At 47.9% G+C, this 57,671-nt stretch carries 47 protein-coding genes and 1 pseudogene (2 of these 48 running past the window's edge); 15 read left to right on the forward strand and 33 right to left on the reverse strand.

The annotated features are described in order from the left end of the window. On the forward strand, positions 1-816 hold the 3' portion of the coding sequence (locus ACJJI7_RS19300) for an SDR family oxidoreductase (protein ID WP_444901468.1). Its footprint begins 66 nt before the window's first position; only the last 816 of its 882 coding nucleotides appear in the window; its start codon lies off the left edge, out of view; the stop codon is at positions 814-816. On the opposite strand, the gene ACJJI7_RS19305 is transcribed toward ACJJI7_RS19300, so the two are convergent. Beyond that, positions 811-1,716 carry a LysR family transcriptional regulator gene (locus ACJJI7_RS19305; protein ID WP_444901467.1) on the reverse strand — a complete coding sequence of 302 codons (906 nt, stop codon included), beginning with the start codon at positions 1,714-1,716 and terminating at the stop codon, positions 811-813. The two genes, ACJJI7_RS19300 and ACJJI7_RS19305, sit on opposite strands and share 6 nt — an antisense overlap. Positions 1,717-1,817: 101 nt before the next feature. Between ACJJI7_RS19305 and ACJJI7_RS19310 the strand changes: the two genes are divergently transcribed. Then, complete coding sequence (locus ACJJI7_RS19310; protein ID WP_444901466.1) at positions 1,818-2,252, forward strand: PACE efflux transporter; 435 nt, start codon at positions 1,818-1,820, stop codon at positions 2,250-2,252. A gap of 95 nt (positions 2,253-2,347) precedes the next feature. Here ACJJI7_RS19310 and ACJJI7_RS19315 read toward each other — a convergent pair whose 3' ends face one another. Then, on the reverse strand, positions 2,348-2,686 hold the full coding sequence (locus ACJJI7_RS19315) for a hypothetical protein (RefSeq protein ID WP_252085638.1): 339 nt from the start codon (positions 2,684-2,686) through the stop codon (positions 2,348-2,350). 114 nt (positions 2,687-2,800) lie between these two features. Then, positions 2,801-3,592 (reverse strand): annotated as a pseudogene (locus ACJJI7_RS19320) (IS1595 family transposase). 591 nt (positions 3,593-4,183) lie between these two features. On the opposite strand from ACJJI7_RS19320, the gene ACJJI7_RS19325 reads away from it, so the two are divergent. The 6 genes from ACJJI7_RS19325 to ACJJI7_RS19350 all read left to right on the forward strand — a co-directional run bounded on the left by ACJJI7_RS19325 (position 4,184) and on the right by ACJJI7_RS19350 (position 17,535). Continuing rightward, positions 4,184-4,540, forward strand: a complete 357-nt coding sequence (locus ACJJI7_RS19325; RefSeq protein WP_444901465.1) for a hypothetical protein — start codon at positions 4,184-4,186, stop codon at positions 4,538-4,540. 350 nt (positions 4,541-4,890) lie between these two features. Then, entirely contained in the window at positions 4,891-5,376 is a 486-nt protein-coding gene (locus ACJJI7_RS19330; protein ID WP_475717146.1) for a transposase, read from the forward strand. 1,097 nt (positions 5,377-6,473) lie between these two features. Beyond that, complete coding sequence (locus ACJJI7_RS19335) at positions 6,474-9,362, forward strand: hypothetical protein (protein ID WP_444901464.1); 2,889 nt, start codon at positions 6,474-6,476, stop codon at positions 9,360-9,362. A gap of 2 nt (positions 9,363-9,364) precedes the next feature. Further along, positions 9,365-9,613: a hypothetical protein gene (locus tag ACJJI7_RS19340; protein ID WP_444901463.1), complete on the forward strand. Its 249-nt coding sequence runs from the start codon at positions 9,365-9,367 to the stop codon at positions 9,611-9,613. Positions 9,614-9,806: 193 nt separating this feature from the next. Beyond that, a complete protein-coding gene (locus ACJJI7_RS19345; protein WP_444901462.1) occupies positions 9,807-10,289 on the forward strand; it encodes a hypothetical protein in 483 nt (160 codons plus the stop codon). A gap of 121 nt (positions 10,290-10,410) precedes the next feature. Next, entirely contained in the window at positions 10,411-17,535 is a 7,125-nt protein-coding gene (locus tag ACJJI7_RS19350; RefSeq protein WP_444901461.1) for a hypothetical protein, read from the forward strand. Positions 17,536-17,607: 72 nt separating this feature from the next. Here ACJJI7_RS19350 and ACJJI7_RS19355 read toward each other — a convergent pair whose 3' ends face one another. Together ACJJI7_RS19355 and ACJJI7_RS19360 are read right to left on the reverse strand one after the other, a co-directional pair. Continuing rightward, positions 17,608-18,282 (reverse strand): hypothetical protein, encoded by a 675-nt coding sequence (locus ACJJI7_RS19355; RefSeq protein ID WP_444901460.1) that lies wholly within the window; start codon positions 18,280-18,282, stop codon positions 17,608-17,610. Positions 18,283-18,542: 260 nt separating this feature from the next. Then, positions 18,543-20,330 carry a C1 family peptidase gene (locus ACJJI7_RS19360; protein WP_444901459.1) on the reverse strand — a complete coding sequence of 596 codons (1,788 nt, stop codon included), beginning with the start codon at positions 20,328-20,330 and terminating at the stop codon, positions 18,543-18,545. 840 nt (positions 20,331-21,170) lie between these two features. Between ACJJI7_RS19360 and ACJJI7_RS19365 the strand changes: the two genes are divergently transcribed. From ACJJI7_RS19365 to ACJJI7_RS19375, 3 genes are all read left to right on the forward strand, one after another. Further along, positions 21,171-22,538 carry a hypothetical protein gene (locus tag ACJJI7_RS19365; RefSeq protein ID WP_444901458.1) on the forward strand — a complete coding sequence of 456 codons (1,368 nt, stop codon included), beginning with the start codon at positions 21,171-21,173 and terminating at the stop codon, positions 22,536-22,538. Beyond that, positions 22,538-22,987 (forward strand): hypothetical protein, encoded by a 450-nt coding sequence (locus ACJJI7_RS19370; RefSeq protein ID WP_444901457.1) that lies wholly within the window; start codon positions 22,538-22,540, stop codon positions 22,985-22,987. Before ACJJI7_RS19365 ends, ACJJI7_RS19370 begins: the two co-directional genes overlap by 1 nt. Before the next feature lie 195 nt (positions 22,988-23,182). Beyond that, a complete protein-coding gene (locus ACJJI7_RS19375) occupies positions 23,183-23,362 on the forward strand; it encodes a carbon storage regulator (RefSeq protein ID WP_444901456.1) in 180 nt (59 codons plus the stop codon). Between the two features lie 311 nt (positions 23,363-23,673). Here ACJJI7_RS19375 and ACJJI7_RS19380 read toward each other — a convergent pair whose 3' ends face one another. From ACJJI7_RS19380 to ACJJI7_RS19400, 5 genes are all read right to left on the reverse strand, one after another. After that, entirely contained in the window at positions 23,674-24,198 is a 525-nt protein-coding gene (locus ACJJI7_RS19380) for a hypothetical protein (protein ID WP_444901455.1), read from the reverse strand. 74 nt (positions 24,199-24,272) lie between these two features. Continuing rightward, the gene (locus ACJJI7_RS19385; protein WP_282953275.1) at positions 24,273-24,695 is read right to left on the reverse strand and encodes a hypothetical protein; all 423 of its coding nucleotides are present in this window, start codon (positions 24,693-24,695) and stop codon (positions 24,273-24,275) included. 589 nt (positions 24,696-25,284) lie between these two features. Continuing rightward, positions 25,285-25,737: a hypothetical protein gene (locus ACJJI7_RS19390; RefSeq protein WP_444901454.1), complete on the reverse strand. Its 453-nt coding sequence runs from the start codon at positions 25,735-25,737 to the stop codon at positions 25,285-25,287. Next, entirely contained in the window at positions 25,724-26,398 is a 675-nt protein-coding gene (locus tag ACJJI7_RS19395) for a response regulator (RefSeq protein ID WP_282953273.1), read from the reverse strand. The genes ACJJI7_RS19390 and ACJJI7_RS19395 overlap by 14 nt, the downstream gene beginning before the upstream one ends. Next, on the reverse strand, positions 26,398-27,666 hold the full coding sequence (locus ACJJI7_RS19400; RefSeq protein ID WP_444901453.1) for a sensor histidine kinase: 1,269 nt from the start codon (positions 27,664-27,666) through the stop codon (positions 26,398-26,400). The genes ACJJI7_RS19395 and ACJJI7_RS19400 overlap by 1 nt, the downstream gene beginning before the upstream one ends. Before the next feature lie 189 nt (positions 27,667-27,855). Between ACJJI7_RS19400 and ACJJI7_RS19405 the strand changes: the two genes are divergently transcribed. Continuing rightward, complete coding sequence (locus ACJJI7_RS19405; protein WP_444901452.1) at positions 27,856-28,683, forward strand: DUF2306 domain-containing protein; 828 nt, start codon at positions 27,856-27,858, stop codon at positions 28,681-28,683. A gap of 357 nt (positions 28,684-29,040) precedes the next feature. On the opposite strand, the gene ACJJI7_RS19410 is transcribed toward ACJJI7_RS19405, so the two are convergent. The 3 genes from ACJJI7_RS19410 to ACJJI7_RS19420 all read right to left on the reverse strand — a co-directional run bounded on the left by ACJJI7_RS19410 (position 29,041) and on the right by ACJJI7_RS19420 (position 30,777). Further along, a complete protein-coding gene (locus ACJJI7_RS19410) occupies positions 29,041-29,805 on the reverse strand; it encodes a hypothetical protein (RefSeq protein WP_444901451.1) in 765 nt (254 codons plus the stop codon). A gap of 91 nt (positions 29,806-29,896) precedes the next feature. Further along, a complete protein-coding gene (locus ACJJI7_RS19415) occupies positions 29,897-30,403 on the reverse strand; it encodes a GNAT family N-acetyltransferase (RefSeq protein ID WP_444901450.1) in 507 nt (168 codons plus the stop codon). Positions 30,404-30,522: 119 nt separating this feature from the next. Further along, positions 30,523-30,777 carry a hypothetical protein gene (locus ACJJI7_RS19420; protein ID WP_444901449.1) on the reverse strand — a complete coding sequence of 85 codons (255 nt, stop codon included), beginning with the start codon at positions 30,775-30,777 and terminating at the stop codon, positions 30,523-30,525. Positions 30,778-31,476: 699 nt separating this feature from the next. On the opposite strand from ACJJI7_RS19420, the gene ACJJI7_RS19425 reads away from it, so the two are divergent. After that, positions 31,477-31,971, forward strand: a complete 495-nt coding sequence (locus ACJJI7_RS19425; RefSeq protein ID WP_020413077.1) for a DoxX family protein — start codon at positions 31,477-31,479, stop codon at positions 31,969-31,971. Between the two features lie 436 nt (positions 31,972-32,407). Here ACJJI7_RS19425 and ACJJI7_RS19430 read toward each other — a convergent pair whose 3' ends face one another. From ACJJI7_RS19430 to ACJJI7_RS19495, 14 genes are all read right to left on the reverse strand, one after another. Then, positions 32,408-32,800, reverse strand: coding sequence for a VOC family protein (locus ACJJI7_RS19430; protein ID WP_444902635.1), 393 nt, complete (start codon positions 32,798-32,800; stop codon positions 32,408-32,410). Between the two features lie 986 nt (positions 32,801-33,786). Continuing rightward, positions 33,787-34,233, reverse strand: coding sequence for a GNAT family N-acetyltransferase (locus ACJJI7_RS19435; protein WP_444901448.1), 447 nt, complete (start codon positions 34,231-34,233; stop codon positions 33,787-33,789). Positions 34,234-34,279: 46 nt separating this feature from the next. After that, on the reverse strand, positions 34,280-34,915 hold the full coding sequence (locus tag ACJJI7_RS19440; RefSeq protein ID WP_282953265.1) for a LysE family translocator: 636 nt from the start codon (positions 34,913-34,915) through the stop codon (positions 34,280-34,282). Between the two features lie 76 nt (positions 34,916-34,991). Then, complete coding sequence (locus ACJJI7_RS19445) at positions 34,992-35,456, reverse strand: thioesterase family protein (protein ID WP_020413081.1); 465 nt, start codon at positions 35,454-35,456, stop codon at positions 34,992-34,994. Beyond that, positions 35,453-36,850, reverse strand: a complete 1,398-nt coding sequence (gene sthA / locus ACJJI7_RS19450) for a Si-specific NAD(P)(+) transhydrogenase (protein ID WP_020413082.1) — start codon at positions 36,848-36,850, stop codon at positions 35,453-35,455. The genes ACJJI7_RS19445 and sthA overlap by 4 nt, the downstream gene beginning before the upstream one ends. A gap of 144 nt (positions 36,851-36,994) precedes the next feature. Beyond that, positions 36,995-37,237 (reverse strand): (Na+)-NQR maturation NqrM, encoded by a 243-nt coding sequence (gene nqrM, locus ACJJI7_RS19455; protein WP_020413083.1) that lies wholly within the window; start codon positions 37,235-37,237, stop codon positions 36,995-36,997. Continuing rightward, a complete protein-coding gene (locus tag ACJJI7_RS19460; protein ID WP_444901447.1) occupies positions 37,237-38,295 on the reverse strand; it encodes an FAD:protein FMN transferase in 1,059 nt (352 codons plus the stop codon). Before ACJJI7_RS19460 ends, nqrM begins: the two co-directional genes overlap by 1 nt. Before the next feature lie 14 nt (positions 38,296-38,309). Beyond that, positions 38,310-39,533: an NADH:ubiquinone reductase (Na(+)-transporting) subunit F gene (gene nqrF / locus ACJJI7_RS19465; RefSeq protein ID WP_020413085.1), complete on the reverse strand. Its 1,224-nt coding sequence runs from the start codon at positions 39,531-39,533 to the stop codon at positions 38,310-38,312. A 17-nt stretch (positions 39,534-39,550) separates the two neighbouring features. Then, the gene (gene nqrE, locus ACJJI7_RS19470; protein WP_370452159.1) at positions 39,551-40,111 is read right to left on the reverse strand and encodes an NADH:ubiquinone reductase (Na(+)-transporting) subunit E; all 561 of its coding nucleotides are present in this window, start codon (positions 40,109-40,111) and stop codon (positions 39,551-39,553) included. 51 nt (positions 40,112-40,162) lie between these two features. Further along, the gene (locus ACJJI7_RS19475) at positions 40,163-40,819 is read right to left on the reverse strand and encodes an NADH:ubiquinone reductase (Na(+)-transporting) subunit D (RefSeq protein ID WP_020413087.1); all 657 of its coding nucleotides are present in this window, start codon (positions 40,817-40,819) and stop codon (positions 40,163-40,165) included. A 2-nt stretch (positions 40,820-40,821) separates the two neighbouring features. Then, positions 40,822-41,604 (reverse strand): Na(+)-translocating NADH-quinone reductase subunit C, encoded by a 783-nt coding sequence (locus ACJJI7_RS19480; RefSeq protein ID WP_020413088.1) that lies wholly within the window; start codon positions 41,602-41,604, stop codon positions 40,822-40,824. Further along, a complete protein-coding gene (locus ACJJI7_RS19485) occupies positions 41,597-42,808 on the reverse strand; it encodes an NADH:ubiquinone reductase (Na(+)-transporting) subunit B (protein WP_020413089.1) in 1,212 nt (403 codons plus the stop codon). The genes ACJJI7_RS19480 and ACJJI7_RS19485 overlap by 8 nt, the downstream gene beginning before the upstream one ends. Positions 42,809-42,810: 2 nt before the next feature. Further along, positions 42,811-44,151, reverse strand: a complete 1,341-nt coding sequence (locus tag ACJJI7_RS19490; protein ID WP_444901446.1) for a Na(+)-translocating NADH-quinone reductase subunit A — start codon at positions 44,149-44,151, stop codon at positions 42,811-42,813. Positions 44,152-44,545: 394 nt separating this feature from the next. After that, a complete protein-coding gene (locus ACJJI7_RS19495) occupies positions 44,546-46,009 on the reverse strand; it encodes a glyceraldehyde-3-phosphate dehydrogenase (RefSeq protein ID WP_040628710.1) in 1,464 nt (487 codons plus the stop codon). Between the two features lie 302 nt (positions 46,010-46,311). On the opposite strand from ACJJI7_RS19495, the gene mfd reads away from it, so the two are divergent. Next, on the forward strand, positions 46,312-49,791 hold the full coding sequence (gene mfd / locus ACJJI7_RS19500) for a transcription-repair coupling factor (protein ID WP_444901445.1): 3,480 nt from the start codon (positions 46,312-46,314) through the stop codon (positions 49,789-49,791). A gap of 130 nt (positions 49,792-49,921) precedes the next feature. Then, positions 49,922-50,893 (forward strand): CsiV family protein, encoded by a 972-nt coding sequence (locus ACJJI7_RS19505; protein WP_169337107.1) that lies wholly within the window; start codon positions 49,922-49,924, stop codon positions 50,891-50,893. Positions 50,894-51,518: 625 nt separating this feature from the next. Here the strand turns inward: ACJJI7_RS19505 and ACJJI7_RS19510 are convergent. The 6 genes from ACJJI7_RS19510 to ACJJI7_RS19535 form a co-directional block, all read right to left on the reverse strand. Beyond that, positions 51,519-51,734 carry a cold-shock protein gene (locus ACJJI7_RS19510; protein WP_020413094.1) on the reverse strand — a complete coding sequence of 72 codons (216 nt, stop codon included), beginning with the start codon at positions 51,732-51,734 and terminating at the stop codon, positions 51,519-51,521. A gap of 299 nt (positions 51,735-52,033) precedes the next feature. After that, positions 52,034-53,116 (reverse strand): mechanosensitive ion channel family protein, encoded by a 1,083-nt coding sequence (locus ACJJI7_RS19515; RefSeq protein WP_020413095.1) that lies wholly within the window; start codon positions 53,114-53,116, stop codon positions 52,034-52,036. Positions 53,117-53,228: 112 nt separating this feature from the next. Next, positions 53,229-54,245, reverse strand: coding sequence for a beta-N-acetylhexosaminidase (nagZ, locus tag ACJJI7_RS19520; protein ID WP_444901444.1), 1,017 nt, complete (start codon positions 54,243-54,245; stop codon positions 53,229-53,231). A gap of 41 nt (positions 54,246-54,286) precedes the next feature. Then, positions 54,287-54,919 (reverse strand): TetR/AcrR family transcriptional regulator, encoded by a 633-nt coding sequence (locus ACJJI7_RS19525; RefSeq protein WP_020413097.1) that lies wholly within the window; start codon positions 54,917-54,919, stop codon positions 54,287-54,289. Between the two features lie 277 nt (positions 54,920-55,196). Beyond that, positions 55,197-56,759 carry a class I adenylate-forming enzyme family protein gene (locus tag ACJJI7_RS19530; protein ID WP_475717100.1) on the reverse strand — a complete coding sequence of 521 codons (1,563 nt, stop codon included), beginning with the start codon at positions 56,757-56,759 and terminating at the stop codon, positions 55,197-55,199. 324 nt (positions 56,760-57,083) lie between these two features. Next, positions 57,084-57,671, reverse strand: the 3' portion of a protein-coding gene (locus ACJJI7_RS19535; RefSeq protein ID WP_020413099.1) for an LOG family protein. The gene runs 51 nt beyond the window's last position; the window shows 588 of its 639 coding nt (coding positions 52-639); its start codon lies beyond the right edge, outside the window — the gene reads right to left on this strand; the stop codon is at positions 57,084-57,086.

Here is a 57,671-nt window from a genome sequence, read left to right on the forward strand (position 1 = left end):
GACGCTAAAGGTGTCCAGGTAACTGCGCTCGTAAGGGACGCGGTTAGCGCTCGCACTATCCTCCCAGAGAGTATCCAGCTTGTCGAAGCAGATGTCTCGGATAAAGAGAGCCTGGTGTCTGCACTAGTTGGTACCAAAACACTTTATATCACCCTGAATACCACGTCACTCGACCCGACTTTACCCTTTCATAGTGAGCGTGAAGGTGTGATTAATATCGTGGAGGCTGCAAAGGTCAATGGTGTGCAACACATCATGCAAATTGCTGGTATTGATTATCTCCACCCAGAGTTTGCGGACAAGGGACTTGAGTACAAAACCAATGTAATCCGTAAGCCAGGGATAGAGGCCATTAAAAGTTCGGGCATTGATTTCACATTCTTCTTCTGTTCATTCTTCCTGGATTCTTTCCCCACATTCATCGAGAACGGCCAATTTTCTATCATCGGCGATCATGTCCACCCTATCTACTACACCAATACAACAGATCTGGCAGAGATGATCGGTAATGCTATCGGGAATGAGATGGCCTACAGCCAGAGTTTTTCAGTTCAGGGTACTGAGGGGATGTCTTTACCAGAGGCGGCCAGAACGTTTGTAGAGGCATATTCTCCGGGAACAGAAATTGCCGTTCACCCTATCGCGGCCATTGCAGAAATGGGACTGCCCGAGGAGCAGGCAGTATTTATGGAACATATGCTGACTTACGTAGAACAGCTAAAGGAGCAACCGATAAGTCAAAAAACCTGGCAGGTGCTAGGTAAGCCGAAAACGACCATCACAGATTTTGCCCGAGACCTGTCGAGCACTTCATAACGCCTGATCCTTATTCAGTATTGCGTCCTCTGTGCTCAACCGCTTCATCAAGTCAGTGGCTGCAGGACCCAGTGGACGCTTACTGGACCAGATAATATCTACACCGTGTGACAACTCTTTCTCCTGCTCAAATACTAGCGGGAGCTGCATCAGTTTTTTCGCCGCTATCCCTTTCGCAACCACGTGTAGTGGCAATACTGCCCAGCCCAAATTGGCGTTGACAAGGTCAAGTGCATCATCGACACGTGACACACTCCACACGTCGGGAGACACCAGCCAGCGAGTTTGGCTGGATATCTCAAACTCCTGCAATAAGATTTGTCGGTATTGTTTCAGGTCTTCCCAGGTTACTTCAGTAAGTTGTGCTATCGGGTGCTCAGCACAGGCGACGCCAGTGAGCTTCAGATGGCCCAGGGCTCTGAAATCGTACCCAGTGGGCACATCTTCTTGCTGCGTAATAATCCCGAGTTGGGCCACATCCCGTTCGACCCAGGTCTGTACATCCTGAACACTTCCCGCTCTGAGCGTAATTTGAACATGTGGATATTTGGTCTGAAACCCTTGAAAGAGTCCACCCAGGTTTTTAATACGAACATGCTGGGCAATAGCCAACGTCAACCGGGCCTCAACATCCAGAGACAAACCCTGTGCGATCGCCATCAAACGCTCGCGTTGCTCGATAAGACTCCGTGCGCGTTCCAGAAGTGACTGACCCGCGTCCGTCAATCGCGGGTATCGTTGACTTCGATCAAATAGATTGACTCCCAAGTCAACCTCCAGATTCGATACCAGTGAGCTGATTACCGACTGCGCCTTTCCACATTTACGTGCAGCCGCTGAGAACGAGCCAGCCTGCTCGGTTGCTACAAATGCTTCCAGTTGCTCAATAGAAACTGCCACGCGCCCAACCTATCTGTTTAAGGTATAGTATCTAACTTATCCCACCTAAAATAACTATATATCATTCAGGCATATTTTCTCAACCAGAGTGAGTATGGCTGATGACTAAATCATTGAAGAATCGTTTATTCCATGCGGTTTCCTACGAGTTTTTTCTGCTGCTGACAGGTGGCTTACTGGTGGTGCCAGTGTTTGATCTGGAGGTACACCAATCGCTAGTACTTGCGGCTGGACTATCAATGTTTGCGCTGGTCTGGAATATGGTTTTCAATCACGCTTTTGACTGGTACTTATTGAATATACGTAAAAACCCGGAGAAGACGTTTATCGTTAGAGCCATGCATGCGTTATTGTTTGAAGGGGGTATGTTGGTACTGACGTTGCCAGTAATCGCCTGGGGCTTTAATCTGACTATCCTAGAAGCATTTATGCTTGAGATAGTCATGGTGATTTATATCGTGATATATACCTATGTATTCAACTATTGGTTCGATAAGCTGCATAGCTCGTTTCAAGTTACTGAACACAAACGTTAAAGGTCTTCTCCACTTTCTATTTTAGATGAAATGCAGGACCAGTTAAGATACACATCGCCGGAATCACCCGATGGGGGCAGAGATACATACTTTTACTATGTGCTTAGCTCAATACCGATACATCTTAAATTTGTTAGCAGTTCTTTATATTGATCGGACTTGGAAGATAAGTATTGTAACTTACGATGCCTTTTAACTTCCCAATTACCAATGACAGAGTCAATTTTTGTACCGGATGCCGATGGTTCATCATCGAAACCAAACTCAAATCCACAGCTACATATCTGAAAAGAGCCACTACCATCCTCTAAGTAAGCAGGAGATCCCAACTCAGGACTACCACATACAGGACAATGCCAATATCCATTGGCATGCTTGAACATGGTAGCTTTTTCACCATTTCTAAATGTGACATCTTTTATGATCTTACCCATCAACGACGAACACTCTCTTAAGCGATAAACTACGCATTGAAGCATATATCTCAATAAAAGTACTAAAGGAGGCCTGCCCCCTACTTTCTCTATAGAGGTTTACTTAATTACCACTTATGCTAAGCCAATTTTTAGCAACCTTTCCGGCATCGGTGGAGTCCGAAGAGAGACGTAAACCACGTCTTGGAATGAGTGCCGATAAATCAAATCTTCGATTAAAGCGATATTGAAATTCTGCCAAATAGCGCTTGCATATTTCGGCCTAATAGCATGGTAAGTGCTACGCAGCGCACTCTTTCAATTATCAAGTACCATATTTACCCAATAGAACTCAGGCTCTTCAACAGAAGCTCGGCCACCACCACAAACATTTTTTTCATGCACACAACCTGCCTCCTTAATGGCATTGAAGCATGGAAGGCCATCTGAGATGACTGTGCTACCACTACAAAGAGAGTTTTACCCTTGGCTCCGCGCCCCATCCAGCACGCCCACCACCGAGATAGGCATCATCCAGTTCAATAAAACCGAACAGTTTGTATCGCTAGTCCCGCTCCATCATCACTTGCATGAGTTTCTGCTTCATACGCCATGCTGCGTTGTAAGAGATACCCAGATATCGAGATAGCTCCAAACAGGAAACACCCTTCTTATCTTGAGTAATCAGGAAGATACCGAGAAACCAGGTGGTGAGGGAAAGCTTCGTGGAGTCAAAAATCGTACGGGAGGTAATCGATGTCTGACGTCGACACTGGTTACACTGCTTAAGCTTGCGACAAGCGAGGTCGCAATGCTTGTCATATCCGCAGTAAGGACAACTAAAGCCATTGGACCAACGCCATCACGACAGCGCATCGAAGCACTGTTCCTCGCTGCCGTACATGTTGAGGAATTGGTCAAACCAATCCCCTTCTGAAACTATACCGTGTTGCGAGCCATGGTGTATTCCCTTGCAGATCAACGAGATAACTGTATTTATATAGAGCTAGGCTTAACTTAGCAAGAGTGGTAATTAGGAAATCCTTTATTTTAAACGCTGTACCATCTTCTTTAACTAGCTTAAGCAAAAAGGTTAGCCTTTTATCATTTAACTTGGTCTCTAGACATGAAATAAATCAGTCAAACTCACCATTAAAGCCACCATCCTTAAAAACCTTTGCCCCAAACTCCTTATGTTTCGCATTCCCTGTTGATGATACAAAGTTAATTTCCCCCATAGACGCCCTTCATTAAACTCAATTTCTTCATCAAGGGTTGCAAAGTGCTTTTGTGAATTTTTTTCATAGACAGTTAAATTATTCTTGTTGCAAATATAGTTATAAACCACTTCTATACTGAAAAATACAGGAGAGTCATATGCAACCTAATCTAAACCAGGATTATGCTTTTCTTTTCTTTAAAAATACTTCGGACAGTTTTAAGAGGTGAAATGGGTAGAAACCATAGACAGGTATGGAAAAATAAGGTCCTCAGATCAAATTGACGCAGTACCTGCCTATGGAAAACGGAGTTAAAGCTATTTTCGTTCGAATGTCCAATGTCAAAAAACCACGGAGAAATTTCATACTCACGCTATTTACTGTACTGATGGTTTTTCAGGGGAAGGCGACATTTCTGAACATGGAGCGATACAGTTTAGCCAGTGAAAAGCGCTATCGTCGATGGTCTCGTCGGAATTTTGACTTCGTTAAGTTCAATGCAGAATTATTTATGCAGACATTCCCAAACAACGATGAATGTGTGGCGGCTATAGATGCTAGTTTTATCAATAAACCAGGAAAACAACAGAGGAAGTTGGCTGGTATTACAATGGTGGTACCGGAGCCTCACAACGTGGCCTTGAAATCTCTATAATCAGCATCACTGACCTGAAGTCGAATACTGCCTATGCCATGGATGCCCAGCAGACAATAGACGAAGAAGGCCGATCCCGAATTGAGCTATATGCTAACCATGCCGTCAAACTTGCACCAACACTCCTTGATCTCGGCATTAAGTATCCTGCTGCAGATACCTACTATAGCAAGGTGAAATTTGTTGCGAACATCATTCCAACGGGGTTACACATCGTTGGCAAGTTGCGATCTGATGCAAACCTGCTATGGCTATATGAAGGCGTTTAAAGCGGCATTGGACGCCCCAAAAAATACGATGGAAAAGTTGACTTTATAGCTGGCCTGAACCGTTTTGATCATGTTGGCGCTCTGAATGATACGACTGAAGTTTATACAAAGGCTGCCTATGCAAGTTTTTTGAAAAGAGTTATTCGCGTTGTGATGCCGAGGTCTACTAACGGCGACAAAGATGGGTATGCACTGCTGTATTCGGCAGACACAGAGCTAGATGCAATGAAACGGATCGCCTATTACAGGTCAAGGTTTCAAATAGAGTTTTTGTTCAGGGATGCCAAACAGTACACAGGTCTAACCCACTGCCAGTCAACTCGAAAAGAAGCTATCGATCTACAAGTAAATGCAACACTGACAGCCCTAAATTTACTGAGAGCTGAGGACAGAAAAGCGAAGAAAACGGATAAAGCAACGGTTATTTCAATTGCCAGCTGGAAGCGCCGCAAGTTCTATCAGTACCTTATGAATAGACTTTTTGGCGAGTTAGATCTGGACCAAAGTTGTGGAAAAGTTGCCAACATTTACGAACGGTATAGTGACTACAGCACTATAGCTGCGTAAAACTGCCCGAAGTAATGTTGGGATATAACACCCAACAATTAATCTATAAATTAATATATGATTTTTTAATATATCAGCGAAGGGTACTAATCCTCAGTAAAGAATGCTGGTAGTATCGGCTAAGGCTGTGAAAATATCTGTAGGTTGGCGTTATATATAACCACCAAGGTATCAAATGTTTTTAAGGGGTAAAAATCATATCGAGACAGCTTTTATGCGGCCGTAAATATCGCCTATGAGGTGATGAACGTTAATTTGGTGTTTGTGCACCGCTATGGCGAAAGTTGTGTTCTGTTAATTTCGGATAATAGAATATGAGTGAAAAGCATGGAGCAAAAAGTTTTGCCGGCGTCTTATCAGAAGAGTTAACGGAAATTTGCCAAGGATTATACTTAATTTCAGCGCCACCAGAGAACCGCCCTTATATTGGCGAGCAGTCACTGTGGGTATACTTTTTACTTTCACCACCCTCTTTAATTCTTGCCCAGCATAGCTCCCAACATTCGCCAAAACATGCGAAAGTTACACTCGAACACACTTGGAATGAAATGTCAGGTTGGTATATTTTTATAGGCGTAGAAGTGAGTCAACAAGAAGCGCCTGACTTTATCGAGAAAGCTAAAACCTGTTTTCCCGACCTTACCGGTACTATACAACCTGAACATGCACTTGTATGGCTGCAAAATCAATCATTACCAAAGGATATACCAGCTATCAGCATACTAAACACAGAGTTTAATTTTCAAGTACGATGCTCTGAAAACTTATATTGGTCGCAACTTAAATTAGAGTTTATACCAGGAAGTAAGGCTGAGCTCATTGGGGTGGAAGAAGGTTCTCCTGTTCTGAGGTTTTCGTTACCGGGAACTATATCACCATTCCAGCTATTTCATTACGATTCAGATAAAGAGCTCTATGTTGCGTGGCCGGATCTATCCCCCATAGGTTCGGCAATACAGCTGTACTTTTCTGGACTGGCTGCCGGTAGCTTGAATTTTCCATTTGGATTGAGTGATTGCCACCTGCGTAAACTAGTAGCCGCAACTGGCTGTCATTTTAAATATATCCCTGAAATCTCCTCGAATGGCAGGAAATCCGTGTCGGATGAGATCCAATTTCCTATGTTCGATTTTACAGATGTAAAAGGAACAGTCGGTTTTGATTTTTGGTTAAACCCCGTTCTTCCTACGAATTTCTTCGCTACACGCTTACAGTTGGATGTCACAAATCGTTCTGATAATCAGGAATGGGCAACCGAAGCCAAAGCCATTGCTTCCAGCTATTTTTTCACTACCGAAGGTGCTCCGGTAAAATTATCACCCTATGATCCGGGTACAGTTTTACCCGTCAACGGCGAAATCGGTGCTGGATTTGGCTTTTCAAAAATGCAGGATCAAGATATAAGTGGCTTGCCCGCTCACTTTCCCAGCAACTTATATCTTTCGCCCGTAGGGATTTTTACACTTGAAAATATAGAAGCTGATGGCAAGAACTCGATAATAGAGCTTATGCCCGGGCTTTATTCACAGGAATTCCTGCGAATTTCTGAGGGTACTAAAATACAGTTTATCAACGATCAGCCTGCCTATGCGCGATCATTCTCGGTTAGCGGATCTCCATCTGACTCACCACCCAGTAATTTGGATTTACTTCAGAACGACTACACCACATCCTGGATGCAGGTACTGACTGAAGAGGGGCACTACTTTGGCGAACCTAGCTCTGGAAGCTTTTTTATTGAACAGGATGGTGGCCCCTTTTCAAATAGCGTCGATGCTCGCCTGGCAACTTTATCTAACAGTACCGCATTCCCCTGTGTGCCATTGGGCGGTATTTTCTCCGCTCCTTCCCCTTTAAACAGCGAACAAATCAGTCGCTTTGAGGCGACCATTCTCAGCAGTGCCCGCCATGGTCAATTGACTTTACATTCTGAGGGACCAGTATTTCTCCCTGGGGGCAGTCTGCTGGGCCCTTCAAGTATGCTTAGCTCTACTACGCCCCAAGGGCTGCTAATTGAGCTCAATGACGATGGTAGTTGGAACAAAGTGGTGCTGGCCAAGCAGCCAGCTATGCTGAATGCCGACCCTCCGATTCCGGAGACCCAGCTGCAGTTTTTATCCTATGGTTCCCCTCCAAAATTCCCTGCAGACCTGTCGCTGATACTGACACAAAATCAGCTTTTTTTTATCGTAACTGAACCCTCTGAATGCTGGAGCTTTGACTCGACGATTTTTCTCAGTGGTTTTCAATTTGAGCTGGGTTTTGATAGTGAAAATCCGGACGCACAGCTCATTATGATTTTTAAGTTTAATACTACAGCCAGTGTCGCAGAGCTGGTTGCTAATCCGGGGCTATGGACCGGTGCAGAGCATTATAATAGTGATCCAGAGGCGACCTCAGCACTGATCGATGACTATATTACCTTTGCTCAGCAACGAGTGCCCGGCGATCCTTTCGAACACTTTAATAACCTGGTGAATGATCCAGCCTGGACAGGAGTGTTATTTCTCAACACAGGTATTAATGGCAATGGCATGCCGGCAGATTTACAAATGCTCCTGGGAGGCGTTAACGGGCCCCTGCGTGCGCACCATTTGGGTATTCAGGGTAATATGATGGATGTTGAGGCCAAGTCTGGGAAATTAGAGATCGATCAATCGTCCTTATTTGGAGTTATATTTTATAACGGCAATGGCCAGCCTTCGAACCCTGATTTGTGTGATACACCAGTGGATTACGAAACAGAAACACTGGTGGTGGTGTTTAGTAATTCCAGTATTACACAGTTTAATACCAGCGTTGGGCTCACCCTCAACCAATTGATGGGTAGAGATGTTCAATTGATCCATCCCCCAGTCGATTCCAAACTGAACACCATAAGTATCAAAGGGCAGTATCAGGCCGGTAGTGATGGTGTCGGCCGGATGACATTTATTAGTGAACAGAAGTTTAAATACAAATTTATAGTAAATGATCCCAATATTGATCCAGTAGTGCCCAACGTAAGAGTGTTGGAGAAAGTAGAATTTAATCAGGCAAGTCTGGTACCGGTGAGCAGCCAGCCGGTACAAGAAAAAGGTACAACCGAGGTCCGTGCGCGCTTCAGTTTAAGTGGTGCCTTGTGGTTTTGTCCCAACCCGTTCCCAGACAGTGATCAGCTGGATTTGTTTTCCTATGGGTGCAAGGATGGGCCCGATGTAGGTTTGGCAATCTCAAATCTTTCTGTTGATGTAGATTTTACTCTTAATGAAGTGGGTATAACGGTGCCTGATAGTAAACGAGTCACTCTGGACTTGACGGCTATGACTGCAGATCCGAGTACTGATGCCATTCGCCCTAATAGTCTGCTGTTCAGCATTCCGCTAAAATTCAGCCGTTTTATTGTTGGCGAAGAAGAGGCAATTAATGCCACCAATACCGGATCTACCGCTGTGAATATCTTGCAGCTGGAATCCAACCCAATCAATGCGGATTCACTTGTACAGCCAGCATTGCTGGATTCTCCCGACCAAGCCGCTAGTCCGCCTAGCACTTACGTTACCAGCGCGCCGAGATATGCTTTGGAGTACGACATGTTACTCGGCTCGCTCGGTGCTCTTGGTGCGGATGCCAAGCTGGAAGCTAAGGTGCTTCTGGCCTGGGGGCCTTCATCCACCATACCGGATAACGACGCCGCCGCACTTTTTATCCAATTGCCGCAATTATCCGCCGGTGCTGGTGGTTTTGAACTCGAAGGTGTACTGAAGACAGCATTTGGTGATGCCAACCTGCTTAAAGTCGACCTGGAAAACGGTAGTCAAACCGTGTATGGCATATTGTTCAATAATGTTCAATTGAGCGCTTTTGGCTACAGTTTCCCCCCGGGGGTAATGGTCGACTTCACGGTTTTTGCGGGAACAACAACACCGGAAACACCGGAGCATGTCATTCCCACCTATGCTAATAACTTGGCATGGTTTTTATCAGTTAAACCGGAGAATGATTAATCATGAGTTCTTCTAGCAAAATCGTCGACGATCTAATGCTAAGGCTCAATCAAATCTACGGCTTGTCATTGCCACTACTGCCGTTGACAGGTTGGCCAGCTGCTGTTGTTACCCTGTGGAATAAAGTCGTCGACTGGCTGCCCGCAGAAGGCCCACCCCCGCAGACTGTGGTAGTGGAAGGTACCTGGAAACCTTTTGGAAGTGGAAACTTTGTATTTGAAGATCTGAGGATCAATATTTACAGAGATTAGCCTGCTTACGTAGAGGCAAATTACGATTAACTTAGCCAACTAACCAGTTAATGGGTTAATGCGGCACAAGGGTGTACCGCCCTTGGGATAGACCGATGCGAATCCGTGAAATAGGTGATGATTTATTGATTTTATTGTCCGTTTTGTAAATTGAAAATTTCCACAACAAGCAATAACATAAAAGGTAAATGCCATGAATACTCCAGCTCTTAGGAATGATGACCCGCCTACAGGCCTTACTGTCAGTGCCACGTTCGATTACAAGGGTCAGAAAATTCCCATCAACAGCCAGGACATTAAAAATATTAGTGAAACCTCAGGGATCAAATTTAGCCTTTCCCAACCGGTGGTGCTTGGTAATATCGCTGAATTCATGGCATGGCTAAAAGACACTCTAGGCATACCGATTGACGAGGGAGATATTGGCAGTGCGATCAACAATCTCCCTGGCGATAACGAAAATGACCCTAAGATACTGAAAAATATAAAAAATGCTTTAAATGATTTTCTCCGCGCGAACATTACGATCACGGTATTATCCGTGGACACAGCCAACGGGAACTATAGCTTCGGTGTCACTGTAACTCCGGAAGCTCCAATCACCATCCTCGGTGACATAGCATTGGACTCTATCGGGGTAGAAATAGCTTCCAATAAGGATCCCGAACCCGATTAGCTTGATCCTATCACTCGTATCAACTCGTAAACTTCATAACTAGAATAATTCTAATAAGGCTATGACCAACCTCCTTTTGAAGGCGACAGGTAGCGCATTTGATGTTCCCCTAGAATTAGATATGCAGTTGTTGGGGGGACCTCTTTCTTTAACTCTCGCAACAACTCAGTCACTATCTATCAATGATGTCTGGAATCTTTTTAGCTGCCAACTGGAGTCGGCGACGGGGATTTCGCTTCCGGACATCCCTGCCGGGCCTTGGCAGGCAATCATGGATCGGGACATCAAACCCTCGCTTAGTGTGACACCCAGCACAGCGCATGGCAATACTGCCGCCTATCTTCAGTTGGCACTCGATCAGCCACTGGAAATTGGCGGTACCGGCCGTTATGGTCCCGTTGAGATTACTTTTGAGCCCAATATACAAGTATTCGCTATATTAATTGGCTATGACGGTGATGGTGACGGCTTGACAGTAAAGGCAAAAATCAAAACGCCCACAACGCCATCAACTTCGGGCAAAACTATTAGTCCGGATGCTGGCGCTACTGAACAACTGGTTAATTTTCCCTTCCCGATACCTTCCCAGAATTCAATTTCGGCTTTCAAGCTGCACTATTTAGGCATCGGTCAGCGGGTAGGTCCCAGGCTTCAAGTTGCCGAATCTGCTAACCCCATGGAGGAAATATTCCACCAACTGGAAAATCAGTTGGTGGGTGATGATCCGGCTACCATCATCACAGAGCTGGCTAAAGAGTTTTATCAGCCCGATCGAGACTGGTTTATTGCTGTAGATCTTTCGCTGCGTGAATTCCGCTTGAGAGTTCTTTTCAATGATCCAGTTATGTATGGCCTCGAAATTTCGGTGCCTATGTCCACACCACCTTCGTTTTTCAGTGGCCTGCTGTTTGAAATTCTCTACCAGAAGCTAGGACCAAATCTCGGCGTTTACTATGGCTCCCTGACGTTGCCCTATGCGATGCGTCGAATTCCGCTTAATGGGTTTATTCTTATACTACCTAGCTTTTCCATTTGGGTTTACACCAATGGTGATTTTCGGATAAATGTAGGCTGGCCCGTGAGCCCGGAGCGGTCTATTGGTATCTCTGTCAGCGTTCTTACCGGTTGGGCTGGATTCTATTTTGCGAAGTTGCGCAGCGGAAATAACCCAGGTGCAACTCCGAGTGTCAATTACAATCCTATTCTTGAATTTGGTATCGGCATTCAGGTAAGTGCGGGATTGAGTATCAAGGCCGGGCCATTGAGTGCGTCCTTAGCTGCTACAGTGGCGGTCTCAATGCAGGGCTTGCTGGCTTGGCGAGCCAATGAAAATGGTTCGGGGAATTCCTTAGCCAAACCGCCAGATCACTATTGGTTTGCCGGCGCCGCCAGTATTGCAGTGCTGTTAAAAGGCTCCGTGAACCTGGGAATTATTAAGGCCACTGTGACAGTGAGCTTCACTGCCACTGCAGGTATTGCCTTTGAAACGGGCTATCAAACAGTCATTCCTGTCTCGGCTTCTGTGAGGGTGAGTGTCTCGGTTAAAGTGGTATTTATACGTATCCACTTGTCATTCCATACTACAGTGACCCACACTTTTTATGTGGGAAGTGGTACTCCGGCATCTATTGACGGTCCTTCGGCACCTGGTCTCAGTTTCCCCGAATTTAGTGTAACGGACATACTAGCAGAACGGGCCAAAAACGCCTCCCTACGTATACGTAGAGAAATGAAACAGCCTGTCCAGCTTTTACATAATTTCAGTGTTCCAACTCGTTTTATACGTGAAGGTTTTGAAAAAGAACAGTTTACTGATGCACCCATAAAATCGAGTCTAGCGGAGCTGGAAGTGGTTTTCCTGCTTCAACCTACTGTGGTTTATAGCGAGAATACAGCATCAATCAAACTTATTGGTTCGCTGGTGATGGAGAGCCCGGCGCCCGGTGAAGTGCCATTAAAGTCGCCTGGGACGGCTACCGGCTATGAACAACTCATTATTAAACTGGTACACTGGTTATTGACATTTGTCCCTCCAACACCTGTTGAAATACCGCTTTCACAAACCTTACAAAGGCTTTCTGATAATCTCGGTACCGGAACAGAAGAGCCCGGTCCACTATTCGGCGGCACTGATGGTTTTGTGGAAAAACTCAAAGCTTATTTTGAAGAGAATCTGGTTTTTAGTATCAGCAGCTTTCAACAGGTTTCTGAAGAAACTCTGCAAACAGCAGCCATATTACCCATGTTCGATGAATTACGTCTGCAGAGCGGTGACAATGGTGTAGATTTCAGTGAATTTAATCGCACCCCGGCCAATTACCTAGAGGCCATCGACATGTATTTTGACAATCTGGGCCTTATCGGTTCAGAAGTGCCGGGGGTCGGCTCAGAAATTCTCGAAACAGCAGAGACCTCGCCGTTAACAGGTCCCAGCATGGCGAGCTTTTTGTTTACAGATTACTTTGTTTTGATCGCGCGTTATGTGGTTTCATTGTTGATTCCGGCAGCTCAACAGTATGAGCAAGATATCGATCAAAGGCTGCAAAAAGATATTGCCATTGCCTCTGCAGCTTTGTCGGAAGACCCTTTCCGGTATGTCGATTTAGTCAGCGCCCATGCCGCTGCCAGTGATCCAGGGCAGGAACTCAGTACTTTGCTGGATGAACTTGACTATGCCAATGTTGCGGGGTTCGGTTCACGTTATCTGATGTCAGGCTTGCAATTACCTGAGCCAGATAAGGTGCCGCCTCAATTGAGCCCCGAAATCATCGCTGATTTTCCCGTGGCTTCCCTATTCGAATTGTCTGGCCAGCAATTTTCGGCCAGTGAAGGGAGCGCTACAGAGGAAGCCTGTTTGAGCTTCTCACCGGGCCAGTCGGCCGCTTGGATTAGCTTTAATGGTGTTAGTCCCGATAGGGTGCAAACGGAGATTGAATTACCTACTGAACTACCTTCGGCCCCAAACCCTAACTGGCAGGCGGTTAGATCATCAACTCAACCCACCAGTCCCGCAGAAAACACCATTGATTTCCGTGCACTGCCACCGCTGACAGCTACGCCCTTGGGGTTCAACTTAAAAAACAGCCTTGCTTGGGACGCGCCGGATGAAGCGCGTACCCTGTATACCCTACCTCAGCCGCTGATGAATCTAGTTGCGCAGAAGCAGGGCGTGCAGCTCGCACTGGAAAGGGTCGACAGCGGAGCAGCTATTCTCGGAGCGGATGTAGAAGCGATTCCAAGTTTGGCTATTCCGCTGTCACTGCGTCAAGTTCAAAGCTCTACAGAGAGCGCTATGGGCCGCTCATCGGGGTTACTCGCGGAAGCTGACTCCTCAGCGAATATCTACCAACTAAACGGCACTGATGAAGCCACCCGGGATTTGATTGAACAGGCGTTGAAAAGTGATTTGTCCAATGCAAGCATCAGTTTGCTCTACCAGTGCCCCGGCAGTGACAAACTGCGTTCGGACGATTTGGACCCCAGTGTACTACTGGCCAAATTGAACCTCTCGACTTTAAATCAAGTAGAACAAGTCAGTGCCTTGCACGCCCACACGTTTAACGTTTTATCAGGAGCAGATAATTCCGACTTCGCTCCCTTAAGTGATGTGAAAAATTTCCTGCGTCTAATATGGGAGCTGAGCGTTGTTCGGGCCCAAGGCTTTTATCTCTATTATAAAACTAGCTCGGGTGGGGGCTTGCCCGATGATCTGTTTGCGGATACCGCCAACGCTACTGACTCTCCGACTGACCCCAACCAAGGCACTGTTCTAGGCACTTCTGGTGGAACCGCTGATTTTACTATTTTGGTTCAGTGTCAGAATGCTGGGAACAATAGGGTGGCTTTTGCCCCCTATGAAAACTCCTTGTGGGTGGAATGTGACAGTCCGGCTCCCACCCTGACTGCCGAAGTATTCGATATGAATGGTGTGCCCCTCACCAATTATCAGCCCACCTATGAAGCCGGCAATATAGGCTTTGCCATCAATTGGACACCTGTTAGTGATGATGATTTGATCCAGATTCCGGCGAACGGTAATCTGCCGCAGATTCGGGTCAATGAACTTTACCACCTGCTTCAGTATCAGCTAATAGGCAACGGCACTTATCGTGCTTCGGTCTGGAGTTTACCAGTGGGCCCCACCCAGAGCGAGGATGAGGTTTCCCCACAGGCAGATGGTTGTTTGCAACTGCGCCAGGTCATTCCGGTGTTTGCCTTCCTTCAGGAAACATGGCCAGAGGTGGATTCCCCAATAATGGCCAATCGCTACGATATTATCGGCCAGCAAACAGATTTGGCATTCCGGATTTGTGATTTATACGGCAACCCGCTGAACACACAATACAGAGATACGATTACGCCGCTCTATAATGATCCCCTTATCAGCCCCGGAGAGTGGCCGGGGGTGGAGACTGGATTCTTTTTTATTGATCATAACGACAATACGGCTCTGCTGAAACTGTCTATGGAGTTTAATCCAGGCATAGTCAGCGCTACACACTCACCAGAATTTTCCTCACTTGCTGCTGATGAGAAGCAGCAGTGGCAAGCTATTCAAACGCGCTATCGTTTGATCATTGACCAACTTACCGACTGCAATACCTCTCTAACGGTTACCACCAGCCTGACCGGAACCGTGAGTATTGGTAACCCTCAAAGGGAACTGCTTAACTTTGCAGAGCAGGTACTGGAATATATCAACCAGCAAGTCAATGATGCTGTTTTCAGTGCGGTGCCCTCATTGACTGAGCCTACGATTAGCACACAATTTAACTTTCCTGTCGCCTTTAGAGATGTCTTGGAGCAACCAGATGATATTGTTGAGATCACGGCATGTCTGACGATGAAGCGCGACAGCTCACTGGTTTATCCGCCGGCAATAACATGCTTGCCCGCAGCCGCTGAACTGCAATTTCAGATCCCGGCAAAACTTAACTTACCCCCTTTCCCTGTTGCTCAGGAAATGGCTACAGACTGGATCTCGGAGGACAGTAATCGAATCACTAACTTTGCCCGTTATTTCGAAGCAGCGTTTGCTGATTTTGATCAGGCTGGAGGCGTATTGAAACTGGCGCAGAAATCAGTCCAACAAGTGGCCGATGACAGTAATCAAGTTCCTGATTTATGGGCCGTTCGCTTCAGTGAAATTAAAGGCTTTGATATAAGCTTTTGCAGCGATCCGGTTTATTTTGCGCTTCGGCCACTGAATACGACACCATGCAGCGGTATGGTCAATGATATCCAGTACAATGATATCGATATGGATGCATGGGCCCAAAGCTTTTTGATGGCTGTGGAAGCATTTCTAACGGCAGAATTTGGTATCGCAGTGGCGCTGCTGGATCAGCGTTATAACACTGATTACTACGATCAGTTAATGGCGAGCAAACAAACTCTTGCGACATCAATACCTAGCGGACTGGTGTCGATTTTAGAGAAGGATGAAGGACAGGGTGATATCGGAGAAGCTCAGGAGCGGTTGCGGCAAGCGCTATTAGTAAACCTTACCAGTGCCTACACCATTTCCACTGTTGTTCAGGTGCCCGCTGATATTAATGCATCAGAAATTATAGATGGCACTCACCCACAAAAGGCACCACAACTGTTTGGCAGCATTGTCCAACCTAATGATGATGCACTGAATAAAAGCGACGCTGATATCGACAAGTTATACCAGTTCTCAGCGGTTTATCTGAGCCTTGATACAGGCCAGCAGTGGGCAACTTCTTTGCTTAGTGTTACCACACCGGAGGATCACTCCAGTATTCAGCTACCACTGCAATACAATGTCAGCTACTTGCAACATAACTTTGAAGAAGGTAGCAAATTTCTCGGCTACGTACCCAGTTCCTGGGTAAAATTTGCACTGCCCGAAGAGGCGCCCCTGCTGATGCCTATCACTGCCCAGGCGTCACTCAATACGGATGCTATCATCCCGATCCCCCTGCCTTTTGAGCCAGCCTTGCCAACACTGTTGTCCCACAGTGGCACTGGAGCCAAACAGTTAACGGAGTTATCCGGCTCTTCAGAGCTTCGCGATGAAATTCTCGATGCGATGGAGTGGACCTATACGGTGCAAATAAGCACCGATATTGCCAGTCAAGATGACCTGTATTTTGATATTATCCGCAACCAACCGATCGCGCCGGGGCAACGGCGAATCACTGAGGCCAGAAAAAATCTAGGAGTTACTGATGCCTTATTTACAGCTCTTGCAGAATTTCACCAAGAGTATCCGGCCTTGTCGGCCCAATTAAATAATATTTTGTCTGAAGCCTATAGTAGTGGTACCGCTTCCCAGGGTAACACTAGTGGGGAAGCATCCGAGCTTGTTTCAAGTTTTGTCACACTGGTAAATAATGTTGCAGAGTCTTGGCCCACCAATTGGGATATTGCCGAAGATTTGTTAGTTGAAGATAATGAGATCGACCATTTCCATCTCACTCTGAGCGGAGACCCTGGTGTCAACACCGCACTGAATACGCTGACACTGCAAGGGCAAACTGATCGGGATAACGAGAATCCTGCTATCTGGCCTTCTCTCTCCTTTAAGGATCTTATGAATGAAGATAACCTTTGGGAGCCGGATTCTAGCCAGGCTACGGAAAAAGACGGATGGTGGGAGCTTCAGCACAGTATTCCAGCTGCCCCCCTGTTTAGTCCTCTAACTTTAACTTGGACACCCCTAGATATACTGGCTTATCAGTCTGCCAATTTCACTTCATGGATTGTTCGCAACGCCGAGTTAGTACCCAATGAGAAAACCAATCCACTGTTTATTTACACAACGGACGAAACCTCCTTTGTAAATGCAACTATTCCGTTAGTTGAACGGGAATCACTTAATCCCGTCGCTGTTGGACCGATGAGTGAGGCTACTTTACAGCAAGTGATGGAAGATATTATCGAGCCTATTTCTTCGGTCAACTTCGCTGCTATTAATCCCAGGATTAATTTGCGAATTAGTTACGCCTACTCGCTGGTAAGTGATAACAGCGGTAGTAGCCATTTGATGGCGGAAGCTTCCGTTTTGTTAGCCAACGCGCTTGAGTTAGACACGTTGTCTCCATCGACGACAGCGCGGAGTGTTGCGTCACAAGTCTGGCAGTGGTTCCAGAATAGCCAGCTCCCTTCCGATAATGCACGGCTCAATATTGGATTTACCTTATTTGGCACAGTTAATGGGCAGCAACTACCACTGGTGCAAATTAATAAGATTACAGTGTTATTTGGAAGTACTTACTAAAAAGGGGGAAGGAATACACTGTGCTCGGGACCGTATGTTGATAATAAAATCATCTGCAATAACCCGAGTGGGTTAGAACAATAGAACCTGGATGTCCCCCCGGCGTAAAGAGACTGGATTCGAGTCTATCTCAAAGCGGATATCTGTTGTTGATTGGGATAAAATTCTTCTAACTTCAGGAAGTATCCTTTCCCCTCGTTCTGTGTAAACCACCCATGCTACATTGGTTGGAAATTGTTGTTTTGCCTCCTCTAGATCAGTCTCAGTTGCAGAAGTTTTAAATCCGGCTTCAAGTAAATCTTTAGTAATAGTCTTTGCATTTTCCTGCTGTGCGGCCTTGTTGAATATGAGGATAGAGTAATGCGAATTTCTTTCAAATTTTTCCCGAGTTGCCCTTCTTTCTTTTTCTTGCGCTGGGCTAATAGTTGCACGTGGAATATGTTCGGCCATTCTGTCAATATCTTTTCTATTGGTGGTCAATCTTAAACGCAGCTCTTCCAGTTGGTTATTGAGTTCCGCTTTCTCTGCACCAAAATCCTCCTTAAGTTGAAATTTTGCTCCAGAATCTCCTATCCATATTTCCACGGATCCCCAGATAGATAAAGCAAGTAGCATCGAGCCAAACATTACAAGTACGACACCTCCCAACCCGAAATTTTGATGCTTAATGTGGTTGTATACCGCAGCGAGGAGGCAGATTCCTCCCAAGATGATCCCCACTATCATTGTGGCATTTTCAATGATCATGTATGTCACCTCGCTTTCTCATTTAATATTAATGCTAGGGTCGACTAAGTACAGCTGAAGGTGTTCCAGGACTCACTTAATGGAATCTTAATCGGTGAAGTGGGTCGTATAGTCAGAAAATAGTATGCGGTAGATATGGTTGCTCCAACAAATGTAATTTATTCAGGTTGAATTCGTCGAATGTCTCATCATCCTGCTGTGCATGGATGACATAAAGTGATTTCTATAAATGCCTTCAAGCTACTAGAGTACCTTTCCAGTCAATATTCCAAATCTCCAGTAGTGAATGGTCGTGGCGGTTTTTTACCTAAAACTTTGCGTAGCAGACTATTCATCGTTGCCGGATCTTCATCGAACCCGCCATGTGTTTTACTCTTGGTGGCATTGGAAGGACTGTAATGGATTTTTACCTCGTTCATTGGAATCTGATCGTTGTAGATCTGCATGCCCATGAGTGCTTCTCCACGCTTTTCCTCAAAAGCATTGGAGACCAGATATAAGAGAGATTTACCATAGACTCGAGCGACATTGTCATCTTCTTCCTCTTCTGCGGACAGATTGTAAATGGTGGTTGATTCTAATTTTTGATTCTTAATCAGTGGTTTGTAAATATGCTGGTAGAGGTCATAATTGGCGGCCGGTGCCAGCAGGGAGCAGCTGGATACTTTGTTGAACATATTACCTCTAAATAAACGTTTTAACAGGTGTGCTTGAAGTATTGCTCCGGCACTGTGACCAGCCACATGTACCTGCTTATTGCCTATTTCATTCAGCGTGTTCAATATGTGTTTTAGTGTGCGTGAGCCATGGCTATCTTGACTTTCAAAAGGTTTCGCCGCATTTTGTTTCATTTCATCCCATATAGCTCGCCCCGGAAAACGAGTCATATTTTCAATTCGACGATCGAACCAGTCTCGTATGCCTCCTGCAATGCGCTCGGCACGGGCAGATTTATCAGTCAGAATACTCTTCATAATCTCAAGAAGGCCAGTGTCCCACATAAAATGAAAGGGGTAGATGCGGTTCTCAATAAAAACATTTTTCATCGCTGCGATACGACGCGCCGAGTCCTTCGCAGTATTTAAGCCACCATGTGCATAAAAAAGTAAATGATCGAAATTTGTTTTCTCTCGGTGTAGGTTATCTGCTATAGCCGCGATATGAGATTCATTGCTCCAGTATTTACCGCCGTCACGGAAATTACCATCATTAAGATGTACAAAGTGTCTCCATATCTCATTGCGGCTTGGTGTAGCGGATGCTGCGAGATTGGCAGTGGACCGGGTACCAGCTCGGCGTAATTGGTCAAATATCTGCGGCGTGGGCAGGGCAATTTGTACCACCCAGGCATCCAGTACTGAGTTTAACCAGTCTTCGTAAGGCCAGAGGGCTTTCCCATTGTCCCCCCAATCCCTGCCCCAGGAATTCTGAACCCAAAATCCCTCGGTGTTATATCCAACTATGGCGAAAGCATGCCCGCCTATCTGTTGTTTATTGGCTGGTATAACGTATTCGCCGTTAGGGTTTCTGCGAAGTTTAAACCAACCATCATGGATCATTGCTGATACGTATATGATGTAGGTCTCCTGAAGTGCATAGTGCATCTCAGTAATATCCGGGCGTATTCGATAGTAGGCGCCGATAGTTCGAGACTTTGCATCTTCCAGTTGTTCAAAATTTGGGGTGTCGCCATCTTCTTTCTTGTAAAGGGAATCGAGACAAACACCGGTATTCAACCACCCCTTAATCGCTCCCCGACAACTTGACCCCTCATAGGTTTCCCCAGGCCACTCGTCGTATCTGCGCGCCATGTTGTAAATCATCCAGGGGCTGACTAAGACATTTTGATTCTGTTGTTGATACAAACGATTAATTACAGCAGCCAAACCAAATCCGGTACAGGCTCCATCCTGCCCCTGATTGAGAATAGTGAGGTCTTGGGGAGGCGGCATCTGGCAGGGTATGGGAGACAGGCGGGGCTCATAATAGCGATCCCGTAGATCCAGGGCGTCACTAATGACATTAAATTGCTCGCTCAGCTTCTTCATGGCAATTTCTCGGTCTATTAAGCGGACATTCCTTCACTGAGGATGATTCGGGAGTAGCACGATTCCAGCTATTGGTAAGAATAGTAGTTAGATTCTATATCTACTTTATTATCATGATTAATACAGGATAAACTACCGACTTGGATACTGATATTTTACTGATCTCTGCTATTCCGACGCATAAGATGAGAATAGGAGATTAAAGGCTGGCTAGCGCTATTCAAAGAACGCTTTTGTGAGGTCGCCAATGCCAAACTGACACCAAAAATTATCAAGCTTGCAGCAGTGTGTTTTTAACTGAATTTATGAAATAGTTCCTTTTTGAGAAGCTCTACCATAAGTTTTGGTAGAATATCGAGATTGGGCCATCAATAGACAATTGTGGTGCTGAAAACACTACGAAGTTGATTCACAACTACGATAAGTGAGCTTGGAACATTTGCGCAGGTGATTCTTAAAAGTTTCTCCTTAAAAGGGTTTATAAACCGCTCCGATGAGTTTCCGTCCAAGCAAAGGGGTATTCTGTCGTCAATTTTCGGCTTAAAAATCGCGATAATACTATTGGCGACACGGTTAATTTATCGGAGCCATGGGTGTGGAAATAGATGCCTGATTAGCTGCCAGCCACTGTAAGCAAAGCAATCCATAGACCACAGTTACTTTGAGGAAAGGTAAAGTTACTACTGGGTCAGAAGGAAAGAATACACAGCGCTCGAGGCGCGCTGTGAATACATCCCTGTATGCTCGTAATCGGCATCCATGCTTCATACGGTCCGAGCGCAGTGTATTCTTTCCTTCCCCTTTTTTATTTCTTACAAAAACTTTTTAGGGAGGCTTTTTATGGATCGTGCAATATTCTACGACGGTATTCGTGAAGATCTATTCGAGGGACGCCTGAATCTTGAACAGGTTGAAGGAATGGAGGCGATCCTTAATCTCTGGGAAACCCCGCCCGTTCAGCCGACTGGGGATTTGAAGGCTCACTGGGAGGTTCGCCATATCGGTTGGCTAGCTTATATGCTTGCAACGGTTTTTCATGAAACGGCATTCACTATGCAACCGGGCACAGAGTTTGGCAGTAATGAACGCTTTACTCAATTATATGAAGGCCGCAAAGATCTGGGCAATACCAAGGAAGGTGATGGTGTAAAGTTTAAAGGGCGCGGCTATTTACCGTTAACCGGGCGCCGTAATTACGAGCAAATGACCTTAGTCGTTCGTGAATTTTACCCGAATTGCCCTGATTTTACCACGGACCCCGAAGCGGTAAGAGATGTACGGTATGCGACGGTAATACTGTTTTACAGCATGATTTTGGGATTCTTTAACGATAAAACACTGAAACAATATATTGGCAACCCAGATAAAGGACAGATAGTCGATTACTTCCATGCACGTAAAGTCACTGGCAGCATGCATAAGGCACGTAGTATTGAAATCTATGCTAAGGAGTTCGAACAAGCGTTACTACAAGCCGAGACCAGTCAGGCGTCACCACTACCTATAGAACCACAACCGGCTCCATCGGTACCCGAAAAGCCCCCAGGAACTGCTCTTCAAATGGAAAGGTCAACCTTCTACGAAGATATACGCAAAGGCATCTTCAAAGGTAGCTTGACCCAGGAACAGGTTAATGGAATGGAGGTTATTCTGAATTTCTGGGAAAACCCGCCGACTCAGCCGAGCGGAAATTTCAAAATTCAGTGGGAAATTCGTAGCATTGGTTGGCTGGCTTATATGCTCGCAACGACTTTTCACGAAACGGCATACACTATGCAACCAATTACGGAATATGGCTCTAAATCTTATTTTACCAGGTACGACTTCCGAAAAGACCTGGGGAATACTGAGCCGGGCGATGGGTATAAATTCCGGGGTCGCGGCTTTGTGCAGCTAACCGGGCGTCGCAACTACGAGAAGCTGACACCGGTAGTACGTGAACATTACCCTCAGTGCCCAGACTTTACCCAAGACCCCGATGCTGTGAAAGTTCCAAAATATGCAACGATCATCCTTTTTTACGGCATGTTCCTAGGAATCTTCACCGGGAAAGCACTAAGGCATTCCATCGGCGATCCAGAGAAGGGACAGATAGTCGATTACCGCCATGCGCGGCAAATTATCAACGCTATGGATAAAGCGGACAATATAGCACGCTACGCTGAGGAGTTTGAGCAGGCACTGGTCAATGCCGGAGCTACAGCCTAATGCAAAAAGCGGCATGTGCGCTCATTGTATCGGCTCTTATTGGCTGCGGCCAATCACTAGATAATCATCGAGAAGCACCGACACAATTCACGAACTCTTCGAAAAATACTGTTTCAGCTGAATCCTTAGTTAATTGCGACCAAATAAAGAGGCCTCTTAATCCATCGGAAAAGCCATCCCGTGGGGAAAAGGAACTGGACAAGCATTTCCGCCTCGCTTTCTATTACGAATCTGCTGGCAACTTTGATAGCGCTATAGAACATTACCGGGCAGCTGAACATTTAGCCATCTGTGATTGTGACCGCGCTCATGCCCTAGCCGGTATAACGGCAGCCACAGAAGCGAAAGAAATATTTCAGCAAGAAGGTATAAATGCCAAGCCAACGCAGTATTTTTGGGGGCGCCTGCAGGACTTGACCCAAGATCTTCCTTGTGTAGACGTCCAGTAAAATGCTTTTGTTGACCATCTATCAATACTTCGGACAGTTTTAAGTGGAAAACAGGTAGGAACCACGGACAGATACTAAGAAAATTAGGTTCTCAAATCAAAACAATATCTGCCCATGGAAGATGTAGTAAAAGAAGCTGTTCTTGAATTATGATATATAGTACAAGGCATAACCGCCAAACTACCCACTCATAGATTGAGTTTCAGTAGGAAACAAACAGGTTACCTTAACGAGAACCTTAGAATCGGAACAAATCTCTCAATCACAATGCTAGAAGTAAAAAGCAATCAAGTAAAGATAGGCATCCACGCCCTCAAATCCCTTCCCGCCTCTCGTAAAGAGGTTTATGAGCGTATTGGAATGAAAGACAAGTAGGCAATGGAAGATGGTGAGGACAGATTCTTCAAGGAAAGGGGTACAGCAAGCATCAGCCTCCATTAATCAATGACGATAACAGCTTCCAAGGAGAAAAATATGCTCAGGACAGGTGTAATTGTGCCTATAGCTATATTTCTTCTAGATAGTTAGGTCAATTGGTTTCCCTAAACAAGGGAGGCTATATCTACCTTGACATAACGGTTACCTTGAACTCTATCCATCCTTCTATACAATTACTTAGTGCTTCAATAGGGTGATTTGGCTATCCAATACCAAGGAACGCTGTTTATGTACCTTGTAATATGTATTCATGGCAAAGCTCCCCTAAGCGCCAACCAATCTGTAAAAAATTCGTTTTCCATATCTATATCTTTAAGCAGGGAGATGGGGCCTAGTAGGTTTTTAAAACTCCTTAATCTCGCGATATCTTCGCATGATTGCAACTCTCGCCAGTTCTCGGATATACCTGCTGGGTCAGTGCTACAAAGTTTTGACTTAACAGCTAAAAATATATAGTCAGGGTCTAGTAGTCCGCCTCCTACGCCATAAATTTTTATAAGACGCACTCTTAGATTTAACTCCTGCACTAAAAATGAATTCATATCTGAGGAATTCTCACCTTGTAAGTGAGAAAGTATTTCGACGGCAGCTTCAGCATAACTAAGGTCTGCCGTTTCTGAGTCCCCTATTCGTGCATAAAGCATTTCATATAGATAGAGCCATTCATTGGTGCTCATATTGTGAGCGCAAACCCCTTCTAGTATGGATCGAACTAAGCTTAATGATTCATCTGGACTAACATTCTTTATTTGCTCTCCTAGTTCTCTGTTCATAGCTGGATTACTTATAATGCTAAGTAAAAAAGTGAAGTACGCAGCAGTTTGTCCCACATGCGCGCTTTGTTAGCTCATTCGCAGGCACCGGCTATATCTCCGATTTTTAGTGCCGCATTAATCCAAGGGGTGGCGTAACTACTATTTGCTCCACCCTCAAGGGTGATTGAGCCACTTATTCTATCGGAGTAATACTCCAATCGGTAGCTGGGGCCATCCATCACGATGATCTCTAACTCAGCAGCCTGTTTAATACCAGCAAGAATCTCTGATGTTTTAAATATTGCACGTTGTAGATCTCTGATGCCGGTTTCTATTTGAGGGCAATCTGAAATTTTGACAATGTGCTTATCGTGACCATCTTCAGGGACATGAGCTATATAGACCGTACCATCATTAATATGGTAACCGTACTCAGAGCCCGGCGCATACCAAGGGCCTGTTAAAAAAGTGATGCCACCGAAGTAATCGAGGTTATCCCCGTATGCAGACTGCAATATATCCTCTTTCTTCTCTTGTGACGCGCAAGAAGACAGGAACGTTATCAGCAGTAATGTAAATACTCGAATATTCATAGAGAGCTAATAGTTAATTCAAAAGCAGCATCTATATATCACGCTTCTCTGTAACTCCAAAGCGTGTCAGCCCGGCGATACTAAAAGATGTAGAGGATCAAGAGTTTACCTTTAATTGATATACATATCCAAAGAAAGTTTTCGATAGCACCCTGAACGAGGATACGCTGGTCTTAACGTTAAGAATCAGACATCCAGATTTTGTTTCTGAAAAGTTTGTGTGGGAAGCTCTCGAACGAGTCGAGACGAAAAAACAACAAGCTTACCGGGGAAATTCGGTTCGAGTCATTTTGTGATAGCCCTAACGTACAGTTGCTTCATATTGAAAGTTTTGATGGTAAGAAAAATGATTTAGACGGGTGGAATTATTTTGCGAAGAAAACGACTTAGTCAGTGCCTCAAAGTTACACAGAGAAATCGATTTGTCTGACTTCAGAAAGAAGCTAGCAAGTTAATAACAACCTTGAGGTTTAAGATGTCGGGTAGCTAGTGCAATCCCCAAGCGCATGCATTACTGCATATCCACTTCAACCTGCGCTTCTGTTACCGCAGGCCAGACCAGTCCCGCCCTTGTTGCTACGAGCAGCAATACAAAAGACACCTCCAGTGCGAGGAAAACACCAATAGGGTGATTGGGTACGCCGCGTATCATCAGGTAGAACAAGTAGCACATAGCAAGCAGATTACCCGCGAGCGTAACGTTGAGGGCGTAGCCACGTACTTGCCAGAGTGGTTTGCAGAGCAGGAAGTTCAACACCGCGGTGCCGGCGAGCATCACGCCGGGCAACATCAACAGCAAGCGACGGGATAAACCCATTCCGTCGCTGGTTACCAGTGGCCAAACGGCAGTAAAGTGACCTTGAGCTCCGAGGGTGAGGAACAGCCCCAAAATTACTGCGCCGATGGCAGCGAGCCGATACAGTGCATTCCACTGCAAAACACGTGTTGATCTAGAAGCCGACATTGCGCTCCCCTACTGTGGCCAGGCCACATTCGTAAGCGAACACTACCGCCTGTGCACGATCGCGCAACCCCAGTTTGGAGAGCAGGCTTGAAACGTGGGTTTTCACGGTGGCGGGCCCAATAAACAGGGCCTCCGCAATCTCGGCATTGCTCTTGCCGGCGGCGATAGCCTCAAGTACTTCGCGCTCCCGAGTAGTGAGGCGCTCCAGGCGTTCTGCCAGATTGCGCCCTGCCCCCAATTTCTGTGCGAACTGGCTGATCAGGCGTTGGGTGATGCCCGGTGCAAGCATGGCACCGCCCTCTGCTACGGTGCGTACTGCCTGCACCAGCGCCTCTGGGGGAATATCCTTGAGCACAAAGCCACTGGCCCCTGCCCTCAGCGCACGAAACACGTATTCATCGGGATCGAACGTGGTCAAAATAATGACGCGGCAAGTTGCATCACTAGCTTCCAGGATGCGTGCTGTGGCTTCCAGCCCGTCCATCTCCGGCATGCGGATATCCATCAGGATAATATCCGGCTGATGCGCTCGTGCAGCTTCAACTGCCTCAATGCCGGTACCGGCCTCGGCGACCACCTCAATGTCGGGCTCGTTGTCCAGGATCAGGGCAAAACCACGCCGCACCAAAGCCTGGTCGTCCACCACCATCACTCGCAACATTATGTTTTCACCATTCCTGTCGGTAGTTGTGCATATACCTCAAAACCACCATCGACCACGCCTGCATGCAGATGGCCACCGAGCAGTTCCGCGCGCTCGCGCATGCCTGCAATGCCGTGCCCACCGCCGGGTTGCCCGTCAATAGTTGTTTCCACCATGGGCCTGTCGCCAGTGGTGTTGCCATCATCGCCTACATGAATCACTAGAGTGTCATGGTCTAAGCGCAGGCTCACTTGAACCCGCGCTGCAGCTCCAACGTGCTTGATGACATTAGTGAGGGATTCCTGAACGATACGATAAGCGGTGAGCGCGACGCTTGTCGGTACATTCTCCAGCGTGCCGTGGGTTTCGTAGTCGACCTCGGTTAACACCTGCCGGACCTTTTCAATCAGAACTGGTAAATCATTGAGACCCGGTTGCGGCGTGAGGGCAGTGTCGCCGCTGGTCGGGCGCAGTACGCCCAGTAAATGGCGCATTTCTGTCATGGCCTGACGGCCAGCAGCCTCCACAGAAACCATGGCTTCACTGGCGGCTTGCGGGTTATTGCGGCTGATAGCCCTGGCGGCACCAGCCTGCACGGTCATAAGGCTCACCTGGTGCGCCACCACATCATGCATCTCGCGGGCGATTCGGGTGCGCTCAGCCGCAACCGCGCGCTCGGATTCGGCATTGCGTTCGCGCTCCAAATACTTGGCTCTCTCTTCCAGCAAGCGCAGATATTCACCGCGAAAGCGCAGCCGGCGACCGATATACCACAGCGCCCATACCAGCATCACCGTTACGGTGCCTGCCGCGGTTGGTTTAACCGGAAGACTCTGATCAATCGCCACAAAAACCAGCGTTGCGATGACTCCGATAAAACTGGCCCGGGTGTTGGCCTCGTAGCGGCCAAGGCTATACAGCGAAACCGCCATGGCAACGATGCCATCCGCCGGTAAACCCAATTCCAGCAATATTGTTGCGCCGAGAATAATGGCCTGTACCTGCCAGGGGTGTGTGCGACGCCACAACAGAGCGAAGGACCCGATGAACGCACACTGGAAAGCAATAACATCCCCCAGATTTTGCATGGCCAGCACTTCCCGCGCCTCTTCGCGCGACCACATCAGTAGCGTCAGCAAAAACATGAGCAGGGCGATGAGCAGATCAGTCAGGTGCGGCCAGCGTTCGAATGGCCCGCGGAAGGGCTGCCACACCGGAAGCTTGGGTAATTCCGAGCTGGTGTTGAGCGGGTTCGACGCAGGCGTATTTAGGGACGACGATTTCATTTCCGCATGCTAAACCAGGCGCAACCAGCTGTCATGGGACTTTCGGGGGAGGCGGGAGCAGGCGCATCTCCACCTTTTGGGGGAGGTCAGATTCCTGCCTGTGGCCGATGTGCAGATGTCTGAAAAATCCGAACATGTTCGGCAGGCACATTCAGCCCAAGCATGCACCATAATCGCCTGGAGAAACCCATGAACGACGCTGTACTCAGCCAAACACTATCGCGACCATTCGATACCCGGCGGGCGGTTAACCTGTCAGTAAAAACCTGGTTCTGCATCGCGGCCATCGGCCATGCGATCTTCTTTGCCTATATCCTGGCCGTATTCTACCCACCCATCGCCGAGTCAGGGGTGCATGGTTTAAAAGGGCTACATCTACCGGCAGGCTTTCGCGAGGGAGATACATTGGGTAATCTCGCTTCGGTGAGCCACGTGCTATTGGCCGCAATTGTGATCGGCGGTGGGCCCCTGCAGCTGACCCCTTCGGTGCGACGGCATGCCCCCAACTTCCATCGCTGGTTGGGACGCAGCTATCTGCTGACTGCAGTCATCGCCAGTATTGCGGGGCTCTACATGACCTGGACGCGGCACACCATTGGTAATCTGGTATCACAGATCAGCATCACCATGGACGGCATACTAATTTTGGCGTTTGCCTTTCTGGCGGTGCGTACCGCGATAGCCAGGCGCTTTGCTGAGCACCGTCGCTGGGCCTTACGCCTATTTATGGCTGCCAGTGCGGTGTGGTTCTTTCGTGTAGCCTTGATGGGCTGGGCAATGCTCACCGGCGGCTGGGGGGTCGACTGGGAATCTTTTACCGGGCCATTCCTGTATGCACTGGGCTTCGGCCAATACCTGCTCCCGCTGGCCATGCTGGAATGGTATTTTCACTGTCAAAAGCGTGGAACCGCACAGGGAACCCAGATTGCTTTTGTCAGTACCCTGATACCTCTGACTGTGTTTATGGCCATTGGTATTTTTGCCGCTACGATGGGAATGTGGTTGCCACGGATCTAAGCTTACATAGCCAAATTATCGTGAATGATGCTCTTCCGTTAGTTTGGCTGTAGAAGTCCAGGGTTTGTGAATCTAGCTGTTGCAGAGATACTCAAGTTACTGACTGCACTGCGAGAGCTAAACAAAACACTATGAGCCAGCTAACTAAATGGAAGTAGAGACTTACTACTAAAAACTCGCGGGGATCTCCTTATCATCCACAGTATAAGAAAGCAGCTTCAACCACCTTGTACGACAGCAAAAAAAACTGTAAGGATTGGTAGCTTAAAAGCTTGAAAAAGTAGCAGCGTCAATTTTTATACTAATTCAGATAAAGCTTTATGATGAATATTAATCAGACTGTGCTATGAGACATAGTTAACTAGCAGCTTTCAAATTATCCCAATAATCTGCGCTGTTATCTGTCCAAAAGAAGCGATCTGGATTCGATTGGCTTCGCGCATATGTATAATTTTTAACCACTCTTTTATTAAATAAGAGTTTTACTGACTTTAATTCATTATGAATCCTATAATCAGCCGAATCTGGACCTGAGCATAATTTGTTATAAAATATTGACTCAAATACTTCTAAGTCTCCATCAATAATTTTAATTTCGGAGCTATCTGACTCACCAATGATTGAGGTTTGATCAACCTCCACAACACCATTCTCATCCCACAACCTTATATAGTTACTCGCTTTAAAAGTGGAGGAGATATCACACAGCAACGTATTCTCAGAGGTTAGTAAACTATCATTACACCTTTCACCAAGTAATTTCTTAATAAAACCATGTAACTTGTATATATTTCCGTTAATTAATATTTGGTTTGCAGTATATACGGCAGGCCTGTAGCTATCTTGGACATTAAGGTGAGCAAAGCAATCATGAAAACCACCTTCGTCTGACGTCAATAGCCAAACATCATTATGGCTGAGTATCTTATCCAAATTAGGAGGGTCAAAAGGTCGCCGTGAACAAAATACAAAATCAGTAAAGTTTCTGCCGGTGCCAACGGAGTATAAAGCTTTCCCGTAGCTAAAATGGTTAATTTCAAATAAAAGCATCTCAATTAAAGATTTGCTTATCTTATTGTTTTTTGGGGAAACACGTATCCGATTTGTAATAACATTTGTCAATTTAAAGCCTCCTTGACAAGCTGATAGAAAAAGACTTAAAAAAAACGGCAAGGCTTAACAAGGCTAAGTAGCCAATCAACGTGGCCGATTCTTAACCTTGTACCCAGAATGCCTCGTGGTACGCAACCTCTCCCTGCGGAAAATTGCCACCAAATGACAGTGCCTGGAAGTACTCTGCTGGAACCCCTGGCAAAACCAATCCATCGATCACCTTGAAGCCAAAGCGCCCATAATAATTAGGATCCCCAAGTACTACACAACCCTCTGCCCCCTTTTCTTTAAGGTCTGCAAGAGCTTTCTCCATAAGTTTCGAGCCAACTCCCCTTCCTTGATACTCTGGCAATACCGAGATCGGCCCAAGTCCAAACCAGTTGGTCGAGTTATCAGAAATGTTTACTGCTGAAATGGCAACGTGACCTACAATTTCTCCACCTGACTCAGCCACCAGAGATAAAGATAATGCACCTGCCTTGCGAAGACCCTCCACAATAAGCTGCTCAGTGTGATCACTATGTGGAGCATCCCGAAATGCTAGGGCCGTAACTCGGTGGATTGTCTCAGCATCTCCACCACTTTCATTACGAATTTTAATATTCAATTTATGATCTCTTAAAGAGGTTAACAGTTAATTCAAAAATAGCTGTTCTATATTATGTATCTTTATATTTACAAAATTTATCATACCTACTATAAAAAGAACACAACCCTGGCCCTACCTTACCTTCCGGCTTTAAGCCACTTTCCAAACGAACTCATCAAGGAATGCCCACCGCAGTTTGAGCACCGGTAGAAAAAAAGAGACTGGTCAAAAATACCGAAACGGTAAAGAATAACAGTTGGGGATAATATTTCGGTTACAGAAGAGGAAGCAAAAGGGGCAAACCTTTGAAGAAGAAAGAGTATGCTTTTTTGCGCTTGTTTTTGTCCGAGTTTCTTATAAATTCTTGAATTAGACCAGGCGGCATTTTTCATTTGTACATTTCTCCCCATTAAAACCTCTCTCCTTGATATAGCCACTCACTGTTTCCTGTTCCTTACCAATTTTTTATTCACCACGATTGCAAAAGGACTACAGGATATTCTGATCCATCTCCACGCTTGACCATGAGTGAGTTCCGGCAAAAATTAGAAATAGCACCAAAGCTTCCATTGGATAAGGAGGTCTGTGGGCTTCCTAACCACAAACACGTCATATGGCACGGAAAAGGTCAACCATCGATTTGATTTGCCCTGACATTTAAATAGGCTAAGATGGTGGAAGCATTGCGAATTGTATTGCATTTGTCGTGTTTTTTAATATCTCTCTAGCTTTCGTATCCGAAGGTGAGTGCGCAGCCAAGATAAATCGCTTGCATTTAGGATATGCGCAATCATGCCGATTCGATGTATAACGAGTAAGGCAATTTGCGTCTGCGCCAGCTAATTTAGCTGCGCTTAATACCTAAATAAAAATAATTTATTGACGACGCAATATTAATGACTGAGATGATTACTTGTTAGCAAACGGCCCCAATAAAAAAGACGTTAAAACATACGCACCTCTGAGTAAGAATGAAAAAGGTGAGAATGAAAAAGGTGAGAATGAAAATACTCCAACATTTGGTACAGGCTGCAGGGAAGACTTTAAAATTAAAACTAACAGTTAGAATATAGCTATATAAGAGGGCGCTTATGTTTACACAAGATTCTCCACTGACAAAGAAAATACTTGTTGGTGCTCATAGCTGGGAATGGATACCTATCTTGGTGGCACGTGTGTCATTGGGATTATTCTTCTCAGTATCTGGGTATAACAAGCTGTTTGTACCCGAGAGGCATGCAGATCTAATAAATTTAATGAAAGAAATAGGAGTGCCCTTTCATGAATTTATGGCTATATTTTTAGCTTCTGTAGAATTTTTTGGTGGATTACTATTAATAGTAGGGCTTTTTTCAACAATTGTTGCGATTGTATTAATTATCGTAATGATTGTCGCTATCACCACCGTTGAAATTGAGCAGGTCATTCCCAAAGACATAGGGCCATTGGATTGGCTGAGCTGGTTTATTTACTTACCCCAAGTTTTATATATTATTTTATTTGTATGGTTAATAACTACAGGTCCCGGTCGATTTAGCTTAGATTATCTAATCGCTGATAAGTTAGGCATTAATAACCACAATTAAGGAAATTGGGCTGCTGTCATAGTTAGTACAGTTATTTATTCAATCTTAATCAGAATCTGGCAACCCTATTGAAAACATGTACCCCTGGACACCTACAAAACAGAAGTACAAATCGTCTAGTCTAATGGCCGAATAGAATACTTAGAAAAAATGAGAATCAGCTACATCCTTTAATATGAAATTCGAGCACCCTGAATAAATTGAAAAGCCCCAAGCTTTAAGAGCCTATTGCCCGCCTTCCCCATTAAAGCCCATCACTTACTCTGCCGCCAGGCACCAGGCATCGCTCACAATGCTTCCCCACCGGGAAACACCTCGAATTGATCTTCAATAAAGATAAACAGGTTGAACTTGATTAGACTGCAAGATGCATCAAGTCTGGATTGTCGAACTAACTTGCTAAGTAATACACAGCTATAGCTATTAGCTGTCTTTTTTATTTATTGTTACCAGCCACAGTGCCTGAAAAATTATTGTAGTATTTAAACTCAAGTAAATTGCCCGCCGGATCTTTAACCACAAATTTACCAGCCGCATTTTCAGAATCCTCACCTCTCACTAGTGGTTCCAGTACAAATGGGATCGAATTGTCTTTGAGTAAAGCTAATATTTCACTCCACTGTTTTTTCTCTAGTAATGGGCCAAAGTGATCTATAGGCTTGGCTACCATTCCATCCTTTTCTTGATGTATAGTAATTTGATGCCCATAGAATATTATATCAATCCATTCTCCTGTATCTCGGCCTACAGCACAGCCAAGTAGGTTTACGTAGAACTCCCTTGCCTTTTCTAGGTTTGGAACAACGAACGATAGATGAAACGGCTTGATATCTAGCTCTCCTTCCTCAAAAGTATAATCGCGGCAACCATGGACTACCCACTAGTAAAAGTATAAACCACCAAGACTATTGGCTGAAGAGGAGAGTTAAACAAAACACCAAGAGCCAGCTAGCCAAATTGGTACGACATAAAAGAGTAAAGTATATTCAACACCCCAGAACAACTCCTCAATCATCAGAAGCCTAGCTCCCACCTTTCCCTACTCTGAATCCACTGCCCTTGCGCTGACCAAACTGCGACTACAAGCATCACTTACCAAGATATCCCCACTTACGTAATACGGCTTCCGCTGCCTGGTTCAGCCTTAATATTGAAAACTTCGGCACAAACGCTGCCTGAGGAAAGTAGCAACCAAATATATAATAGAATTTTTTCATCGCCCACTCCAAACTAAAAATTAGCTCCTATTGTGTTGAAATTGGGCCGGATGAATATGTTCGATATTACCAGATTGTAGTTAAGATTCGTAATTAGAGTGCAGGAATAGCGCCATGAAATGCCAAGCCTTGAGAAACTTAAAGGACTGTGTCACTAATAGCCAGGCATGAATACATTTAAGTGGCGAAAGTAGACTATGAGTGAGCGGAGCCAAAAGTTAATACACTCCGGAAACACACGCAAGATCAATAACAAGTAAAATTATTGTGCTTGCCACTTAAATCAAACCCAACTTTAGCTGCTCAGTGGGATCGTGAAAAATATTGAAAGCAATTTTTTAGCTAGATATGCTTTACCATTAACCCAAAAACAGAATCTTCAATTGATATTAACCCATAATCTTAAAATGAAGTAAAACCTGAAAAAATATATCAACCCTACAAAGACCTAAGGGCAATGCTACATTTACTTATCTCGCCATTCTTCCCTAGCTTAATATTAAAAAACAAATTCAGCCCAAACAATGGATCGGACACCCATTAAGAACTCATTATTTTTGGCGCACATTACATATGTGATTAAAGAAGCAATAGACCTTTAACAAGGTACTCTGTAGTACACATTGTCATGATCGATTTCGAAGCCTAAGGAGTGATATAACCGCCTCGCACGGCTATTTCCTATCTCTGTTTTAAGCTCAATACGAATGGCTTTTGTTTCCTTTGCAAAATTTATCGCAGTCTGAATGAGTTGCTTAGACACTCCTCTTCCTCTAAAGCGGCTTGATACTCCTAAATCATTAAGAATCCACAAGCGCGAGAGTGCAAGGGAAGAATAGCTTGGATAGAGATTTACAAAACCCATTATCCCTGCAGCCTTCAAATCTACGGCGATAAAAAGAGCGGAGGCTTTGCTAGATAACAATTTACCTAGAAATTTCTCTGTTCTCACCAAATCCGATGTGTAGCCACAAAACACTCTATATTCGTCAAAAATGGAAGCCAAATCTGATACGTAGCTTTCATCGCACTGAATAATTTTCAAAGCTTATTCCCTGTTAGAAACTCATATACCCAAAGTAAAGTATTTCTCAAGCATCCTGACGAACAACCAAGCCACCAAAACCTATGAGCAAACTCCCACTTAAGCGTAAAATCCAGCGTTGAAACTTGCCTCTGACTGAGGACTGCTTCCATTTAGACAGCACCAAAGCCATTCCTAAAAACCATAGAAATATAATAGAGGCATGAACAGAAACCAGCAGGAATGCCTGATAATAACTTGTTGTTTCCACCTGGATAAACTGGGGGAAAGCTGCAAGATAAAACATTGATACTTTGGGATTGAGGATCTGGGTTAAAAAGCCTTCAACAAAATTTATATGGGAGGCTTGTTGAGCTGCTCCTAGCTTTGGTCTATTTGTAAGACTGTGCTTCGCCTCCTTCGAGAAAGTAGAGACAATTGTCTTTACACCCAAATAAACTAGGTATGCTGCACCGAGGTATTTTATTACAGTATAAAGCTCAGCTGACTGCACAATAATCGCCGACAAGCCGAGAATGGAAATAGCTCCGTGAGCGAAGGTGGCTGAGACCAGTCCAAGAATATTATCCAGGCCCGGCCTTAACCCCTGGCCTGTTACAGTCTTGAGTATGAGGACGCTATTTGGCCCCGGAGATATAACCAATAAAAGCGATATAACGGCAAAAGCGAGTATCTCACTCATGGTACAAGGCGTCCTTTAAAAGAATAAGTGGCTAGACAGCTTGGTTGACCAAACCTATCTCTGGCTCAGCCGCCATTCAATATAAAAAGGTTGCTGTGCCAGTAGCAATCAACTCTTCCTTATCATTACTTAGCTCCATACGTGCAACTACCAGCTTGTTGCCAGTACGTAGGATAGAACCTTCACAGAGGAAGTGCTCTCCCCTGCCTGGTTTTAGGTAGTCCACACGCATATCCACGGTACCGAGCTTAGATAAGCGATCAGCTTTTTCCTTCCAATGTACGTCACCCATACGCTGGTAAGCGGCTACCATAGCAGTAAGACCACCGACGGTATCCAGGGCGGTGGCGATTACGCCACCGTGAAGAATTTTTTTCCAGACATTGCCAATCAGTTCCGGGCGCAGATCAAACCCCGCTGAAAGTGTGAGTGCCTCCAGGTCCAGGGAGCGCATTTCAAGTCCGATTTGTTGGTTAAAAGGAATCTTTTCAAAGAACCCTTTCACCAGTTCCTGAAACTCATGTGGTGAGGGCTCTGTCATAGTCGTGCAACCCGATTAAGCCCATCCAATGCAGCACTGCGGTACGCTTCTGCCATGGTGGGGTAGTTAAAGGTGGTGTTTACGAAATAATCAATCGTATTATGCGGTGAAGGCTGCTTCATTATGGCCTGGCCAATATGCACAATTTCTGCAGCCTCAGCACCAAAGCAGTGAATACCCAGAATTTCATGGGTTTCAATATGGAACAGGATTTTGAGCATACCCACCCGCTCACCGGAGATCTGCGCACGTGCTGTGTGCTTGAAGAGAGCACGGCCGACTTCATAGGGTACTTTAGCAGCAGTCAGCTCAGATTCCGTTTTACCGACCGAGGAAATTTCTGGAAGCGTGTAAATACCTGTAGGTGCATCTTCGATTACACGGTGACCACGCCCTGCAATGGCAGCCGCCACAGCCCGCCCCTGGTCATATGAAGCACTAGCGAGGCTCGGCCAGCCAATCACATCCCCTACCGCGTAAATATTTTCCACTTCTGTACAGTAATGGTCATCAACACTTAGCTGGCCGCGGTGATTGGCTTCTAGGCCAACATTTTCCAGGCCTAAGGAGTTGGTATTACCAGTACGGCCGTTACACCAAAGCAATGCGTCAGCGTGGATACGCTTACCGGATTGCATCTCCATAATTACGCCCTGCTCGTTGGGCAGTACTTGTGCATACTCTTCCTGATGGCGAACGGTTACGCCCATATCTCGCAAGTGGTAGCTCAATGCATCTGAGATTTCATCATCCAGAAATTCCAGCAAACTGCTGCGGGTATTAATCAGGTCCACCTTTACACCCAAGCCGGCGAAAATTGAGGCGTATTCACAGCCAATCACTCCCGCACCATAAATCATGATGGAATGCGGGGTATGCTGCATATCCAAAATCATATCGCTATCGTAGACGCGCTCGTGACCAAAATTCACATCTGCCGGGCGATACGGACGGGAGCCAGTAGCAATAATAAATTTCTTTGCGGTAACAATTTCTGTGGCACCATCCGGCAGCTGCACTTCCACACTGTTAGCATCGCGGAATTTGGCTTCACCAACAATCAACTCAACACGATTACGCGCATAAAAAGAAGTGTGCATTTCCACTTGGTAGGAAATGACCTTGTTGACCGTTTGCATCACCTGCGGGAAAGTAAGGCGACGAGGCTCACCCAGTGCGCGAAACACGCTTTGAGTGTTGTAACGCATCAGCTGTTTGACCGAATGGCGCAAGGCCTTGGAAGGAATAGTGCCCTTATGAGTACAGTTGCCACCTACTACTTGGCGCTTTTCAATAACTGCTGCGCGCATGCCCTTCTTAGCGGCACTCATCGCGGCGGCCTCACCTGCAGGGCCCGAACCAATTACAACCAGATCAAACTTTTGCTCTGCCATCAAATGCTCTAAATTCTGTTTTCCAAACGGAGTGAGATACGCGAGAGCGCTGCTCACTCATTATTTAATTACGATTATCAGCAACAATATGCCAATGACATAAAACAACAAGCCCGTTGATCCCGGGCTTGGGAGGGAAGATGCTTACTTGCGCTTGGTTGCGTCATAAGCGAGATCTTCAGTAGCCATGCCTTTTTGGCGCTGGCGCTCTTGCTCTTTTTCGCACTCGTCATCGTTGCCACCACAAATGGTGCAGTCCTGCTTCATGCCGATATTATTCAGCCCGCCACAGGAACCCTTCAGGGGTTTGTTTTGAACCATGGCACCAAGGGCCATCCCTGCAACGACCAGTAGCATGGCAACAAATGCAAATATAAATATTGTCACTACTCAGACCTCTCAAGGTAAGGGGCAAAAGCGGTGCTATACCGCTCTTCAAACCCCTTGTCAGTTTTCACCAGCATAAAGACAGCCAGCTTTTCACGCTCTGCCAAAGCCATTCCCGCTTCGGCCCCAAGTACATTCAGTGCAGTGGCCAAACCATCTGCCTCAGCACAGGTATCCGCTATAACAGTCACCGACGCCAATCGGTGCTTTAGCGGGCGACCAGTACGCGGATCTATGCTATGCGCATAACGTACCCCGTCGCGCTCGTAATAATTGCGATAATCACCACTGGTGGCCACTGCTTTACCACTCACAGCAATTGATTCCTGAACCATTTGACCCATTGAGTCAGGCGCCTCAATACCAATTCGCCAAGCCTTACCTTTTGGATTCATACCAAGGGTACGCAGTTCACCACCGATTTCGACCAGATAGTTAAGAATTCCCTGCCGCTCCAACAACATCGCAACCCGATCCACGCCGTGCCCTTTGGCGATGGCCGATAGGTCAATCTCTACTGGACGATTGCGGGTGATGGTATCCGGTTCACGAGTCACCTCGAGTGCATCAGAGCCCACTACCTGCTGCAAACGGGCAATATCCGCATCGGTGGGAATCCGCTCTGGTTCTGGTTGAGGGCCGAAACCCCACAAGTTAACCAGGGGTCCCACAGTCACCTCAAAGGCGCCTTCGCTGCGACGATAGATATCCAGAGACATCTGCACAATATCGGCGAGCGGTTCGCTAACCGGAATGGCCTCACCCACAGGACTGCGATTAAAACGCATCAACTCGGAATCATTGATGTAAGTGGACATCTCCTGGTTGACCTGTTGCAGCTCACTATCGATTAGCGTCTGCAACTGGCTGTGCTCAACACCTCGGGGAACATCGACAACCGTGATGTGATAAGTGGTGCCCATGGTGCGGCCACTGAGTTGCCAGTTCTCAGGTGTCGGTGTACAAGCAGAAAAAATTACAGCCACACAAAGCAAAAACAGGGCCGGAAGAACGGGCCCTGTTTTTGCTTTTTTCGGGGCTTTGATTGCGTTTAGCAAACTAAGCTCCCCGTTTAACCACCGAAGTCATCGAGGAGGATATTTTCATCCTCCACGCCCAAGTCTTTGAGCATATTGATTACTGCGGCGTTCATCATGGGCGGCCCACACATGTAGTACTCACAATCTTCCGGAGCCGGGTGGTCTTTCAGGTAGTTTTCATACACTACGTTGTGAATGAATCCTGTGTAACCAGTCCAGTTGTCCTCAGGTTGTGGGTCGGACAGAGCCACGTGCCACTGGAAATTGTCAAACTCAGAAGCCAGGCCGTTGTAGTCATCTTCATAGAACATTTCGCGCAGGGAGCGAGCGCCATACCAGAAGCTGATCTTGCGCTTGGAGTGCAAGCGCTTGAGCTGGTCGAAGATGTGTGAACGCATCGGTGCCATACCGGCACCACCACCAATAAAGACCATCTCGTTATCGGTTTCCTTGGCGAAGAATTCACCGAAGGGTCCGTATACCTTGATCTTGTCACCCGGCTTGAGGCTGAACACGTAGGAAGACATCTGGCCAGGGGGCACACCTTCCGTGCGCGGCGGCGGAGTCGCGATACGGATGTTGAATTTAACAACACCCTTCTCTTCCGGGTAGTTGGCCATAGAGTAGGCACGTACCACAGGCTCAGTAACCTTGGACTCCAGCTTGAAGAAGCCGAAATGCTCCCAGTCACCGCGGTATTGGTCTTCTACCTCGAAGTCAGCAAATTTTACGTGGTGGGGCGGAGCCTCCAACTGCACGTAACCACCCGCACGGAAGTCAACGTTTTCACCTTCAGGCAGACGCAGGGTCAGCTCTTTAATAAAGGTGGCTACGTTTGGATTGGATTCCACAGTGCACTCCCACTGTTTCACACCAAATACCTCTTCCGGTACTTCGATTTCCATATCCTGCTTAACAGCAACTTGACAGGAAAGACGCTTACCTTCCTTTGCATCTCGCGGAGTAAAGTGTGCCGCTTCGGTGGGCAGCATATCACCACCACCCGCAGTCACTTTACATACACATTGCGCACAGCTGCCGCCGCCACCACAGGCGGAGGCCAGGAACAGGTTGTTAGCAGCCAGGGTTTGCAGCAGCTTGCCGCCGGCCGGTACGGTGAGAGTCTTCTCACCATTAACCAGGATATTGACGTTGCCGGTGTTTACCAGGCGCGAGCGGGCCGCAAGGATCACCGCTACCAGCGCCAGTACGATAACGGTAAACATCGCTACGCCGAGGATAATTTCAATACTCATTCTATTGTTTTCCCCGCTTAGATATCGATGCCGCCGAAGGACATGAAGCCCAGGGACATCAGACCAACGGTTACGAAGGTGATACCCAGGCCTTTCAGGCCATCCGGTACGTCACTGTACTTCAGCTTTTCACGAATACCGGCCAGTGCGGTAATCGCCAGTGCCCAGCCGAGGCCAGCACCGAAGCCATAGGCAACACTCTCACCAAACGCATATTCCCGTTCAACCATGAACAGAGAGGCACCCATGATGGCGCAGTTCACGGTAATCAGCGGCAGGAATACACCCAAAGCGTTGTAGAGCGCCGGTACGTATTTATCCAGGAACATCTCCAGGATCTGAACCAGTGCTGCAATTACGCCGATGTAAGACAGCAGGCCGAGGAAGCTCAGGTCCACGTCGGGGTAGCCGGCCCAGGCCAGCGCACCGTCTTTCAGCAGGTAGGTGTAGATCAGGTTGTTCACCGGTACTGTCAAAGTCAGTACCACAATAACCGCAACACCCAGGCCAATAGCGGCCTCAATCTTCTTCGATACCGCCAGGAAGGTACACATACCGAGGAAGAAGGCCAACGCCATGTTTTCAACGAAAACGGCGCGGATAATCAAAGAAATATAATGTTCCACGGATTAGGCCTCCTGCGCTTGGGAATTAGGCGCAATCTTGAACTCATCCTGCTCAACCTGGGCAGGCTTCCAGGCGCGAATTGCCCAAATGAACAAGCCGATCAGGAAGAATGCACTCGGCGGCAATAACAGTAGGCCGTTAGGGATGTACCAACCACCATTGCTCACGGTAGTCAGGATATCCACACCAAACAGTTTACCGGCACCGAAGAGTTCACGGATTACCGCGAGACCGATCAGGATTACGCTATAACCCAGACCGTTTCCAAGACCATCAAAAAAGCTGGGCAGTGGCGGGTTCTTCATAGCGAAGGCTTCCGCACGGCCCATTACGATACAGTTGGTAATGATCAGGCCAACGAATACGGACAGCTGCTTGGAGATGTCGTAAGCCAGGGCCTTGATCAGCTGGTCAACCAGGATTACCAGGGAGGCAATCACGGTCATCTGTACAATGATACGGATGCTGTTCGGGATCTGGCTGCGGATCAGAGATACCGCAACGTTGGAACAGGCCACAACCGAGGTCAGAGCGATACACATTACCAGGGTAACCTGCAGTGAGCTGGTAACAGCTAGTGCAGAACAGATACCCAGGATCTGCAGCGCGATCGGGTTGTTGTTAAAAATCGGCTCTAGCAGAGTCTCTTTGATTTTCATGCTTATGCCTCCCCTGCTTTCAGGTTTTTCAGGAAGGGACCATAACCCTGGTTACCCAACCAGAAGTTCACCAGGTTATCAACACCCTTACTGGTCAGAGTCGCACCAGACAAACCATCTACTTCGTGAATCGCATCTGGGCTGTCAGGGTTTACCTGTCCCTTGATCACGTTGATGTCAACGTTGCCATCGGTATCGAAGACCTTTTTGCCAATCCACTGGGCTTTCCAGTTGGGATTGTCCACTTCGCCACCGAGTCCGGGAGTTTCCTTATGCTCGTAGAAGCCGAGGCCTGCTACGGTGTCGAGATTGCTCTCGAGTGCGAGAAAGCCATACAGGGTGCCCCATAGGCCGTAACCACGGATAGGCAGAATGATCTTATCCAGCTTGCCGTCTTTCTCTACCAGGTATACCTCTTTAGTATTTTCCCGACGGATAATTTTGGCCGTGTCCTCATCAGCGGGCAGCTTCTCGCTGGCAGAGGCAATTTTGGAAGCGGCACGACCGCTACCACCAGCCGGAGCCTGATCGGTGAACTTGCCGGTATTCAGGTCAACATATTTGATCTGAATATCCGCGAAGGCCTTCTCAACCTCAGCTTTGCTAGCGTGGGAATCCTTTAGCAGGCCCCCTGCCATCAGTACATTGCGCTTCATGTCCAGCTCGGCATTCGCCTGCTGGGCAGGCTTCAGCATTACCGCCGCAGTGGAAACCACCACGGAGCACACCAGGCACATTACCAGCGCGACAATCAGAGTACCGGTTACGGAATCTTTATTAGCCACGTGCCAACCTCCGTTTGATATTGGACTGCACCACAAAGTGGTCAAACAGCGGAGCGAACAGGTTGGCGAACAGGATCGCCAGCATCATGCCTTCCGGGAAGGCCGGGTTCACCACACGAATCAGGACAACCATCACCCCAATCAGGATGCCGTACCACCAGCGGCCGATATTGGTCATCGCTGCAGATACAGGGTCAGTGGTCATAAAGATCAGACCGAAGGCGAAACCACCCACTACCAGGTGCCAGTACCAGGGTACCTGGAACATTGGGTTGGTTTCGGAACCGATCATGTTGAACATAAACGCAGTGGCCATCATGCCCAGCAGAGTGCCGGCTACGATGCGCCAGCTGGCGATCTTCATGCCCATCAGGATTACGCCGGCAATCAGGATGGCCAGGGTAGAAGTTTCACCAATGGAACCATGGATCTGACCGAAGAAAGCGTCGAACCAGGTTACCTGGCCAACAGCAGCATTGACGATACCGTTCTGGATACCTTCGCTGGCCATAACAGACAGCGCAGTAGCACCGGTATAGCCGTCAACCGCAGTCCATACTGCATCGCCAGACATTGCTGCCGGATAGGCAAAGAATACGAAGGCACGGCCGGTAAGAGCCGGGTTGAGGAAGTTCTTGCCGGTACCACCGAATACTTCCTTACCGATAACCACACCGAAGCTGATGCCCATAGCCACCATCCACAGAGGCAGATCCGGCGGACAGGTCAAGGCGAACAGGATGGAGGTTACGAAGAAGCCTTCGTTCACTTCGTGACCGCGCACAGCGGCGAACAACACTTCCCAGATACCACCCACAATAAAGGTGACCGCATAAATCGGCAGGAAGTACATGGCTCCGTAGACAAAGTTGTCCCACAGGCTAGCTGGGTTGTAGGAGGTCAAAGCACCAATAATGGCGTGGCGCCAGCCGGACAGATCCGGATTGGTCATACCTTCGAGAATGGTGTTGGCCTGGAAGCCGATATTCCACATACCATAGAAGGCAGGGATCATCGCACAAGCCCAAACCGTGATCATAATACGCTTCAGGTCGATACCATCGCGCACATGAGCAGTAGTTTTGGTCTTGTCTGCCGGCTGAAACAGACCGGTGTCAATCGCTTCAAACAGGGCGTAGAACTTTTCGAACTTACCGCCTTTATGAAATTTTGGTTCGATTGAATCGAGGAATTTACGCAGCATACTTACCCCTCCTTCTCAATACGGGTCAGGTTGTCCCGCAAAATGGGGCCGTATTCGTACTTGCCCGGACACACAAAGGTGCACAGCGCCAGATCTTCCTCATCCAACTCCAGAGCACCCAGTTTCTGGGCCATAGCGGTATCACCCACGATCAGGGAGCGCAGTAGCTGGGTCGGCAGTACGTCCAGCGGCATTACCTTCTCATAAGTGCCAACCGGTACCATGGCACGCTCGGAACCGTTGGTACTGGTAGTGAAATTGAACAGCCTGTTCTTGAACAGGCGCGAGAGGTAAATCGGGAATACGGAGAAACGCTTGTTACCGGCACGCAGGTAGTGCAGGAATGGGCGCTCATCGCCCTCTTCCAGAACAGAAATCTGGTTGTGGTAACGGCCCAGGTAACCCAAAGGACCTTCAGCAGTACGACCGCCAAATACCGAGCCGGAAATAATGCGGTCGTTATCACCTTTCAACTCACCGGAAGTCAAAGTTTCCAGGCTGGCGCCGAGACGAGTGCGCAGAAGACGCGGCTGCTTGACTTGAGGGCCGGCCAGGGAAACCACGCGATCGGTGAACAGTTTACCGGTGGCAAATAGTTTGCCTACGGCGATCACATCCTGGTAATTAATGGTGAATACACTGCGAGAACCGGAAACCGGGTTCAAGTAGTGGATATGGGTACCTGACAGACCTGCCGGATGGGGGCCGGCAAAAGCTTCGCGGCGAATATTCGCAGCGCTCGGTACGGGGATATCTGCATCAGGAGCGGTACAGACGTAAGTGGTTTCCGCCAACTTGGAAAGAATCTCAACGCCCTGAGAGAAGGCTTTGGGGTTCTCGGCAATGACCACTTCTGGGTTGGCAGCCAGAGGATTGGTGTCCATCGCATTGATAAACACCGCTTCCGGTTTAGCGTCCAGGGCGGGAACGCGGCTGAATGGGCGGGTGCGCAGTGCGGTCCACATACCGGATTCAACCAGGTTCTCAACGACCTGTTCGCGCGTCAGACCAGACAGTTTATCTGCGCTATAGCTTTGGAACTGTTCTGCTGCATCGCCGTCAATGCCAATCACAACGGATTGCAGAACACGGCGGGCACCGCGATTAATAGCAACAATACGACCAGCGGCCGGCGCTGTGTAGCGCACACCTTCGGTTTTTTTGTCACTGAACAGTAGCTGACCAAGATTGACGCGATCCCCTACAGCCACCGCCATTGTCGGTTTCATCCCGTGATAATCGGGACCGAGAACAGCAACGGTCTTGATCGCAGGCCCTTTGTGGATGACCTGCTCGGGCGCGCCGGATATGGGTAAGTCCAATCCCCGACGGATCTTTCTCATACGCCTATGCCTAAGTTTCTAGTTTATAAAATTGCAATACGGCCCACCGTTCCGGGTTCAAACTGACAAACAGTCGATCCCAGACTGGCGAGCCATACTGTGGAATTCCATGTAGCGAGGGCTTATGCCGTTTCACCCGTAGACCGGGCGGAAGGAAGCTAACTAAAAGGTTGTGCGCGCTAACTTCTCGGCGCACGGCCGCCCCGCAAAATCGCGCGCATTATAAAGATGGGACAGAGGCTTTACCAGCCTGGGAAGTCTCTAACTAACACTAAGTTGAGAAATTTTTACTGGAAAAACAGGGATTTGGAGAGATCCGGGCGGACGGCTACGAGAGCCGCCTCACCCCACTGGCCGGCCCCTGAGACCGACCTGGAGACTTTCAGCTGACGCCTCAGTCTTTCTTGGGGAACAACTCGTAACGAACGCCGGCCATATCTTCCAGGCAGCGAACCACCTGACAGCTATAACCGAACTCATTATCGTACCAGCAGTAAAGCACCGCATTCTTACCGTCAACGATTGTTGCATTGGAATCGAATACGCAGGCACGGCGGGAGCCAACAAAATCGCTGGACACTACTTCCGGAGAGTTGGTGTAGTCGATCTGCTGACGCAGCGGAGAGTGCAGAGCCACTTCACGCATGTACTCATTCAGCTCTTCCTTGGTGGCCTCTTTACCCAAATTCAGGTTGAGGATCGCCATGGAAACGTTCGGGGTCGGAACACGAATCGCATTACCAGTGAGCTTGCCCTTTAGCTCTGGCAGCGCCTTGGCGACAGCTTTGGCAGCGCCGGTCTCAGTCAGAACCATATTCAACGCAGCTGCGCGACCGCGACGCTCACCCTTGTGGTAGTTGTCGATCAGGTTCTGGTCGTTGGTATATGCATGCACGGTTTCCACGTGGCCATGCTCAACACCGTAGCCGTCCATCATAGCCTTCAGTACCGGCACGATAGCGTTAGTGGTACAGGATGCTGCGGAAAGGATCTTGTCTTCTGGCTTGATGTCACCGTTGTTGATACCGTAAACGATATTCTTGATATCGCCTTTACCCGGAGCGGTCAGGATCACTTTGGAAGCACCTGGGCTTTCCAGGTGCTGACTCAGGCCATCTTCGTCACGCCATACACCGGTGCTATCCACGATGATTGCATCGTTAATACCGTGCTCGGTGTAATCCACCTCCTGCGGAGAGTTGGCATAGATGACCTTGATCTCATTACCGTTGCAGATCAAGGAGCTAGTCTCCTCATCCACGCGGATAGTGCCCTGGAAGGCGCCGTGTACGGAATCGCGACGCAGCAGGGAGGCGCGCTTCACCAGATCATTCGGGGCCTTGCCCTTACGCAGCACGATTGCGCGCAGGCGCAGGACGTCGCCGCTGCCAGCTTTGTCAACCAGCAAACGAGCAACCAAGCGACCGATACGGCCAAAGCCGTAGATCACTACATCCTTGGGCTCAGGCAAAGGCTTGCCAGCACCACTGGCATCCGCCAGTTCCTCACGTACGAAATCGTCTACAGACAGATTGCGATCGTCGCGCATAAATTTATTGGTCAGGGTTCCCAGGTCAATGTGTACAGGACCCAGGTCCAATTTGCAGATAGCTTCCAACACAGGGAAGGTTTCAAACTCGGAGAGTTCATTCTCCTCAACCTGACGCACGAAACGGTGCGCTTTCATAATGCTCAGAACTGAGCGATTTACCAGGTTGCGGCCGTACATATAAATACCGACGTTTTGCTCGCGGTTGAGCTTTCCGATCATCGGGATCATGGATTCGGCCAGCGCTTCACGCTGCTTCCAGTCCTTGAAAAAGTCCGCGGGCTTCGGTCGCTTCTGAGTCACTGTCAGACACCTCTGCAAAATATTAATAGGCAGGAAATCACGGCCTGATACCTCACCAGGGCCATGTGGCTGCGCATTATCAGTATTCACCTATGCCTACGCAACTGGGCAAAAAAAAGTCAAAAAAATGTAGTAAAACTACCTTTTCGCTAGCCCGCTGCCGGATGTAGTGCAATATCAAAAAAAGCGTAGCCGTTCGCAACCCAAAGCACAGGCACGGTTAACATAGACTGCAGCCAGACCCTTTCACGGCTACAATAGCCGCCCCTGGCACTACAGCAGATGAAAGCGCGGATATATAAGGAAAGATGACCGATATACAGCCCCTGACTCCACCAAAGTTTCTCAACAGCAATGACCGGCAATTCTGGGGGCAGCTGCATGGCGCAGCGGCCGCGCTCGCCGTATTAAACGCAGCTCGCAACAGCAAATCCCCGACACTGCTGATCACTGGAGATAGCCTTGAGGCGCACCGATTAGAGGTGCAATTGAAATTTTTTAACAAACCTCAGCGAGATGACGGCCCGGAACAGCCACTTGAGATCTTTCATTTCCCTGACTGGGAGATACTTCCCTACGATACTTTCTCACCTCACCAGGACATCATTTCCGACCGCCTTGCCACCCTTTATCGAATGCCCAAAATGGGCAGCGGCATTGTGATAGTGCCGGTAAGTACCCTGATGCACCGCCTACCCCCGTGCGACTATGTTGCCGGCAACGCCCTGATCCTGAGCGAGGGGCAACAATTTGATATCGACATCCAGCGGCGCTTATTGGAGCAGGCGGGCTATCACTGCGTGGACACCGTTTATGAGCATGGTGAATTTGCCGTGCGCGGCTCCTTAATGGATATATTTCCCATGGGCAGCCCGCTGCCCTATCGCATCGATTTGTTTGACGATGAAATCGAATCCTTGCGTACTTTTGACCCAGAAACCCAGCGCACTGTGGACAAGGTGGAAACGATTCATCTGCTCCCCGCGCGGGAATTTCCCATGCACAAAGCCGGACTTTCCGGCTTCCTCCAGAACTGGCATGAGCAATTCCAGGCCGACCCCAGCCTGGTACCTATCTACCAGGATATCAGCGCGGGCATAGCCCCAGCGGGTATTGAATACTACCTGCCGTTATTCTTCGATAATAAATGCGCGAACCTCTTCGACTACCTTCCCGAGAACAGCCAGGCATTCATTCAGGGGGATATCCAAGCAGCAATAGAGAGCTTCTGGCGTGAGGTCAGCAATCGCTATGAGAGCCGCTGCGGCGACCTGACTCGCCCTATACTACAACCCCGTCAGATCCTGCTCGATGTGGATGAATTCAACGGCGCCCTCAAGTCCATGCCGAGAGCCATTTTCTCCACCGATACTCTGCCGGATAGTCAGGGCAACTACAATTTTGCCACCCTGGTACCGCCGACCCTACCCGTAGATGGTAAAGCTGAACAACCCATGGCAGCTCTGGAAAGCTACCTGATGGAATGCTCTGGGCGGGTGCTTTTCTGCGCGGAAAGTGGCGGGCGCCGTGAGGCATTGCTGGAACTCCTTAAAGGCATTCGCCTGGCTCCCCCAGCCTTTGCCAGCTGGGAGGCGTTCCTGCACAGCGATGAAGCCATCGGCATCACCGTCGCCCCCCTTGACCAAGGGCTGCTACTTACTGACCCCTCCATTAATTTAATCGCTGAGCCGCAGCTATTCGGCGAACGGGTACTACAGCAGCGTCGCCGCAAGAAAGCTAAGGACGACGCAGACAATGCAGTTAAAAACCTGGCGGAACTGCGTATAGGCGCCCCGGTAGTACATATTGATCATGGCGTGGGTCGCTATCGCGGCTTGCAACACCTGGAGATCGACGGCCAACCCGCTGAATTCCTAACCTTGGAGTATGCCAATGAGGCCAAGCTCTATGTGCCCGTAGCCAGCCTGCATCTGATCAGCCGCTACTCTGGCGCTGATGAAGCCCTGGCTCCATTGCACAAAATGGGCAGTGAACAGTGGCAGAAAGCCAAGCGCAAAGCCGCTGAAAAAGTGCGCGATGCCGCCGCCGAACTCCTGGATATTTACGCTCGCCGGGAGGCACGTGTCGGCCATGCCTTTGCCGATCCCAAGCTGGCTTACCGAGAGTTCTCTGCGGCCTTCCCCTTCGAGGAAACGCCAGACCAGCAGCAGGCCATTGAATCCGTGATTGGCGATATGCTGTCGAAGAAACCCATGGACCGATTGGTCTGTGGCGACGTGGGCTTTGGCAAAACCGAAGTCGCCATGCGTGCGGCATTTGTCGCCGCTCATGCAGGCAAGCAAGTGGCCATGCTGGTGCCAACGACCCTACTCGCTCAGCAGCATTTTCAATCTTTCCAGGACCGATTTGCAGACTGGCCTATCAATATTGAAGTGATCTCACGCTTCCGATCAGGCAAGGAAGTGGACAGCGTGAAAGAAAAAGTAGCCAGTGGCAAAGTGGACATCCTGGTCGGCACCCATAAGCTGCTACAGAGTGACCTGGACTTTAAAAATCTGGGACTGCTGATTATTGATGAAGAACACCGCTTTGGCGTACGCCAGAAAGAACGCCTCAAGAGTTTGCGTGCAGAAGTCGATATTCTCAACCTGACTGCCACACCAATTCCTCGCACTTTAAATATGGCAATGGCCGGTATTCGCGACCTCTCGGTGATTGCCACTCCTCCGGCGCGCCGCCTATCGGTAAAGACCTTTGTACGTGAGCGCGATGACGCCCTGGTAAAGGAGGCCATACTCCGGGAAATTCTGCGTGGTGGCCAGGTATATTTCCTGCACAACGAAGTCAAGAGCATCGAGCGTATTGCCCGGGAACTGCAAGAGCTGATTCCTGAAGCGCGTATCGGTATTGGCCACGGGCAAATGCGCGAGCGCGAGCTGGAACAGGTCATGAGTGACTTCTACCACAAACGCTTTAACGTGCTGGTGTGTACCACCATAATTGAGACCGGTATCGACGTCCCCACCGCCAATACCATCCTGATTGAGCGCGCAGATAAGTTCGGGCTGGCTCAGCTTCATCAGCTGCGCGGCCGAGTAGGACGCTCCCACCACCAGGCCTACGCTTACCTGTTGACACCCAGCAAGCGCTCCATGACCAGCGATGCTGTAAAGCGACTGGAAGCAATCAGTGAAGCCCAGGATCTGGGGGCAGGCTTTACTCTGGCCACTCACGATCTGGAAATTCGCGGTGCCGGTGAGCTACTTGGCGAAGAACAGAGCGGGCAGATCCAAAGTGTAGGCTTCAACCTGTATATGGAGATGCTCGACCGAGCAGTAAAGGCAATTCGCGAGGGGCGCACACCCAATATCGATGAACCTCTGGAGTCTCCTGCGGTTGATGTCAATCTGCGAGTGCCGGCACTCATCCCTGAAGACTACCTACCCGATGTGCACGGCCGCCTGATGATGTACAAGCGCATTGCCAACGCTGTCGATCGCCAACAACTCAAGGAGCTGCAAGTAGAGATGATAGATCGTTTTGGCCTGCTGCCGGAGTCGGTAAAGCACCTGTTCCGCACCACTGAAATCAAACTGAAGGCGGATAAAATGGGCATTCGCAAGCTGGAAGCCTCTGCCGCCCGCGGCAGAATAGAGTTTGCTGACACAACCCAGGTAGACCCTCTCACCCTGGTAAAGCTGGTTCAAACCCAACCTGGCCGCTATCAATTGGCAGGCGCCAACCAACTAAACTTCAGCCTTGATGAGGAAGGTCCAGATCGCAAGCTGCAGGAAATCAATGAAGTTTTGGAGCGGCTAGCGCAATGATAATATCTCGCAGCCAGTGAGGTGATCGATCGACACCAGCAATTCCTGCTGCCAAAATTACCGACACCAAAAACTGGCTTCGGCCGCTCCTCCAGGCACCGACCATAGAAAGATGAAAAGTGGTAACTCCATGACCGTGAAAAGGATAACTCGCCTCTGCTCCACCCTAGCCCTGGCGCTCGCTGCTGCAGGCACGCAAGCCGCCAACTATGCAGGGAACACTTTCGAAATCGAGATGATCATTTTCGAGCGCCCCCAAGGCATGGCGCAGACTAGTGAAAACTGGCCAGCAAATCCACGCCTGGAGTACCCTTCCAACTGGGTGGACTTCGAGACCCGCCAGGAAAACCCACAACCGACCCCCTCTCCAGAAGCGGTATCTCTAACAGAGCTGGCCGGGGAAGAAGTCAGCACCGATGAGCCGTTGGGATTTGAGCCGCTGGAAACCAATGGCGATAAGGTAGAGTCAGGAAGTCACTCCAGTTTACTCCTCTCGCCCACAGCAACCCTACTGGGCAACAAGGCTACTGCCCTTGCAAGAGGTGGTGACCGGATTCTGTTTCACAAGGCATGGCGCCAAATATTGAAGCAAAAGCGAAACTCCCCCGCCATTCTGATCGACGGCGGCGACACCTTCCAAGGCCACAGCCAACTGGGAGGCTCGATCACCCTGAGCGTCTCCCGCTATCTCCACATCAGCACAGACCTCTGGCTAAATGATTTTTCCACCCCAGCTTCCGTTGATGGCGTATTGTTGCCACAACGACCAAGGGTCGCCGTCGAAGCTCCACTGGAAATAAAAAGCAGGGCACAGTCTGAAGAAAACTATAAGAGCGTTGCGCTACAGGATGTCCCAAATTCCTTGTCAGACTATGAACCTGTAACGCTAAGCGAACCCCAGCTGGAAACTGAGCATATGGTTTATGCCGCTCACACTGCCCGCTTGCAACATGAACGCCGCTTACGTAGCGGACAATTACACTATATCGACCACCCCGCCTTCGGTATTCTGATTGAAGTCCGCACCGTAGCTAAACCGACAGAAGAAGATATAAAAGCAAGCAATACCATAGAGAATAATATTTCGAATACTGGAAACTGACTAATAAAACCTTAAGCTAGCCAACTTATCCCCCACAACAATGGGGGGTATTACTTTAATCCTTTACCTCGCCAATCTACACTCCCCCCAAGATACAACCAAATTTAAAGTCAGTTAATAAATTTCGAATTAAGTACATTGCATGCAAAAAGACTAAAGAATAATTTTTTATAAACTAAATGCAGAAATCAGCTCTTATAACAAACCACTTTTTTCAACATACGCTTAATTATCAATTTTCTTTCCTTACACTCTTTTGATTGGACAATACATTTTCACTAACCGCAGAATTTTGGGGCACAATTGGGAAAGAAGCCTATAACATTAAACAGGTTTCAAATTGATTAATTCTAAAAATTAATGAGAGGTTAATTCAACTGGGTTAAGCGAGAGAATAAAACGAGAATCAAAATATACTGGCGGCGGGCATTTAGACCGCAGCAATATCAACAGTCACAAAATAGCCAACCTCTTAACCTACGGAAAAAAGGAACCAATCCAATGAAGGAAACGGAATAGAAAAGCGGACCTTTCAGCCCACTTTTCCAGAGGCGCTGGCAGAGCTGGCAGCAGGTATCTGCACAACCCTACACGACAACAGTTCTTTCAACGAGCGATCCGTAAATCACTCACAGGGAACAACATCTTCCGCCAGCAGTCCTTTGTCACCTTGTTGCATTTCGAACTCTACCGCCTGCCCCTCGTTAAGGGTTTTATAACCCTCGCCGCGAATGCTGCGATAATGAACAAAAATGTCTTCAGTTCCTTCTCCACAGGTGATGAAGCCATAACCCCGTGCGTTATTAAACCACTTCACAGTACCTGTAACGCGATCACTCATTGAGAAAACCTCATTATTGTTATTGCGCCTACCTCAATTACCTCAATACTACTTTCGGCAAGAGGGGCAAACGCCACCCCATTGTTAACAGACTGCTTCATGCAGAATGCTATCTTGCTTAATCCTTTAGGTAGATACCCAAAGGACGTACCCTGATTCTTAGATAAAACAGCGCCAGTGTCTAGGTTTCTATGTGAAATAAATACTACGTTTTTACCAGTATGGGTAATTAACCGTCAAAATATCACTTAGAGACCATATATAAACTAATCATTTGTACCTTATTGCACTCCCTATACTCAACTGTCTAACGCGGCCTCACGGGCTAATGAAGGAATATCGGCAATATGAATAGTCGAAGTCGGAAACGCACAGGAGGCACCGTGTTTTTCGACAATTTTTAGGATAGTTAACAGAACGTCCTGTTTGATTTCGTGATATCTCACCCAATCTGTTGTTCTGGTAAAGGTATATATAAAGAAATCCAACGACGATGCAGCAAAACTATTGAAATTGACTATAAGGGTTCGATTAGAGTCAATTTCAGGATGCTGCTGTAACATTTCTTTAACATCCGCCACTATTGAAGCCATTGAATGGGCATCTTCATAACGGATGCCGATGGTCTCAAAGATCCTGCGATTGAGCATTCGCGAGGGGTTCTCCACAGAAATCTGAGTGAAGATGCTATTGGGAACATACACAGGGCGCATATCAAAGGTGCGGATGCGTGTCAGGCGCCAGCCAATATCCTCAACGGTACCCTCAATTTCCTTATCCGGAGAGCGTATCCAGTCGCCCACGGCAAATGGACGATCCAAGTAAATCATCAGCCCGCCAAAGAAGTTGGCCAACAGGTCCTTGGCTGCAAAACCCACTGCCAACCCACCAATGCCGCCAAACGCTAACACGCCACTGACGCTATAGCCAAGAAACTGCATGATGACTATGCCGGCAGTGATAGCGATGGAGGCCCGCACCAACTTTCCGATTGCCCGCACTGTAGTGGCATCCATCGGCTTGCCAATATAGCGAGGGTTACACAGGTTGTGCTCAGCACTATGGGAAAATCGCCAGGCAAACCAGGATAGAACCAGGATAAGCCCTATCTCCCGTATTGGTTCAGCCAGAGAGAAAATCTCAGCCCCGGTAGCCTGTCCTGCCCGCTGCGCGGCAACAGTCAATCCCACAAGCCAAACAAGCACTGGTCCAGGTGGTGACATGGCCCCAACAAGAGCATCATCCCACGGATTAACCGTCTTCTCGGCTCTTGCCGCTAATCGCTGTACAAAGCGCCCAAAGGCCCAGGCTCCCAAAGCTGAAGCCAGCACAATAAGGAAAACCCATACTATCCAAACCCGGTTCTCACCGAGCCAAGACATTAGAATGCTATCTACGGATTCCACGAATACCCCCTCCGCTCATCTAAAACTGAGCTCGACAATCTTTCTGATACTCCCAGATAATTTGGGCGGGCATCAAAATTTCGAGCCCTTAATGCATTATCGACGCCAACCAGCCACGGGTTCTATGCCAACGCGCACTCTTTTCAAGTTCCGACCAGGATGTTATCAAGGGCCTGCCACGCATAGCTTTCAAGCGCTCGCTGGATTCTACCTGGGGTATGTAGTCCTGCAGGGCGGCCAGCGCCTCCAAGGCGCCGTCTCGGTTGTTACAAATAACCCCCATATCACATCCCGCCTCCAGCGCTGCACGAACTCTCCCTCCATAACCGCCTGCAGCACCAGCCCCCTCCATCGACAGGTCGTCACTAAAGATAACACCGCCAAAACCCAATCGCCCTCGCAAGATGTCTTGTAGCCAGTAACGGGAAAATCCGACCGGCTGACTGTCAATATTCACGAAACGAATATGTGCTGGCATTATTGCATCCAATTGAGAGGAGGCGATGCAGTCCACAAAAGGTAAGGCATCGGACTCCATTACCTGCTCCAGTGAACGCTTGTCTTCAGGAAGCTCTACATGGCTATCTTCTAGTACATGGCCATGACCAGGGAAATGCTTACCCGTTGTCGCCATGCCTGCTTCGTGCATTCCTCGCATAAATGGACGTGCGAATAGCTCCAAACGCTTGGGATCTGCACAAAAGCTGCGGTCGCCGATCACTCGGCTGTGTTGATCATCAGCATCCAATACCGGGGCGAAGCTGAAGTCCACCCCTACCGCCAGCAATTCAGTGGCCAATAGCCAACCCACGTCCTGCAACTGCTCCTCGCTGGCCTTCGCTGCCAATACTTGCATAGATGGCAAACGGGTAAACTCGCAACGAAAGCGTTGAACCCTGCCCCCCTCCTGATCAACAGCTACTAAAATCTCAGGGCGTACAGCTCTAATATCCGCTATCAAGCCTTGCAGCTGCGCGCGATCCCGGTAATTACGTGCGAAGAAAATCAACCCGCCAACAAGGGGATGACGCAGAAGCTCGCAGTCCGCATCGGTAAGCTCTAATCCCTCAATATCAACCATGACCGGTCCCAAGGGTGCAGACATATTCTATTCCTCTGTTATCAGCCAATAAGAGCCACTTAAAACTAGATAGCCTCCACCTTCAACATTGCAGAGGCCGCCGGAACCAACCGCTCAAGGGTCTCCGGCAGGCTGCTCTGTGCACCAAAATCCTCTCTCAGGATAGCTTCTATGGCATCGTAACTCGACAGGGTGAAGATCGTAGCCCCCAGCATAAAGTACAGGCGCCAATAAAAGGTTACAGGGTCCACACCCGGTAAGGCCTCAGCCAACAAGCCTGCAAAACGGCGATAACTATCCCCGTATCGAGACACTATAAAGCGACGTAAGTGCCCCTGGAACTGCGTATAGGCCAGCCCCAATAGGCGCATAAAACGCTGTGGATCGAGCCCTCTGTCACTCAAACCACCGAGGCCCACTCGATAGAGGCTCTCTAATAATCCCTCCACGTGCAGCTCTTGGCCGGTGGCGATACGACGATCTAACTCGGCCTCAAGGTCTTCGGTAAAGGGGGTCAAGAATCGCTCAAAAACCGCCTGGATCAACTCTTTCTTTGAACCAAAGTGATAGTTAACCGCAGCCAGGTTAACCCCTGCAGTACTCGTAATTGTGCGCAGGGAAGTCTCAGTAAAACCACGTTCTGCAAACAGGGCCTCGGCTGCATCCAGAATGCGGCTGACAGTATCCGTCTGGCTCATATCTCTCAAACCATCATTTAAAACAGTTGTTTAACTCTGGCCAGAGTAGCACATTCCATTGCTCAGCCAACGGCACTCATCTCCTTCATCAGCTGGAAGCGGTTACAGTGCTTCACCCTAAGTCACATTACACAGGTATATAGAGGACGGCTCGGAAAAATATCGGAGGGCTTCTCGATTCATCCTATAGAGCAAAAAAGCCAGATCTGAGATTTTGATTTGCTGGAAGCACAAATACGGAGGTGCCTTCGCCTGTGACACCAGGCCCCAAATATATTCACTTTTCCTTGCCTTGAACCAACTGGGCTTCGGCAAGCCTCTTTAAGGCCACCCTGTCAATTTTTCCTGTTGGATTAATTGGCATATCCGCCAGAATTTCGACTACCTCCGGAGCCTTGTATCCAATACGTTTTTTTGCAAAACGAATAACTTCACTGACACTTGGCATAGGTACATTTTTTTTCAAGGTGATAAAAGCCCAAACGCTCTCCCCGTGCGTGTCATCACGAATACCGATTACGCCTGCTAGATTTACAGACGGATGCTCCATGAGAGCTTCCTCTACTTCCTGAGGCGATATATTTGAGCCATCGTGGACAATAATTTGCTTCTTTCGACCGCGAAACCAAAAACAACCATCAGAGTCGACACGCATAACATCGCCCGTATCAAACCAACCATCAGATAACACCTCCCTATTTGCCTGGGGGTTTTTCCAGTAGCCAGTCATAACTGGCGACCCACGGAGCCAGAGATTGCCATCAACATTAGGTGCCACTTCCTGGCCTTTCTCATCGCGCAGGCTAGCAACGTAGCCTGGAGCAACAGTACCTACAGATCCAGCTTTATCTGGTGAGAGCGATTGATTGAAAAGGCAGTCGGGAGCTTCTGTCAGTCCATATCCTTCCTGGATCATATGGCCGGTTTTGTTGGTAAATTCTTTAGCAATATTTACTGGAAATTTGTCTCCGCCTGTGAAGCACACTCGAAGAGATTCAAAATCTTCACGCCTGGCTCCCGGATTGCGTTCCATTGCAATAAATACTGCCGGAACCATAACCAAAATAGTTGGCCGGCTACTCCGCAATATCGACAGAATTTCCTCACCATCAAAACTTTGTGGAATAACTGTCTTCGCACCCACGGATAGAGCTGCCAGGGCCGTTGAAAGCGACCCGACATGTGCGATTGAACCTCCAGGCAGAACGATATCGTCTCGAGTTAACTTCAGGGCAGCAACGAAACCAGCTACGATAGAACCAAAGGATAGCAAGCTGTGCACAACGGCTTTTGGCTTGCCAGTACTTCCAGATGTAAAAAATAAAAATGCAGGATCACTGATACTGGATACAGGAATTTCAGCAGGCTGCCCACCGGCATTGATTAGACCTTCATAACTTCTTGTATCTTCGAACACACCACCAAAGTAAAGAAACCCTTTTTTTAATTTACCAATAAATTTACTATCCTGGATATCCTCACTCCGCTCTGCACCTATAATTAGCGCAACTGCGCCACTCTTTTCAAGAGCGTAGTCAATCTCCAGAGTTGTGTACCTGTAGTTTAGCGGGACAACCACCAGCCCCACTTTCAAGCATGCGAGATAAAAAACGAGCATTTCACCCCGGTTAGGCATCAGGGTTGCGACCCGATCACTTTTGTGTAATCCCATTGTGATCAACCCCTTGGCCAGAGCATCAATATCCTTCTGCAACCCCCTCCAAGTCCATTCTCGACTTCCTGAAACTAATGCCTTTGTATCCGGCCTGCTATTCAGGGGCAGAGATAGCAGATCCCCCAAGTTCACAGGCCTCGACAATCGGGGGCCGAAAATTGGCACAATTCAATCTCCAAAAAAATAACCTTAAATAATCTAAGAAGCTGGAAGGAACTGAATAAAGAATAGACTCTATGGAAGTTCCAACGCTTTAAGAACTAACTTTGAGCAATGAAAGAATTTGAATTATTGCAACTTCAACGAAAAGGCTACCGGGACCTTGCCTAAAGCAGCTACCATTTTTAGCAATAAAAACGCAAAGAGGGTTTATCTCTTATCAAGAAAATTTGAATTGAGCTGACTAGACTACAAAACCCATTAAATCACTGGCCAACTCATTGTGGAGCTTTCAGTATCAGATGTTGGCATTTATAGAGTCGCGTTTGATCAGTCCCTGGTCCGCATATATTTCATAATCAGGTCCGCTGTCTCTTCGACGGTATCCACGATATGAAATAAATCCAGGTCACTGGCATCAATACAATTTCGTTCAAGTACTGTATCTACCAACCAATTGTAGAGTCCTGCCCAATAGCGCTTACCCACAAGCACGATGGGGAAGCGACGGACCTTTTGTGTCTGCACCAATGTCAGCGCTTCAAACAGTTCATCCAGCGTTCCGTAGCCACCAGGCAAGCCCACAAAGCCTACTGCGTGCTTAACAAACATAAATTTACGAACAAAGAAATAACGAAAATTTAAACTGATATCCTGGTATGGATTCGCCGCCTGCTCGAAAGGCAGCTCTATGTTTAACCCAATGGAGGTGCCTGGCTGATCGAAGGCTCCTCTATTACAGGCTTCCATAAGGCCGGGCCCTCCACCTGTAATCACGGGCACCCCCTCCGCAGCCAACAGCTCTCCCAGCTTTACCCCCTGTTGATATTCAGGGCTATCCTCGGTAAACCTCGCCCCTCCAAAAACTGTTACTGCTCCACTGAGCGCTACCAGGCGCTCTATTCCATCAACCAACTC

The organism is Microbulbifer variabilis (assembly GCF_056232115.1).

Coding starts and splice junctions, on each gene's coding strand:
- ACJJI7_RS19485 (WP_020413089.1), bottom strand. CDS start 42,808: ATGCTGCGTAAATTCCTCGATTCAATCGAACCAAAATTTCATAAAGGC.
- ACJJI7_RS19475 (WP_020413087.1), bottom strand. CDS start 40,819: ATGAAAATCAAAGAGACTCTGCTAGAGCCGATTTTTAACAACAACCCG.
- ACJJI7_RS19350 (WP_444901461.1), top strand. CDS start 10,411: ATGCAGTTGTTGGGGGGACCTCTTTCTTTAACTCTCGCAACAACTCAG.
- ACJJI7_RS19425 (WP_020413077.1), top strand. CDS start 31,477: ATGTTTACACAAGATTCTCCACTGACAAAGAAAATACTTGTTGGTGCT.
- ACJJI7_RS19325 (WP_444901465.1), top strand. CDS start 4,184: ATGGAAAACGGAGTTAAAGCTATTTTCGTTCGAATGTCCAATGTCAAA.
- mfd (WP_444901445.1), top strand. CDS start 46,312: ATGACCGATATACAGCCCCTGACTCCACCAAAGTTTCTCAACAGCAAT.
- ACJJI7_RS19515 (WP_020413095.1), bottom strand. CDS start 53,116: ATGTCTTGGCTCGGTGAGAACCGGGTTTGGATAGTATGGGTTTTCCTT.
- ACJJI7_RS19315 (WP_252085638.1), bottom strand. CDS start 2,686: ATGGGTAAGATCATAAAAGATGTCACATTTAGAAATGGTGAAAAAGCT.
- ACJJI7_RS19525 (WP_020413097.1), bottom strand. CDS start 54,919: ATGAGCCAGACGGATACTGTCAGCCGCATTCTGGATGCAGCCGAGGCC.
- nqrF (WP_020413085.1), bottom strand. CDS start 39,533: ATGAGTATTGAAATTATCCTCGGCGTAGCGATGTTTACCGTTATCGTA.
- ACJJI7_RS19420 (WP_444901449.1), bottom strand. CDS start 30,777: ATGAAAAATGCCGCCTGGTCTAATTCAAGAATTTATAAGAAACTCGGA.
- ACJJI7_RS19445 (WP_020413081.1), bottom strand. CDS start 35,456: ATGACAGAGCCCTCACCACATGAGTTTCAGGAACTGGTGAAAGGGTTC.
- ACJJI7_RS19490 (WP_444901446.1), bottom strand. CDS start 44,151: ATGAGAAAGATCCGTCGGGGATTGGACTTACCCATATCCGGCGCGCCC.
- ACJJI7_RS19405 (WP_444901452.1), top strand. CDS start 27,856: ATGAACGACGCTGTACTCAGCCAAACACTATCGCGACCATTCGATACC.
- sthA (WP_020413082.1), bottom strand. CDS start 36,850: ATGGCAGAGCAAAAGTTTGATCTGGTTGTAATTGGTTCGGGCCCTGCA.
- ACJJI7_RS19345 (WP_444901462.1), top strand. CDS start 9,807: ATGAATACTCCAGCTCTTAGGAATGATGACCCGCCTACAGGCCTTACT.
- ACJJI7_RS19440 (WP_282953265.1), bottom strand. CDS start 34,915: ATGAGTGAGATACTCGCTTTTGCCGTTATATCGCTTTTATTGGTTATA.
- ACJJI7_RS19365 (WP_444901458.1), top strand. CDS start 21,171: ATGGATCGTGCAATATTCTACGACGGTATTCGTGAAGATCTATTCGAG.
- ACJJI7_RS19390 (WP_444901454.1), bottom strand. CDS start 25,737: ATGTCGGCTTCTAGATCAACACGTGTTTTGCAGTGGAATGCACTGTAT.
- ACJJI7_RS19510 (WP_020413094.1), bottom strand. CDS start 51,734: ATGAGTGATCGCGTTACAGGTACTGTGAAGTGGTTTAATAACGCACGG.
- nqrE (WP_370452159.1), bottom strand. CDS start 40,111: ATGGCGTTGGCCTTCTTCCTCGGTATGTGTACCTTCCTGGCGGTATCG.
- ACJJI7_RS19360 (WP_444901459.1), bottom strand. CDS start 20,330: ATGAAGAAGCTGAGCGAGCAATTTAATGTCATTAGTGACGCCCTGGAT.
- ACJJI7_RS19340 (WP_444901463.1), top strand. CDS start 9,365: ATGAGTTCTTCTAGCAAAATCGTCGACGATCTAATGCTAAGGCTCAAT.
- ACJJI7_RS19310 (WP_444901466.1), top strand. CDS start 1,818: ATGACTAAATCATTGAAGAATCGTTTATTCCATGCGGTTTCCTACGAG.
- ACJJI7_RS19370 (WP_444901457.1), top strand. CDS start 22,538: ATGCAAAAAGCGGCATGTGCGCTCATTGTATCGGCTCTTATTGGCTGC.
- ACJJI7_RS19380 (WP_444901455.1), bottom strand. CDS start 24,198: ATGAACAGAGAACTAGGAGAGCAAATAAAGAATGTTAGTCCAGATGAA.
- ACJJI7_RS19355 (WP_444901460.1), bottom strand. CDS start 18,282: ATGATCATTGAAAATGCCACAATGATAGTGGGGATCATCTTGGGAGGA.
- ACJJI7_RS19395 (WP_282953273.1), bottom strand. CDS start 26,398: ATGTTGCGAGTGATGGTGGTGGACGACCAGGCTTTGGTGCGGCGTGGT.
- ACJJI7_RS19505 (WP_169337107.1), top strand. CDS start 49,922: ATGACCGTGAAAAGGATAACTCGCCTCTGCTCCACCCTAGCCCTGGCG.
- nagZ (WP_444901444.1), bottom strand. CDS start 54,245: ATGTCTGCACCCTTGGGACCGGTCATGGTTGATATTGAGGGATTAGAG.
- ACJJI7_RS19400 (WP_444901453.1), bottom strand. CDS start 27,666: ATGAAATCGTCGTCCCTAAATACGCCTGCGTCGAACCCGCTCAACACC.